Raw genomic sequence first — 55,784 nt, forward strand, 5'->3', positions numbered from 1 at the left:
GGGTGCGCCGGAGCAGACAGCACAGACCGAGGCCACGGAAACACCGGCCGCCGCGCCAGCGGCACCCAAGGAGGAAGAGGTCAAGCCCCGCTCCCAGCGAGGCCGGGCGAGCACCAGCGGCACCAGGAAGTCCTCAAAATCAGCAACCAGTGAGGGTGCCCGTTCTCAAGGCAAGGGCAAGCCCGCTGCCCGAGGCAAGACCAGGGAGGCCACCAGGGGCACCACAGGCCAACGCCGCAGCAAGGCTGCAAAACCTTCGGCAGAAAAGGCACAGAAGCCATCCCCGGCGGCATCCGAGGCCGAATCGCCGCCGGCCTCCAACCCGGATGAAAGCCAGGCGTCCGAAAAGAAACTCCCTTCCTCCCGTATCGCCTCCGCCCTGGGCATGAAGACCGGCCCTTTCCTGGATCTGCTGGCCGAACAGGGCCTGCTGGAGCAGAAGGACGGCGCCTGGCAGCTCACCGAAAAAGGGACCGAGCGCGGTGGCGAGCAGCGAGGCAGCGGCAACCGCATCTCCTTCGCCTGGCCCGCGTCGGTCAAGGACGAGGCGAGGGCTGCCAGGGATGGGTCCTGAACCGGATGAAAGGTCTCCAGGGAACCGGAAAAGTCCCTAACGCTTCCGCGTTAAATCCAGCCGTCGCACGAAATCCTCCAGAATGCGGCGATACAGGTCATCCTTGAGGATGGCGTCCTCCACGCCCGCGTCCAGGCTCGGGTTGTCGTTGACCTCGATCACCATCATGCCACGGTCCGTCTGTTTCAGATCCACCCCGTAAAGCCCATCGCCGATGAGATTGGCGGCCTTGAGGGCTGTTTTGATCACCATGGGAGGGACATCCTCCACGGCCAGGGTGCGCGCGCCCCCTTGCCGTAGTCGGCCCTTGGCCTGGTGGTTCACGATCTGCCAGTGTTTTCGGGACATCAGGTACTGGCATGCGTAAAGGGGTTGCTTGTTGAGCACGCCGATGCGCCAGTCAAACTCCGTGTAGACGAATTCCTGGGCCAGGATCAGGTCCGATTCCTTCAGCAAGCGGCGTCCGATCTCCTCCAGTTCGGCACGGTTCTCGGCCTTGAACACGCCTCGGGAGAATGATCCGTCCGGGATCTTCAGGACCACGGGATAGCCGATATGCTCCTCAGCGGTGAGGAGGTTTTCCCTGCGCAGGACCAGGGTGCGGGGTGTGGGGACCTTGTTGGCAGCCAGTCGTTCTGCCAGGTAGACCTTGTTGGTGCACTTGAGGATGGAGTCGGGGTCGTCGATCACCACCATGCCCTCGCTGTCTGCCTTGCGGGCAAAGCGGTAGGTGTGGTGGTCGATGCGAGTGGTTTCGCGGATGAACAGGGCGTCGTATTCCGCCAGGCGGCCGAAATCCTTTCGGTCGATCAGGTCCACCTCCAGCCCCACGGTGCGCCCCAGGCGTGCAAAGTGGTTCAGGGCCGCCCGGTTGGAAGGCGGCAGGTCCTCTTCCGGGTTTTGCAGGATGGCCAGGTCATACTTGTAGCTGCGGGTGCCCCGGGGTTTGCGCCAGGGGCGCTTGAGATAGGTTTCCAGGGCGCTGAAAAAAGAGTCCTCCTGCTCGGCATCCAGGCTGTTCAGGGCCATGGGCTTGAGGGCTTCAATACGCCACTGGCCCACCAGCCGGAATTCCACCTTGAACAATGGGGTGGGGAAGACGGTGAACAACTGCTGGGCGATCTCCTGCAGTTCCTTGGGGGCGCACTGCCCGAAGAAGACGGTGATCTCGAACGCCGTGGGCTCCAGCCCCGAGCGTTTGCGCCCCAGTACCCGGGCCACCTTGCGATCGATGTCCTCGGTGTCCAGGCTGTAGATGGACTTGCGGGAGAGGTCCTGCAGGGTTCGTACCGAGGGTACCACCTTGTGTTGCCGGGCCTCGGCCAGCAGCGAACAGTAGTAACCCACACTCAGGTAGCGAAGGCTGCGGCACAGGTTGATCACCCGCAAGCGGCTTTTGCCAGCGGCATAGTCCGGGTGGGTGAGGTAGTCCGCGGCCAGCACCACGGGGTAGTCCGGGAAATGGGGCTTCCAGTCTCCGGGTTGCTCGATGAGCAGGACATGATCCGACATGGGGGCTTCCTTGTGGCTTGTGGCGCAGGGTTGGGGCTTTGTGTGGTTACGAAGCGGCGCGGGGGCCGATCACCAGGACCGCCTTGAGTCCCGCCTTGCCATAGCGGGCCATGCGCTCGAAATCCCGTTGCAGGATGGGCATGTTCAACGAGTCCAGCCGGGTTTCACCGTTGTCGTAGTCCACGAAGGGGTCGTGCACGTAGATGAAGTGCTCATCAAAGCCGGTGACCACCACCCAATGGGGAAACTTCTCACCGTAGATCTGGTAGGAACTGATCAGTACCACGGGGATGCCGCCGGCATCAAAACGTGCCCGCAGGTCCACCGGGGTCAGGTGCCCGTAGTGTACCGGGATGCCCAGGCCGTGGATCTCGTCCAGCATGTCTTCCTGCACCAGGCGCATCACCTCTTTCTTGTCCTGGCTGCGCACGGAATCCAGTAAGGGTATCTGTTCGTCACCCAGGGTGAGTTCCACGGAAAAGCCCCGATGGGCCGCCGCCAGGGCCAGCCCGAAAGGCCCGCAACCCCCATGGCCCGAGGTCATGTAGATGGTGGTGGCCTCCCGCCATAGACGAAGTTCCAGCTTGCGGTCCAGGGTCAGCATCGGATCCTGGGCCTTCATGGCCATCATCAGGCAGGAAGGTCCACAGGTGAAGTCCAGGGTCTGCTCGTAAAACGGCACGCGGACCATCTCCGGCCGCAGGTCGGCTGCCAGGGATTTCTCGTAACGCCAGGCATCCATGTGATCTTCGTAGTAGTCGTCATACTCACCGAAACGCCGATAGCCCAGGGACTCGAACAAACACTGCGAGGCCGTGTTGTCCTTGCGGATCTCCAGGCGCAGGTACGCGCAGTCCCTGGCCCGGGCAGCGGCTTCGGCCGCCCGCACCAGGTTCCGGCTCAGACCCTGTCCACGGGCGGCAGCATCCAGGGCGATGGAATACAGCCTTGCGCTTGATGTGCCGCGACTGAACAGCACGAGCACATAACCCACGGGGCCCTTGCCGGTATCGTGCACCAGGGTGTGTGCATTGGCCTTGGTCAGCATGTAGCGGAATTGCCGTCGGGAAAGGCGGTCGGTGGGGAAGCAGCGCTGTTCCAGGGCCACCAGGGCAGGGATATCGGACATCCGGGCAGGCCGGATCACACCCTCCGGGATCCAGGGAGTGTCGGCGCGGGGCAGGGGGGCAGTGGCGTGTTCCATGGCATCATCGAGTGGCCGTCAAGCCTTCAGGATTGGGCATGGCCGGGGTTTCGTCAATTGCCACACGCCGCCGCCGGTCGGCTGGACCGTCCCATGGTCTGCTCTAGCGGGAACGTCGCCACCCGGCGACGAGCCCGCCCATGACGATGAGCACGCCACCGATCCAGTCCCTGGGCCCCAGCAGCTCGCCGGCCAGCCAGGCGGCCGACACGGCACCGGCCACCAGCTCGAAGATGAGGATGACCGAGGACTGCCGCACCGGGAGCCAGGTCACGCCCACCTGCACCGTCATGGTCATGGTGGTCATGATCGTCATGCCCACCAGCAGGGCCGCGGCGATGGTCCATGGGTCCGGCGCAAGACCGATGCCCAGTGTACCCGCAGCCCCCATGGCCAGCAGGGGGGCTCCAGACCAGGCCGCCAGGGTCTTCACCCGCAGCGGCATCCAATAGGCATGGCGCACCTGGATATTGGTGGCCGCAAAGGCCATGCCCGCCAGCAGGCCCAGCAGGTCTGCCCGGGTCATGGCCAGGGTGGTGTTGGTGGGCCAGAGCATCACCAGGGCGCCGGTCAGGGCCAGGGCCAGGGCGACCATGGCCTGCGAGGTGAGCGGTTCACGCAGCAGCAGCCGCGCCAGGACCACGGCCCAAAGCGGAGAGAGATAAAAGAACAGCAATACCCTGACCACGTCGCCCTCGATCACGCCCAGGGAGAAGGCGGTGCCCGACAGCGCCGAGGTGAGCGCAATGCCGGCAAAACGTCCGGGGTGACGCCGCACCCATCCGACATGATGGCGCGCCACCACCAGGCCCACCAGGCAGGCACCCAGATAGATGAAGGCCACCGACCAAAGACCATGCAGGCCGGCCTGCTCCAGCCAGCGCAGCGGGATCCAGAAACAACCCCACAACCCGGCGCCGATGAGCAGGGCACCCACGGCCATGCCCTGACCGGGACCTTGCTGGCTCAAGGTGAAAGTGTCGTGGGCGGCGTTGTGGGTGGACATCAAATACTGGCCTTGTGATTGAGGCGGGAACCGCGAGTCGCTAAGCCCTCGTGGGAGCGGCCCCTGGCCGCGAAGGGTTTGCGAAAAGGCGAAAAGGGGACAGACACCTTTTTGAAAAAAAGGTGTCTGTCCCCTTTTTTTGCTTCTAACCGGCGGCGCGGCGGCCGCCGCCACCGTTGCCACCTGGGGGAGGGGTCCAGACGTTTCTAAACGGCTGGTGGGTGTGTTCGGGGATGTCTCGGGAGAAGCTCAGCCGGATACCCTGTCCGGAGCGGATGCCGCGGATCCGGCCCTGTTTGATGCCGTACATGCGGGCTACATCCCCACAGCCCCGCAAGAAATCCGGCGGTGGCGTGCCACGCTGCGCCTGGGCCTTGCCGTCCTGGAGCTTCACCACAAAGGCGATCCGCGCATGCCAGATGAGCAGGCCCGCGCCCAGGGCGAGGATGGCGAACATGAGCAGCAGTGGCATCAGCATGGCAGGGCGTCAGGGTTCGTGTTTGGGTAACCGCGCACGATCGCACGGCTCGGCCCGGGTTCGCAAGCTGTGGTCCAATCCCTGCTTAAACAGGGCCCACTTGCGTTAAGCTGAGGGTTCATCTTCCCCGGCTCACTGGAGTCTTTCCATGCTCATCACACGACGTCGTCTCCTGCTGGCTTCCGGTGCCCTGTTGCTGAGCGGTTGCGCGGCCATGCGCAGTGACTTCGAGACGCCGTCGGTGAGCCTGGAGTCCTTTCGTGCCGTGCCCAACCAGGGCATGGCGCCACGGTTTGCCCTGGGCCTGCGGGTGGTCAACCCCAACCCGGCCAGCCTGCCCCTGCGGGGGATGAGCTATGCTGTGGATTTCGAGGGGCACCAGTTGATCACCGGTGTGGCCAGCGACCTTGAGACCATCCCGGCGTTTGGTGAGTCGCGCTTCGAGGTGGAGGCGGGGCTGGATCTCATCAACAGCCTGCGCCTGCTCAATGATCTGATGGCCCGCGCCGATCGCGATCACCTGAACTACAAGGTGCGGGCACGGCTGGACGCAGGTGGTTTCAGCCGCTTGATCACCATGGAGGAAACGGGTCAGATTCCCATCTCCGCCCTGAGTGGTCGGCCGGCACCACGGTGAGTTGTCATGCTGCATATTTCCAACAATGTGACCCTGGGCGACTGGGAGGTGGAGATCAGCCAGATCCGCGCTCAGGGGGCGGGCGGTCAGAACGTGAACAAGGTGGCCTCGGCGGTACACCTGCGCTTTGATATTCAGCGTTCTTCGCTGCCGCGCTTGTACAAGGATCGGTTGCTGCGCATGTCGGATCAGCGTATCAGCAAGGATGGGGTGGTCATCATCAAGGCACAGCGTTTCCGCACCCTGGAACAGAACCGCGAGGATGCTCTGGAGCGCCTGCGGGATCTGATCCAGGAGGCAGGGCGGCCAGTGAAGAAGCGCAAGCCCACGCGGCCCACGCTGGCCTCCAAACGGCGACGTCTGGAGAAGAAGGTTCAGCGGGGACGGACGAAGGCGTTACGGGGGCCCATCAAGTCGGATTGAGCCCGATGCCCTTCTGCCATCGACGGCCCTCACCCTGCCGGCTTTTATCCCATCAACCCCCGCTGATTCGTTAAACTTCGCCACCATGCCGACCGCCCATCCCCACTATGACGTCCTCATCATCGGCGCCGGTGCCGCCGGCCTCATGTGCGCCGGGGTGGCCGGGCAACGGGGCCAGCGCGTGCTGGTGCTGGACCATGCCAACAAGCCGGGCAAGAAGATCCTCATGTCCGGCGGCGGGCGCTGCAACTTCACCAACCTGCACTGCACCGCCGAGGATTTCATCAGCGCCAACCCCCACTTCGCCAAATCCGCCCTGAGCCGTTTTACCCCCTGGGACTTCATTGCCCTGGTGGAGCGCTACGGCATTCCCTACCACGAACGGGAACACGGCCAACTGTTCTGCGACCGCTCCGCCAAGGACATCCTCAACATGCTGCTGGCGGAATGCGAGGTCGGTAATGTGGAGGTCCGCACCCGCACCGCCATCAAGGATGTGCGCATCGGCGCGCCCCATCAGGTGGACACACCAACGGGCACCGTGCAGGCCGACGCCCTGGTGATTGCCACCGGGGGCTATTCCATTCCCACCATGGGGGCCACCGGGTTCGGCTTTGACCTGGCCCGATCCCTGGATATCCCCGTGCGCCCCACACGCCCCGGGCTGGTGCCCCTCACGCTGGAGGGCAAGGCCCTCAAACGCCTGGAGGACCTGAGCGGCATCGCCCTGGACGCCGAGGCAGGGTTTGATGGCCAGTGCTTTCGGGAGAACCTGCTGTTCACCCACCGGGGGCTGAGCGGTCCGGCGGTGTTGCAGGTGTCGTCCTACTGGGAGCCGGGGCAGCCGGTGGAGATTGATCTGTTTCCGGGCGTGAATCTGGGCGATCACATCCGTAGCGTGCGTACGCAACGTCCGAAGATGGAATTGAAGACCCTGCTGGGAGAGCGGCTCACCCGACGGGTGGCGCAACGCTGGTGTGATCTTTGGGTGGAGAGCAAGCCCCTGGATCAGCTCAGTGACGAGGACATTGCCCAGGTGGAGCGGGTGTGCCAGTCATGGCAGGTGTGGCCGTCGGCCACCGAGGGGTATCGCGTGGCGGAGGTTACGGTGGGCGGGGTGGATACGGACGCCCTGTCCTCCAAGACCCTTGAATGCCGGGCCTATCCAGGGCTGTATTTCATTGGCGAGGTGGTGGATGTCACCGGCCATCTGGGCGGCTTCAACTTCCAGTGGGCCTGGGCATCCGGTCATGCGGCGGGCTGTGCGCTGGCCGGATAGCCCGCCTGGCATGGTTGAAGCTCACCACATCAGGTCATCCGGTATCTCGTAACCGGCGTAGGGGTCGTCCTCTTCCCTGGCCTTGTCCCGGGGTTCGGGGTCATTGCAGACCACCACCCGGTCGGCATCGCGTTCGGCGATCTTGTCGGCCCCTTCCCGGGTCACCACCTCGTAGCCATCCCCCAGGGTGACAATGGCCATGCGCCCGTTGCCCAGTCGATCCCGTTGTTCCGGGGTGACGTGCAGATGGCGAATCAACTTGCCGTGCTGGAAGTTGTAGGGGATGTCGCCACCTTCCCGATCCTGGCGATGGGCGTCGATCAACTGCCGGATCTGCGCCTCCAGCGCCTTGCGCTCGGCAGCCTCCTTTTGCTGGCGGTTCAGCTCGCGTGAGCGTTCCGCCTCCCGGCGCCGGGCCTCTTCGGCGGCGCTGGGCTGAGCCGGTTCCGCCGTGGCCGCGCCCTTGCCCTTCTTCTTCTTCTTCTTGGGCGAGGCATGCCGCGCCTGCTTGAGTTTTTTCTCATCCACCAGCCCCGCTTTCAGGAGCTGTTCGTGCAGGGAGTTGGCCATGGGACTTATCCGAGGGTGTTGGCTGAAGAAAAAATCCTCATTCTACGCCGTCCGCCCGAGCAGGGGCCAGCCCGGATCAACCCCTGGATGGGGACTCGCTGGACGTGTTCCCGGGTGAGCGGGAAGGGCCCCGAAAGCTGGAGTCGACCACAAGGCGGCCCTTATACTCCCGCCAGATCCACAATCAATGGAACACCCATGTCTCGCTTCATGAAAGGACTGTTTGCGCTGGCGCTTGGTGCCCTTTGCGCCGTTTCCGTGGCCCAGGCCGGCAAGCCGGTGGTGGTGTCTTCGAAGATTGATACCGAGGGTGCCGTGCTGGGTCAGATCATCCTCCAGCGGCTTGAGGCGGGTGGCATCGAAGTTCGTGATCGGCTGCAGTTGGGGGGCACGAGTATCGTGCGCGGGGCATTGAATTCCGGGGACATCGACATCTACCCCGAATACACCGGCAACGGTGCCTTCTTCTTCGACATGACCGACAGCGACGTTTGGCATGACGCCGAACAGGCCTACGCCACCGTGCGCGAGCGGGATGCGGAAAACGGCTTGATCTGGCTCACTCCGGCCGATGCCAACAATACCTGGGCCATGAGTGTGCGCGGTGATCTGGCCCGGGCTCAGGGTCTCGTCACGCTGGAGGACCTGGCCGATTATCTCAATGGGGGAGGGGACTTCAGGTTTGCCGCCAGCGCCGAGTTTGTCGAGTCGGAGCAGGCCCTGCCGGCCTTCCAGTCGGCCTATGGATTCGAACTGCGGTCGGATCAGCTGCTGGTGCTGTCGGGGGGTAATACGGCAGCCACCATGCGCGCTGCCGCCCGTCAGACCAGTGGTGTCAATGCCGCCATGACCTACGGTACCGACGGTGGTATTCAGGCCCTGGATCTGGTGGTGCTGGAGGATACCCTGGGTGTGCAGCCGGTTTACCAGCCGGCGCCGGTGGTCCGGCAGACGGTTCTTGAAGCCCACCCGGAGATTGCTGAGCTGCTGGAGCCCGTGTTCCGGGCGCTGGATATGGAGACCCTGCAGCACCTCAATGGCCAGGTGGCGGTGCAGGGGGTGTCTCCCCGGCGTGTGGCGGCTGATTTCCTCGCGGACCTGAACGAGTAAATCACCCATGGTCCATGAAGCCAGGCCCAATCGGGTCCTGGTCAGCCTGATGAGTCTGGGGCTATTGGCCTGGCTGGGACTGGATGCCCTCAGCGTGGCCCCCAACCGGCTGGTGCAGGGAACGCCCCTGAGTCCGGTTGAGGCCCTGGGGTGGATGGTCACGCTGCTGGGGTCCGTGTCCATGGCCTGCGTGGTGTGGCTGGCCTGGCGCCCCACCTCTGCCAGGCTCTGGACAGCCCTGGGGCTGGTGATGGGGCTGCTGGTGGCCATGCCCCTGTGGTTGTCCGGTGCTGTTGTGGCCGTGCTGGACCCGGATATGCCTCAGGCGCGGGTGGGCATCGGCCCCGGTCTCTGGGTGCTGCTGTTCCTGTGGTTGCTGGTGCTGGTGGAGTTGCGCATTCGCTTGGGGCTGCGCCGCGTGTGGGTGTGGAGCCTGCTGTCGTTCATCATCCTGATCTGGGGGGTGGCCTTGAGCCAATGGCTCACGCCGCTGGCGCTGGTTCAGGAATACCAGGCCCGCAGCGAGCAATTCCTGGAAGCCGTGCTCTATCACCTGGCATTGGTGGGGGCGGCGGTGGGCGCCAGCCTGGTGATTGGCCTGGGCCTGGCGTTGGCGATGCGTCGTTTCGATGGTCTGCGGCGCCTGGGGTTCGGGGTGCTGAACTCCCTGCAGACCATTCCCAGCCTTGCCCTGTTCGGGCTTTTGCTGGCGCCACTGGCCTGGTTGGGCAATCAGGTGCAATGGTTGGGTGCCCTGGGCGTGAGCGGGATTGGCTGGGCTCCCGCCTGGCTGGCCCTGGTGGCGTACAGCCTGCTGCCCATGGTGCGCAATACTTACGTGGCCCTGGAAGGGGTGGATCCGGGCGTGATCGAATCGGCCCGCGGTATGGGTATGAGCCCTTTGCAGGTCTTTTTCCAGGTGCGCCTGCCGCTGGCCCTGCCGGTGATGCTGGAGGGCATCCGTATCACCACCGTTCAAGCCATCGGCCTGACGGCCGTGGCAGCCCTCATCGGCGCCGGTGGGCTGGGCACCTTCATCTTTCAGGGGCTGGGGCAGGCGGCGATGGACCTGGTGCTGCTGGGGGCGCTGCCCATCATCGCCATGGCGCTGGTGGCCGATGCCCTGCTGGGCGCCCTGGCGGAACGAATGCGACGGCGGGAGGCCTCATGATCGAGCTCTTTGACGTAACCCGGCGGTTTGGCGACGAGACGGCGGTGGACCGCATCTCGCTGCGGGTGGAACGGGGTGAGTTCTGTGTGCTGGTGGGGACTTCCGGCTGCGGCAAGTCCACCACCCTGCGCATGATCAACCGGCTCATCGAGCACAGCGAGGGTGAGATCCATCTGGACGGTCAACCGATCCGGGATTTCCAGGAGGATCAGTTGCGCCGCCGCATCGGCTATGCCATCCAGAGTACCGGGCTGTTTCCCCACTGGACGGTGGGTCGGAATATCGGGCTGGTGCCCCGCCTGCTGCAGTGGCCCGGGTCACGCATTCAGGAACGGGTGGAGGCGCTGATGGACTTGCTGGGGCTGCCGCCGGAGTTTGCCCACAAGTACCCGCACCAGTTGTCCGGCGGCCAGGCCCAGCGCGTAGGGGTGGCACGGGCTCTGGCAGCCGACCCGGAGATTCTGTTGATGGATGAGCCTTTCGGGGCCCTGGATCCCATCACCCGCCAGACCCTGCAAGGGGAGCTGCGCGACCTCCAGCATCGCCTGGACAAGACCATCGTCTTCGTCACCCACGACATGGACGAGGCCCTGACACTGGCCGATCGGCTGGTGGTGATGCACGCGGGGCGCATCGTGCAGCAGGGCAGCCCCACTGAACTGCTGCGGGCACCGGCGGATGATTTCGTGGCGTCCTTGCTGGGCGGGGATGATCGGGGGCTCAAGGAGGCGGCTCTGATTCGGGTGGAGGAGCGCATGCTGCCTGTCACACGGGAGGCCGAAGGTGCGCCGAGGGTGCGTCGGCACGCCACGGTGAACCAGGCCCTGTCACTGATGCTGTGGCATCACACACGGCATCTGCTCGTGGTGGATGAGGGCGACTCTCTTGTGGGGCAACTCTCCTTGGATGTACTGCTGCACAAGGCATGTCATGAGTGACGTGGCCATCAAGGAGGGCGAGGCGGTCAATCGACGATCCCGATGGCGTTTTGTCGTGCCCCTGATCTGGCTGGCGGCCCTGCTGCTGCTGGCTGTGGGCATGACCACCCTGGAGCCCCTGTTTCGCCTGTTGGAGCCGGATCTTCGCCAGGTGATCTACGTCCGGGAGAGCTTTTTGGTGTTGCTGGGGCAGCATGTCCTGATGGTGGCCGTGGCGGCGCTGCTGGCCACCGTCGTGGGGGTGGGGGCGGCCGTGGCGGTCACGCGGGCGGCCGGGCGTGATTTCATGCCCATGGTGGCGCAACTGGCCTCCATCGGTCAGACCTTCCCGCCGGTGGCGGTGCTGGCGCTGGCCGTGCCGTTGCTGGGTTTTGGAACGGTGCCGGTGATCGTGGCCCTGGTGCTGTATGGTCTGCTGCCCATCGTGCGCAATACCCTGGCAGGTCTTCAGGGGGTCTCTGCGGAGGTGCTGGAGGCGGCCCGGGGTATGGGCATGAGCCCAAGGCAGGTATTGCTTCAGGTGGAATTGCCGCTGGCGGCGCCGGTGATCCTGGCCGGCATCCGCACCTCGGTGACCATCAATGTGGCCACCGCGGCCCTGGGGGCGACAGTGGGGGCCAGTAATCTGGGTGACCCCATCATCTCCGGCATCGTCAATGGCAATACCCCCTATATCATTCAGGGAGCGGTGATGATCGGACTCCTGGCCCTCGCCGTGGACAGTCTCTTCGAGCGATTACAGCCTCGGGTGCCCGGACAGGCCAGCGATGGTCAAGTCGCCAACGGTTAGCATCGCAGCCGCGGGCAGCGCACCTCGGCCGGGACCGGGATGCGCCACCCGAAAGAAGCCGCCCACCATCCACCGGATGGGTTCCATGAGTTCCCGCTCCAGGGGTGGTTTTAGGCGGATTCCGGGATTTAGTTGTTCTGGATCACTATTGTGGAACTTCTTCCGGTGTAGTGTCGGCCTCGTTGTGAGTGATCGCGTTGTGTCGACGCGGTGTATGTCGATAAGGCTGATTTGGAGGCTATTCAAATGATGGGTGAAACGAAAGGTTCTCTTTCGGGGCTGAACGAAGAGGAAGCCATGGAGTTTCATGGTGTGTTCATGACCAGCATGATGGGCTTCCTGGCGGTTGCCGCCGTGGCTCACGTTCTGGCCTGGATGTGGCGTCCCTGGGGTGTGTCCTGGTAAGACCCTTCGCCTGAATGGCGAATCAGGTCTGACGCAGTACCCTCAGCGAAGCAGTAAAAGCAGGTTCTTTCCGATATAGGAGATTTCAATATGTGGCGTACTTGGCTGCTGTTCGATCCGCGCAGAGCGCTGGTTGCCCTGTTTGCATTCCTGGCCGTGCTGGCCCTTTTGATCCACTTCATCCTGTTGAGCACTGAGCGCTTCAACTGGATGCACACTGCCTCCCTGGTCGACACGACCGAGCAGGTTGCGATGCAGGCTCAGACGGGCAAGTCGACCCTGGCCTAACTGGCCACGAGGTGTCTGACACCCGATCTTCCGGGCGGGATGGCTACGAAGCGTTCATCCCGCCCGGCATCCGGGCCATTCCTCCACCAGCGCCTCAACACCCCGTCCTGCTCCAGTCCTCGCCCACGAAGGACTGTCTCTTGTCAGTACCCCTTATCCTCCCATTCCCGCCGATCGGTAGCCTTTTATCGCGGCAAGCCAGGCCATGCCGGCCATTGATGCCCGTCTTGGGCATTCCGCAGATCCCGCATCTTTTCAAATGAAAGGCGTCTTCTGTCGTTGTCATCGACAGAAATCTTCCGAGTCATCTGCTAGGTTAAGTTGAGGGCCAACACTGACCCCAGCCGAGCCAAAGGAGATGTCATCGTGGACAACCTGATCAAGCGCCGGTATCCAGAAGATTCAGGCGAAATTCAACCACGGCAGACCTTGGATAGCGGTACGCCGCCCATTCGACAAATATCCACCGATGCGCCCCTGCGATGGCTGGTACTGGGATGGAAAGATCTTTGGCGGGCACCGGCAGGCCTGGTTCATGGGTTACTGGTTGCCGCCTTCGGGCTGGGGATTCTCTGGCTCACCTGGGGCCAGCCATGGCTCACCATGGCATTGATATCCGGATTTCTGCTGGTGGGGCCTGCATTGGCGGTGGGAGTCAATGAACTCGCTCGACACCTGGAGCATGGTGATCAGGGCAATCCGGGTATCGGACAAAGCTTTCGAGCCTTACCGGCGCTGGGCTCCTCCCTGTGGCTGTTTGCGGCCATGCTGGCTGCCATGTTCCTCATCTGGACCGGCTACATGGCCCTGTGGATCGGCGTCATGAATGTGGGCGTGCTTGGCCAACCGGGGAGCCTGGGTGAGTTGCTCGGCACCATGCTGTCCACTACCCGCGGCATCGTCTCCCTGATAGGGGTGGTGGTGGCGGGTGCTGCCTTGGCCGTTGCTGCCTTCGCGCTGAGTGTGGTCACGGTACCTGCGATGCTGGATCGCCACGCAGGGGTTGTGGACGCCATGGCGATCAGCCTGAAGGCGCTCAGCCGAAACCCGATTCCCATGCTGGTTTGGGCAGCGTGGATCACCGCCTTGTTCGGCCTGTCGGTGCTGACCGCACTCATCGCGCTGATCGTGGTGTTTCCCTGGATCGGCTTCGCCATGTGGCATGGATACCGTGAGATGGTGGTCCAGGACGAGGATCCGAAGACCTCTGAGAGCGCAACGTCATAGGTACTCATTTCCAACCATTTGCCTCGATGATCAGCACGGCGACGATCAGCGCGGCCACCGCGGTCTGTCCGAGCCGCCAGTGGCTGGCACGCTCGCCGACGATTGCAGGGACGCGGCGCCCGATGCGCGCTGCGGCGCGGCGTTGGCGGGCGACGAACTTTTCGGCACCACTGGCCACCAGTACGAAGGGACGGGCGATCTGATCCCTGAACACCTGTGGCCCGACCGCAAGGGCACGAGCGCGAATCCAGGCGCCAAGGGCCAGTGCGGCGCCCGTGGCCAGTGGCCAGGCCTCGGTGGGTCCGGCAGCGCTGATGGGTGCGGCGAGGGCCCCGGCGGCTGAAGACCAAACGAGCGGAAGTGCAGCCGCAGCCACCGCGAGACCGAGGGTCGGCAGGACCAGCCCCTCGGGAGGGGCAGCGTGCGGGGTGACCGGGGCCTTTGCCCATAGGGTGACGGCGAAGCGTGCCATCAGGAGCAGGGTGGCCAGACCCGACAGCGTCACCCCCACGATCAGCCAGGGAAGCCATGCCTCGGAGCCCGCCGCCAGGGCTGATTTCAGCGCCTCCTTTGCCAGTGCGCCCGAGGTCATGGGCATTCCCGCCAGTACGAGCGCCGGCACGGCAAGGAGGCTGAGCACCAGCACCCGTCCAGTACGCCCCGTCTGGGCGCCAAACAGCCCAGTACCTAGAAAGAGTGCGCCCTTGGCCAATGCGTGATGCGCCGCCATGAACACCAGCACGGGCAGGAGCGCCGGCCAGGCAGCAGGTGCCATCAACCCGGCCCCGAAACCGACCGCGATCAGTCCCATCTGGCTCACGCTGGAAAAGCCCAGTACCCTCTTGGGGTTGTCCTGGCTCAACCCCAGGAGCACCGCGGCAAAGATCGTGACGAGCCCCGCCGCCATCATCACCGTGCCGTGGTCGGGCATGGCCTGCGTACCCATGGGCAGCGTCGCCAGCATGCCGAACAGCCCGGCCTTGATCATGGCACCCGACAGCACGGCACTTGCCGGTACCGGGGCTGCGCCATGTGCCGGTGGCAACCAGAAATGCACCGGCATGATACCGAGCTTGACCGCGAAGCCCACCAGCAGGAGTGATGCCGTGAGCCCCGAGAGTTCAGCGGCACGCAGATCAGCCAGCAGGCGCGATCCGGCTTCGTTGGCGGCGAGCGCAAGCCCGGCAAACAGCGCCAACTCCCCCAGGATGACAAAGGCGATGTAGAGTCGACCGGCCTTGAAGGCCGTCTCCGAGCGCGCTTGTACCACCAGTCCATAGGCGGCAAAGCTCATCAGGCCGAAGAAAGCGTAAAAGCCGAGCGCATCCTGCGCGAGAATCAGCCCCAGATTACCGGTCATCGCCAACAGGAAGCACACTGCGAAGCCGCGTTCGCCCGGCGTGCCGCTGAACCATTCCCGCGCCGCTGCGCCGGCCGCAATCCACAACACCGCGGTGAATCCCAGGAACAGTCGTGCGACCTCATCGAGCCCGAAGGTGGCCCCCATCAGCAGCCACTCACCCCTGATGCTCAGTGGCATGGGGGCCAGCAGCGCCAGCGCCAGTGCGGGCAGCGCTGCCAGCGGCATCAGCCGCCAGATGAAGGGGCGCGCCTTTGGCAGCACCATGAGCAGGGCCAGCAGTGTCGGCAGTGCCAGGGGCAGGGCGATCGCGATAGCCATTACAGCGCCTCCTGCGAATATTCGAGGGTGACAATGAATCGGGTCCATTCAATCGGGCTGAAGGGCGCATTGGCCAGCCCCCCGGCAATCAGCACGAGCGCGGCGGTTGCGATGGGCGGCGCGGCGAGCATCCAGCCAATGCGCCGACGCACGAGCCCCTGCTGTGGCGCGGTGTCCGGGGTTCGGAACCAGGCCCGGTGGATCATCGGCAGGAAATAGGCGGCGTTGAGCAGGCTTGACCCCAGCAACAGCGGAATGACCCAGCCTTGTCCTGCCTGGAGTCCGCCCGCGGCCAGGTACCACTTGCTCACGAATCCGGCCAGCGGTGGCAGGCCGATCATGCCAAGCGCGGCCAGCGTGAAGGCTGCCATGGAGCCCGGCATGGCAAGACCCACGCCGTTCATCTGGCTGACCTTTTTGATTCCCCGCCCCTCGGCCAGGTTGCCCGCCACCATGAACAGGGTGATCTTCATGATGCCTTGATGGATCAGATGCGCGAGTGCGCCGATCGCCGCGATGGGGCTGGCCAGCGCGATGCCCAGAGCGATGTAGCTGACCTGGCTGACCGTGGACCAGGCCAGCCGGCGCTTGATGTCGTCCTGGCCGAGTGCCCGGATCGAGCCATAGAGGATCGTCACCGCCGCCAGCACCGCGAGCGGCGTGGTCAGCCCGAGGAGCTGCGCCGTCTCGATCCCGTACACCTCATAGACAACGCGCATGATGCCAAAGGCGCCGGCCTTGACCACCGCGACCGCATGCAGAAGTGCCGAAACCGGCGCCGGGGCGATCATGGCGATGGGCAGCCAGCTGTGCAGCGGCACCAGTGCCGCCTTGACCCCCAGCCCGATGATGAGCACGAGGAACAGCAACTGTGCGGCCAGGGGGGAGTCTTCCGCGACCCCGGCCAGAATACCGCCGGGGACGAAATCGGTGCTGCCCGCCAGCACCCAGAGCCCGAGTGTCCCCAGGAGCAGCACGAGCCCCCCGCCCAGGGTATAGATCAGGTAGATCCGCCCCGCACGCAGCGCCGCCGCGGTGCCGTAATGGATCACAAGCGGATAGGTGGCGAGCGTGAGTATCTCGTAGAAGATGAGGAAGGTGAACAGGTTACCCGCCAGCGCGATGCCCACCGTCGCGGCCACGCAGAGGCTGAAGAAGCCGAAAAAACGTGCCCGGTGCGGTCCCTTCTCCAGGTAGCCCACCGCATAGACCGTGGTGATCAGCCACAGCACCGCCGAAAGCGCGATGAACAGGATCGCCAGCGGATCGGCCTGCAGGTTGAACTCAAGCCCCGGCAGGACCGTCAGTCGCAGATCGTAGATCACGCCCTGACTGACCTTCCAGCTGAGCCAGCTGACCAGCACAAGCTTGAGCAATGCTGCGCCCAGATTGATGGCCGTGCGCAGCCGGGCACTGCGTTCGGGCAGTGCGAACAAGAGCGGAGCCGCGCACAGCGGGGTCATGAGGATCATGAGCGGCAACAGTGATGCGTCGTTCATGGCGTTGCACCGAAGGGATAGCCGATGTCCATGAAGCTCAGGATTGGTGCGGCGAAGAGGCCCAGACCCAGCGCGAAGAGCGCCAGCGTGAGCGGCGCGGCATCGGCCAGCGCCCAGCCCTGATGCTCACCCGCAGGGGTGCGCTGCCGATCGAAGCGCAGAAATCCGGTCAGAACCCGGCTGAAATAGGCCACGCTCAGCATCGTCGCGGTCATGGTCACCACAATCCAGTGCCAGTATCCGTTCGTCATCGCGCCCTCCATCAGGATCCATTTACCCGCGAAGCCGAGGCTTGGCGGCAGACCAACCAGGCTGATCGCGGCAACGGCGAAGCTGAGTTGGGCGAGCGTCGGGCGGATGGGTGAGCGGTCGAGATCGCGGATGCGGTCATGGCCGATCTCATCCTTGATGCGCCCGGCGGCCAGGAACATCGCGGCCTTGGCGATGGCATGAGCAAGCATCAGGAGCGCCGCTGCCTTCCAGCTTTCCGCCACCCCGTCTGCCCCTGCGCGCGCAAAAGCTACGAAGATGAGCCCGATCTGCGCCACCGTGGACCATGCAACCAGAAGCTTCAGCCGTTCAGCCCGCAGGGCCTGGATCGAGCCCCACAGGATCGCGCCCAAGCCCAGGACGCCGATGAGTGCGACCAGGATCTCGGAGGGTGGCAGCATGTATTGCGCCAATCGCAGCACGATGTAGAGTGACACCTTCACCACCAGCGCCGAGAGCAGTGCTGAGGCCGGAGCAGTGGCATTGGAATGGGCCTGGGGCAGCCAGACATGGAGAGGAAACAGGGCCGTCTTGAGGGCGAGCCCCGCCACCATCAGCGCCAGCGCCGCGCTGAGCGCAGGCGAGGAGTTGGCCGCGAGCAGGCCCGCAAAATCCAGCCGCCCGAGCTCCAGATACACGAAGCCCACGCCCATCAGGAAGAGAAGGGCCCCCAGGATGGAGGCGTACATGTATTCAAGCCCCGCGCGCACTGCCTCGATCCGGCCCGAAAGCACCGTCAGGCCCACAGCAGCCAGGGCGATCACCTCCAGCATCACGTAGAGGTTGAACAGGTCCGTGGAGAGATAGGCGCCGTTCAGGCCGCTGAGCAGCAACAGCCAGAGGGGCCAGAAATAACGACGCATCCGCTCGGGGACGCGGCGACTGGCGTAGCTGTCGAGCGCGCCGAGGCTGACCAACAGACCCACGCCGGCGGTCATGGCCAGGAGTATCGCGCTCAGCCCGTCGACACGCAGGTCGATACCCAGCGGCGCCTCCCAGTTGCCCAGGTGCGTGATCATCGCTCCCTCGGTCAGCACCTGCAGCACGAGCGCAATGGTGACAAGTGCGGTGAGCGCCATGGCACCCACACCCACCAGGTGGGCCTGGCGGGGCAGCAGGAAGGCCAGCATCGCCCCCGCGAGCGGGACAAAGATGACGGCGGTCAGCCAGTCGATGGCCAGCATCTCAGTCATTTTGCTCTTGCTCCAGCGTGTGCAGGCGACGGATGAGGGCGAGCGCCACTGCGGTGGCACTGATCATCACGACAATCCCCGTGATCACGAGCGCATGCGGTACGGGATCAGGCGTGGCGGGTGGTGCGTTCCAGGCGGCGACGATGAGCATGAAGCTCGCCCCCACCGAGCACAGCTTGAGCGCCAGCAGCCGGCGCAGCGGATCGACCAGTATCAGTGCGCCGCAGAGTCCGATGATGAAGACGGCAAGGCCGGTCAGGCCGAAGATCAGTCCGGTGCTCATGAACGTTTCTCCTCGATACGGATCGCCTCGGGCTCGCGGCCGTGAAAGAGCGCTGCCAGCGTTGCGGCGATGGACAGGGTGACCAGGCCTTCAATCAGAAGAATCAGGGGTTTGGCGTGGTCTGCCGGATACTCGAAGGGGACCCGGTCGCCGGCGGCCACCAGCAGCGCCACGGTGGCAAAGCTCGCGGAACCCAGGACGAACACCACCCGCGCCAGCGGTCGGTGCGCGGGCTGTGGTTGATAGTGCCGGGTCATCAGGAGCAGAACTCCTACGGCCGCCAGCACCGCGCCGCCCTGAAAGGCACCGCCCGGCGCAGACGCCCCCGCCCAGAGCAGGTAGGCACCGATGATCATCATCACCGGCAGGACGAGGCGGGCGAAGCTGCGATGGATGTCCCCCAGTGCTGGCCCTGGTGCCTGGACGATGCCGCGGTCGATCATCCACACCGTGATGATCGCGACGAGCAGTACCACCACCTCCATCAGCGTGTCGTAGGCGCGAAAGTTCAGGAGCACCGCAGTCACCGGATGGTCGACGCCACTGTTGGCCAGGTTGTCTGCCACCGCTCCACCCAGGCCAGCTGTGCCCAGCGGTGTCGCAAGAAATGCCGCGACCAGTCCGGCGAGGATGAGGGCGCAGAGCCCCACGTTGGCCGCCAAAACACCCCTGGGAAGCGATGGCCCACGTTCCGGGTCAGCGCGCACCTGCTGCCAGGTCGCAAGCAGCAGTGCCCCGGTCAGCCCGGTGCCGATGGCCGCCTCGGCCAATGCCACATCCGGGGCTGCCAGGCGCACCCAGGCGAGCGCGCTCATCAACCCAAAAACGATGACGAGCACGATCATCGCGAAGCGGTCCCGCACCACAAGCACGCTGACGGCCAGCATGACGATGGCGAGCCCGAGGGCCACATCGAAGACCAGGAGCGGATCCACCACGTCAGCGTGCCTCCCGGTGAGGGGAGTTCGACTGGAGTACGTGGCGCGCGGTCAGATGTCCGGAGACCGCACCCGAGGCAGCGACCAGGGCCCCTATCAGCAGGATCCGCACAACCTCTCCGGCCGAGTCGGCCAGAAGTGCCACCCCGAGGCAGGTGAGCCCCAGGCCCACCCCGTCGGCCTTGGTCAGCGCGTGCAACCGGCACAGGGTGTCGGGAAAACGCAGCAGCCCGATGGTGCCCACCACGAAGAAGGCCGCGCCAAGCGCAATCAGCACGATGGCAAGGAGCTCTAGCAACATCAGTGATCCCTCCTGGTGACGACCACGAAGCAGATCAACGTGACTGCGGTGAGGACCGCGAAGACAAGTGCCACATCCAGCAGTGCAGGCATGTCCATCACCTGCGAAAGGATCAGCAGGGTCGCTACTGCGGCGGTGCCCAGGAGCTGCGCAGCCAGCATGCGCTCCGCCGGTTGCGGGCCGCGCAGGACCCGGATGAGCCCCCCAAGGATCGAGGCAAGCAGTACCAGCAGGATGATTGGAAGCGCGAACGTCATGCTGCGTCCCCCGTGGCGATCGCTTTGGGCGCCGCGACTGTGGGCAGCCCGAAGAGGGCAGCGATACGCGCCTCCAGCACCCGGAGCTGCACCTCCACATCGGCGTCCGTGTCGAGCATGTGCACAACGAGCAGGTCACCATGGATGCCTGCCGTCAGGGTGCCCGGCAGCAGCGTGATGACGTTGGCGAACAAAAGCCGCGGCGCGCCCTCCGGCAGCGTGGTGCGAAACACCCGGCAGCCGGGGGCCAGCGCCTGCCGCCAGGCGAGCGCCCGGCGGGCCACGTCGAGCGCGCCCATCACCAGGCGCAGCGCGAACCAGGGCCCAAAGCGCAGCGCCCCGGCAGGAGAGAGGCGCCAGCGCGGTGGGCTCGAGTAGAGGAAGATCAGCATCGTGCCGGCCAGGACGGCGGGGCCGCCCATCACCCAGCTCTCCGCCGCGCCTCCGGTGAGTACCACCCAAAGCCCCGTGAGAAGTGCCAGACCAAACCCGGCACGTGCCAGGGGGCCGCGGCGGGGAGGGTAGAGGTCCACTGCGCTACCGGAAAGGACGTTCTTCCGGGGTCGCTGTGCAGGAAGACCATGGGTTGCCCGTTGACGATTCATGCCCAGAGGAACATGGGCAGGGATGCATGCTGGCTGGGCCAGGGGGGGCGCAGGCGCAGGCGCAGCTGGGCTGGAGCCAGGGCGTGGGGTCATGTTGTTTCTCCGTTGGCAACCGGATCACACATCCGTTGCCGGTAACAACGCGCCAGGGGCTGGCTTCATCCCGGGAATCGAAACGGGCTGCGTCGCCGCCCGCTGCCGTCACCCGGAGTCATGCCGGGAATCACGTAATGCAAAGATGGGATTATCTGCCCGTCTGCGGCGTTTTTCGGGTAGTCGCACGAGCAGGAGGACATGACCACGATGCTGAATCATTTGCCCCACATGAAGACTTGCGCTGCGGTTCTGGGCCAGCTGTTTCATCGCCATGCTCAGGCCTGCGAGGCACGGCTGGAAGAGCGCGACATGACCGTCATCACCGCCACCCTGATGCGCCTGTCCGAGCGCCAGCTCAACCGGATCGGCATGAGCCGCCGTACACTGGCTCTTGATGTGGATGATCTGGCGACCCGCGCCGATCGGGAGCGCCAGATTTGCCGCGAGGTACTGGAGATCGTCAAATGCGGTGAATCGCGGCGGGCCATCGCCGACGATTGAGATGCCCCCGGGCATGGGTCCCCGGGCATGGGCCCGGGGGCATTCGGCCGCGTGCGCGCAAAGGCGTCAGCGGGTGGCGCGAACCACTCGGCTGATCTCGTCGAGCTGGAGGACCGCACGCTTGAGGTAGAAGCCTTGCAGCTGCAGATGATTGGCAACGAAGCTGTTGGCCCCACTGCCGTTGAGCACCACCCGCGGTTCGAGTTGCGAGGCTCGGCGCAGGCTTTCGATGGCCTGTGCCCATACCCTCTCGAGCCCATGGGCGGCGATCACGCTCTGATAGTCCTCGCCCAGTTCGCGCAGCAGCAGGTAGAACGCATAGCTCATGCCCTTGTTGAAGTAGAGCATGCGGTTTGATGTGAAATTGATGATGAATGGGTCAGTCTCCACAAGCGCGTCCAGCCGCGCGGCGCGCGAGCCGAGGTCGGTGGCGATGCGGTCGACGGTCATCACCAGGGCATCGCTACGCGTCTCAAAGACTGCCTCCCCGCGCGCCACGCGCTGGTTGTAGTTGATCAGGGCGGCGTGCGCGGCCCTGTATTGCGCATCGGCCGGCTGGACGGGCAGAAGCGACCGGTTGAGGTCGAAAAGCCAGACATCGGGCGGGAACTGCAAAAGTCCTGCTGCCCGCTCAAGATCATCGTCGATCGCCCCTGAGCCCCGCAGTCGCCCGATTTGGGTTTCCATTTCAAGGGTGAAGCGGCCCACCCCCCGCATCATCCCACTCTGGAAGCTGGGCATGTTCACGTGAAAGGCCGTGGGGTAGAAGAACGGGTCGTTGGGGCTCCAGCGATGGCTGATGGTCTCGCGCTCGATCAGGGCGGCAGCCATGTCCACCGCACGGCTTCCCCCCTCTATGGGTGTGAGTGGCTTGAAGTTCGGATCGGCATCAATCCGGTTCATCATGCTGCCTGCCACCCCGAAATAGAGCCCGAAAGCAATCGTCAGCATGAGGGTGCTGCGCTTGACCACGGTGGTCAGGCGGGCGCCGAATATGCGTGCGCGCAGGGAGACCTTGGGGCGCCGCATGGTCTTTTGCTCTTGGGGGATCAGATCGTAGTACATGACGGCTCCTGTCCGATGAGGCTGTTCTAAAGAACGCCCAGATACCCCGGTTTAATCCCGCTCAGCTCCCCGCGAAAAAAATTCGTCCAAGTGGGATGAAACCTGCCCGGAAAGCGTTTAATCCGGAAGACGCTGACGCAACAACGGACAGAGGACGGCCACATGACGACGAAGCCATGCCTTGGGAGGGGAGTTCCGCCATGAGCCTGAAGAGCGAGCTTCACACACATATCCAGAGCCTGCGCCGTTACGCGCTGGTGCTGACCCGCAACCGCGACGCGGCGGAGGACCTGGTGCAGGAGACGTTGACCAAGGCCATTGCCCGGGCAGAGACATGGCAGCCCGGTACCGCGCTGCGGCCCTGGCTTTTCCGGATCCTGCACAACACCCATGTCAGCGACATCCGTCGCCGGCAAGTGCGCGAGGTCGCTGCCCCCGACCTGCCTGAGCCGATCTCCCCTGAGTCACAGCAGCACCATGCCGAGTTGCGCCAGGTGCTTGCGGCGCTCGACAGGCTGCCCGAGGCGCAGCGAGCGCCGATTGTTCTCGTGGCGCTTGAGGGAATGAGCTACAAGGAGGCCGCGTGCAGTCTCGATGTACCGTTGGGCACCTTCATGTCGCGGCTCGGTCGCGGACGCGAGGCCCTGCGCAAACTCATGGACGAGCCCCAACCCAGGAATGACAGCGTTTTTGCCGTAGGAGGCCGTCATGCAACGTAGCGACGACAATCTTCCCGAACACGTTCACGATCCCGAGTTGCAGGCCTATCTGGATGGTCGCCTTTCACCAGAGGCCGCTGCGGAAGTAGAAGCCCGGCTGGCCGGCGACGATACTGTTTCCGCCGCTGCGTCAAAGTGGCATCGTCAACGCGAGCTGATTCGGGAAGCGGCCCAGGTGCTGGACACTGGCGAATCGAACCTGCGTACGGCCGCACTCGAGCGCGACCTCGCATACAGACTCATGAAGCGCCAGCGGCGCGCACGTTTCGTTTCGCCGAGGCTGGGCCAGTTCGCCGCCTCGGTGGCCATCTTCGTCCTGGGCTGGGGGGCGCATATGGGCTATGAGCGGTTGGGCGCGCCCGACCACCCGGATTATGTCGCCGAGGCGCTCTCGGCGCACCAGGTGTTTGCCCATGATGACCTGTATCCGGTGGAGTTTCGTGCCGACGAGATCGAACAGGCGGTCAGCTGGCTGTCGGCGCAGATGGAGCGCAAGGTCGATAGCCCCAAGCTGGATAACCTGGGTCTTGAGGTAGTGGGCGCGCGGCTCCTGGGAACACAAAACGGGCCGAGTGGGCTGTTCATCTACGAGAATGCTGAAGGCCAGCGCCTCTCGGTGCTCATTTCCCCGCACGAGGAGGGCACGCCCGAAATCTCGCTGCGCGTGTCCCGCCAGGGAGAGCAGACGGTCGCCTACTGGAGCGACGAGGCGATCGACTACGCTGTGCTCGGTGGCCACGACCGGGCCATGCTCACACAGGTCGCCGCTGCGGTGTCGATGAGCCGATGATGCGTTCCCATGCCCAGCCTGGTTCGCGGGACTCATGGACCATGGCGCTATGGTTTGTTTTCCAGATCCAGCTCAGGTTGCAGTTCGGTGCGCGGATCCAGTTCGGCCGCCACCACCGAGGTGCGGGTAACCGGTAAAAAATCGGCCTTCTCTTCGCGGGCCACCGGTGGTTCCCGGAGTATCCGCCAGAGGGCGAACAGGGACAGCAGCAGGATGATGGCGCCGAATAGCAGGGGCAGTACGCTGATGGAAGCGACACTGACGGCGATCCCGGCCATGAGCGGACCCATGGTGGCCCCAATGCCGTTGATCAGGAGCAGTCCCCGGGTGCCTTCCAGTACTTCCGTGACATCCAATCTGTCATGGGTATGGGCTACCGCCAGGGCATAGAGGCTGAAGGCAAAGCCACCATAGAACAGGGCAGCCACCAACAGCATCGTCAATTGATCATCCACGGTCAGAAAGATGGCCAGGGCCGCCACGGCTGCACCAGCGCAGGTAAACACCAGCACCCAACGCCGGTCTCGATGGTCGGAGAAGAAGCCGATGGGCCACTGCAGCAGCGCGCCGCCCAGGATGACGGCGCTCACGAAGGTGGCCACCCCGAGGGGGGCGATACCGGACTGCTGGGCATAGATGGCCCCGAATCCCCAGAACCCGCCCGAAGCGATCCCGGACACCAGGGCTCCGATCACGCCGACCGGCGTCCTGTCGTAGAGCACCCTCAGCGACAGGGCCTGAGCCTTGATGGGCGCAGGCTGCAGGGCCGGGGTCAGGGCGATGGGGATCAACCCCAGGGAGAACAGGATGGCCACCAGTGCATAGCTGGCCAACTGCCCCGGTCCGTAAATCAGTACCAGGAACTGCCCCACTCCCAGCATGACCAGGCATATCATCATATAGAAGGCAAAGATCTGGCCCCGATTATGCCGTGCCCGCTCGTTGAGCCAACTTTCGATGACCATGTACAGCCCCACTACCGAAATGCCGTTGAATATGCGCAATACCCACCATATCCAGGGATCGAAGATCAGGCCGTGGAGCAGGGCGGCAATGGCTGATACGGCAGCCAGTGCCCCGAAGGCGCGGATGTGTCCAACACGGCGGATCAGGCCAGGACATAGAAACGAGCCGATGATGAAGCCCATGAAGAAGCCGGACATGATCAGGCCGATCAGCCAGCTGGGTAGCCCTTCCTGGGCCGCACTCAGTCCCAGCAGGGTGCCTAGCATGCCGGAGCCGCAGAGCAGGATGCCCATGCCAAGAAGCAGGGTGGAGACGGATTTGAGGGTCGGAAACACGGGGGCTGCGTCGATGAGGTATCGGACCCGCATCCTACCGTTTCCATCGACGTAGTGGGGCGCCACAATACCCTGGAGATGTGGACAGCCCAGGCCGCCCTTTGGCCTGCCGGTTTCGATCACGACGCAGGACTGCCTGCTTTGCAGTGACGGCGATCATCCCGACGAGTGCGTCATCCCAGCGGCTACAAGCCGGAGGAGTAGTACAATCCTGGTTGTTCGAGGCACTGGGGAATCATCATGCAGCATCGGCAGGCAGACCGCTGGCAGTTCTGGATCGATCGGGGCGGCACGTTCACCGATGTGATCGGCCGCAGGCCGGACGGCACCATGGTCATGCACAAGGTGCTTTCCGAGCACCCGGAGCGCTACCGTGATGCGGCCCTGCAGGGTATCCGCGATCTGCTGGGCCTGAAGCCGGACGACGCCATTGTGCCGGAGCGGCTGGAGTCGGTGAAGATGGGTACCACCGTGGCCACCAACGCCTTGCTGGAGCGCAAGGGCGAGCCCACGGTGTTCGTCACCACCCGGGGGTTTGCCGATGCGCTGCGCATTGGCTATCAGAACCGGCCGGACATCTTCGCCCTGGACATCCGGCTGCCCGAGCAGCTCTACCGGCGGGTGGTGGAAGTGGACGAGCGCATCGCCGCCGACGGCACGGTGCTCGCCACACCCGATCTGCAGCAGGTGCGCACTGCCCTGAAAGAGGCGCGGGCCGCTGGCTGTACCGCCTGTGCCATCGCCTTCATGCACGGCTACCGCTACACCGCCCATGAGGAACAGGTGGCCGCCATCGCCCGCGAATCCGGTTTTGAGCAGGTCAGCGTATCCCACCGGGTGAGCCCGCTCATGAACCTGGTGGGCCGGGGGGATACCACGGTGGTGGACGCGTACCTCTCGCCCATGCTCAAGCGCTATGCCGAGCAGGTGGCTTCGGAGCTGGGCGGCACCCGTCTGATGTTCATGAAAAGCGACGGCGGGCTCACCGATGCCCGCTGGTTTGAAGGCAAGGACGCCATTCTCTCGGGGCCGGCCGGCGGCATTGTCGGCTGCGTGCGCACCGCGATGATGGCGGGTTTCGAGCAGGTCATCGGCTTCGACATGGGCGGCACATCCACGGACGTGGCCCATTACAACGGGGAGTTCGAGCGCAGCTTCGAGACCGTGATCGGCGGAGTGCGCATGCGTGTGCCCATGATGCGCATCCACACCGTGGCCGCCGGCGGTGGCTCGTGCCTCGGGTTCGACGGCAGCCGCTACCGGGTCGGCCCGGACTCCGCCGGGGCGGACCCGGGGCCGGCCTGCTACCGCCGTGGCGGCCCGCTCACCGTGACTGACTGCAACGTCATGCTGGGGCGCCTGCAGCCGGCGTTCTTCCCGCGGGTGTTTGGCCCCGATGGCGACGAACCCCTGGATGCCCAGGTTACCCGCGAGGCTTTCCGTGAGCTCGCCGAGCGGATCCACCAGGAGACCGGCGACACGCGCAGCCCGGAGGCGGTGGCCGAGGGCTACTTGCGCATTGCCGTTGAGAATATGGCCAATGCCATCAAGCAGATCTCGGTGCAGCGGGGGCACGACGTCACCGGCTACACCCTGAACTGCTTCGGCGGGGCCGGCGGCCAGCATGCCTGCCGGGTCGCCGAGGCCCTGGGCATGGCGCGGGTGCTGATTCATCCCTTCGCCGGGGTGCTGTCCGCCTATGGCATGGGCCTGGCGGATCTCACCACCCTGCGGGAACTGGCGGTGGACGAGCCGCTGCAGGCCGACACCCTGCAGCGGCTGGCGCCGCGCCTGGAACAGGCCGAGAGCGCAGGCCGGGAGGAGCTCCTGGCCCAGGGCGCCCCCGCTGATGGCCTGCGTGTCGTGCACAAGCTGCAGTTACGCTACGAGGGTACCGACACCGCGCTGCTGGTGGATCACGGTGATGCGGACAAGGTTCGGGCAGATTTCGAGACCCTGCATCGCATCCGCTTCGGTTTCACCATGCCGGACAAGCGGGTGTTGATCGCCGCTGCGGTGATCGAGGTGATTGGCGGCGATGGCACGCTCAGCAGCGAGCCCGAGCAGTCGCCGCGTGGTGCAGGTGACAGCCTGGAGACCCTGGGGCACGTGGAGGCCTGGATGGAGGGCGCCTGGCGCACCGTGCCCGTGTACGACCGCGAGACCCTGGCCCCTGCGGACCGCATCGACGGCCCGGCCATCATCCGCGATCCGGTGTCCACCATTGTCGTGGAGCCTGACTGGTCCCTGCGCGTGAACCCCTATGGCCACCTGTTGCTGGACCGGCAGGCCGCGACGGCGGTGGCCAGCGTGGGCACCGAGGCGGATCCGGTGATGCTGGAGGTCTTCAACAACCTGTTCATGAGTGTGGCCGAGCAGATGGGCGTGACGCTGCAGAACACCGCCCAGTCCGCCAACATCAAGGAGCGGCTGGATTTCTCCTGCGCCGTGTTCGACGCCGAGGGCGGCCTGGTGGCCAATGCCCCCCACGTGCCAGTACACCTGGGTTCCATGGGCGAGAGTGTGCGCTCCATTATCACGGCCCGCCAGGGCACGATGCAGCCTGGCGATGTGTTCATGCTCAACGACCCTTACCAGGGCGGCACCCACCTGCCGGACATCACGGTGGTGACGCCGGTGTTCGATGATGCCGGCGGCGAGATCATCTTCCATGTGGCCAGCCGTGCCCACCATGCCGACGTGGGCGGTCTCACCCCGGGGTCCATGCCGCCCCACAGTCGCCATATCGACGAAGAAGGCGTGCTCATCACCAACGTGCAGGTGCTCGACGCCGGAGAGTTGCGGGAACAGGCCCTGCGTGATCTCTTCGGCGGCGGCCCGCATCCGGCCCGTAACATCGAGCAGAATCTGAGTGACCTGCGCGCCCAGATCGCCGCCAACAACTGCGGCGTCAACGAACTGCACCGGCTGGTCGGCCAGTACGGCCTGGATGTGGTGCACGCCTACATGGCCCATGTCCAGGCCAACGCCGCCGAGCAGGTGCGCCGGGTGCTGGACGTGCTCGGCGACGGCACCTGGGAGAAGCGCCTGGACAGCGGCGCCGTGGTGCGGGTGGCCATCCGCGTGGACCGCGAGGCCCGCTCGGCGGTGGTGGACTTCAGCGGCTCAAGCCCCCAGCAGGACAGCAACTTCAACGCCCCCCGCGCGGTGACCCGGGCGGCGGTATTGTACGTGCTGCGCACCCTGGTCCAGGACAACATCCCGCTGAACGACGGCTGTCTGGAGCCCATCGAGCTGGTGATTCCGGAGGGCTCCATGCTGAGTCCGCGCCATCCCGCTGCGGTGGTGGCCGGCAATGTGGAGGTGAGTCAGGTGGTGACCGACGCGTTGTATGCGGCCCTGGGGGTGATGGCCAACAGCCAGGGCACCATGAATAACGTCACCTTCGGCAACCAGGCCCACCAGCACTATGAGACCCTGTGCGGCGGTGCCGGGGCCGGTGACGGCTTCCATGGCGCCAGTGCCGTGCACGTGCACATGACCAATAGCCGCCTCACCGATCCGGAGGTGCTGGAGACCCGCTTCCCGGTGCGGCTGGACGGCTTCGCCGTGCGTCACGACTCCGGTGGTGACGGGCAGTGGCGGGGCGGCGACGGCGTTGAGCGCCGTCTGCGCTTCCTGGAGCCCATGACGGTGGCGGTGCTGGCCAACAGCCGAACGCAAGCGCCGGCGGGGATTCAAGGCGGCAGTGACGGGGCCTGCGGCGAGCAGTTTGTCCTGCGCGCCAGCGGCAGCCGCGAAGACCTCGGCGGCACGGACCTGGCCGAGATGAGTACCGATGACGTGTTCGTGATCCGCACCCCTGGCGGCGGCGGATATGGCGCCGGGCAGGTGCGATGCAAGCCGCTCCATAAGCGCACGATATGATGGATTTTTGGGAAATGCGGGAAACAGGAGGCGAGCGCTGCATGGCCCATCAGCTTTCGACTAAATCCTAGTCCACCTGGGACTCGGTACAAACCTGATTGCGGCCGGCTGTCTTGGCCGCGTAGAGCGCCATGTCGGCACGGCTGACGAAAGCTTCATGGCTGTCGTGTTCTTCAAGATGTGAAGAGGCAAGGCCGGCACTGATGGTGATGCGGAGCGAGTGCTGGCGGATCAAAAAAGGCGTCGTTTCGATCTGCTGGCGCAGGCGTTCAATAAAACCCCTTGCCTGGGCTACATTGGTATCGGGCATCAGGATCAGAAACTCTTCACCACCCCAGCGCGCGACCCAGTCGGACTCGCGGGTACTGGCATGGAGCACCCTGGCGACCTCCTGGAGTAGTTGATCGCCCACCAGATGACCATAGGTGTCGTTGACGCGCTTGAAGAAATCCAGATCAAGGATGGCGATGGCGTTTGGGCGTTGTCCCCGCTGCCCTTGTGCCTGAATGCCACGGATCACATGCCACATGCCACGCCGATTGAGCAGCCCGGTCAGTGGATCATGGTCGGCATGGTAGGCGAGGCGCAACTCGGCCTCCTTGCGCCGGTGAATGTCGATCCGCAAACCGCTGACTGCAACGGCGACCCCGTCTGGATTGCGTTCATAAACGCGCGCGTGGTCCTGTAGCCAGATCCAGCGTCCATCACGGTGCCGGAAACGGTACTCGGCGGTGAAGTCATCCAGGCCACCGTGGATGACTTGCCCCGTTTGGTCGGCGAAGGCCGCCAGGTCCTCGGGATGGACGTTCGTCCGCCACCACGCGTCGGTGATGACGACCTCGCCGGGTTGATAGCCGATCTGGGCCAGATAACGCTGGTCCGGGAACACCTGGCCAGTGGTGAAGTTGGCGGTATAAGTGCCGATGCCGCCAGCCTCAAGGGCAAGCTCGAGCATTCGTTGCGTCTGCAGGAGCTGCAGTTCCGCAAGTTTGCCGTCGTGGATGTCGCGACCGACACCGATAATGGCAGTGACGTTTCCCTGCTCATCCAGCACGGCCACATCGGACCAGCCGAACCAACGCCAGCCATCCTGAGTCAGGGCCCGCTGTTCCAGATAGCAGCGGTGCGGCGGGTGGTAGAGCTTTGCCATTGCGGCATCGGTCCGCGCCTGATCATCGGGATGAACCAGGGGCATGAAACGTTGGCCAATCAGGTCCTCTTCGCGCTCACCGAAGGTCTTGCAATAACCAGGGCTCACGTAGAGGAAGCGGCCCTCGGTATCGACCTTGACGATCAAGTCGTTCTGCTGCTCGACCAGGAGTCGGTAATGCTCTTCACTGCCGGGCAGGGGGGCGGTGGATGCTGGCGGCGCCTTGCCACTGGGCGGCGGCTGGCTCGGTGGACGCTGATCCATTGTGGCTTGCCTCCAGTCTCGGCACCGGCAGGAGTATGGTCAACACGTCCTTTATCGCATGCCGACAGCCAACCTGTACAGTTGGCAGTGCGCAACCCGGCATGAACACTCGGATGGGATTCATATCGAGACAAGTTGAGACCTGGCGCCGGCAGGAAGACAATAAACGCATGTTGCGAAACGATTCGCCCAAGCTCTACATTGATGCCGGGCTCAGCCAGGTGAGGGCGGTACTGTACGTCCACGGGTCACCGGTACGTGAATGGGATCTGGCGGCTACCGGTGAATTGCCCAGGCAGGTGCAGGATAGCGGCCTGAGCGCCGCAAGCCAGGACAGCGCCGTGCGCATCACCGGCAAACTCGCCGAACCGGTACGCCAGCTGCTGGGTCGGGGTACCCTCATCCTGCCCGCCGCAGCCCTGTGGACTGCCCTGCGTGAGCGCCAGCAGCGTGACTATCCCGGGCAGCGGCTGGGCCTTCTGGAGATCTCCGCTTCCGGCTATCTGGCCCTTGCCCTGGATTGCCACGGTGGCACCGGTGACACCGGTCTGGTCACCCACCCCCGCTGTGGTGCTGGCTCCGGCACCAACCTCAACCGCGTGCTGCAAAAGCTGGATGTTCCCCCAGAGGCCGTGGACACGCTGCTCGCCGAATACCTGGGCGACACCGGTCAGGAGCGGCGTTCGGCCCTGCCGGTGCGGGCCGATCGCTGTGGCGTCTTTGGGGCCTCGGCCACCATCTCCGACAAGAACCAGGGTATCCCGGTGGCCCATGCCCTGGCGGTCACCCTGAAGTCCGAGGTCAACAAGGCCTGTCGAAGGCTGCCGTTGCCTGTGGACCGGGTGCTGCTGTGTGGCGGCCTCTTCCGATGGGCCTTCGCCCGGGATTGCGCCGTGGATGCCCTGACCGCCGCCGGTGTACCCCACATCACCCACATGGCCGACGCCAACCTGACGCTGGAGGGGTTGCAGGCGCTGGATGAATCGGTGCCGGATGCGGCCATCGACCCATCCCCACCTGCGGCTGTGGCGTCGGCATTTGATTACCCCCCTTTCACCACCCTGGAATCGCAATTGCAGGAACGGGACCAGTTGCGCCGTGTGCCCGCGCCCGCGTTGGACCCGGATGACTGGCCCCCGGGCCATCCGGTGAACATCGGCCTGGACGTGGGTTCCACCATGGTCAAGATGGTCATCGCCGATGCCGAGGATGGCCGCCTGCTGCACGCCGCCTCCCAGAGCAACGCCGGCGAGACCATCGCCACGCTGAAGGCCCTTTTCACTGCCCTGCAGGACGTCGGCCACCGCCACCTGAACTTGGGCCGCATCGGCATCACCGGCAGCGCCCGTTATCAGGTGCGCGAGGCCCTCACCCGGCTTTATCCGGCACTTGAGGGACGGGTGGCGGTGATGGTGGAGAACTACGCCCATGCCCGAGGCTCCCTGGAGGTGGCCCGCGAGCATGTGCGCGCGTTGGCCGAGGCCGGGCATGACGTGGACACACGCTGGTGCATCCTGGTGGATATCGGCGGAGAGGACACGAAGATCTCCACCCTGTTGCTGGAGCGCGGCGATCTGTTCGACAACGCCATGAACATCAAGTGCTCCGCCGGCACCGGCAGCCTCATGGACACCCTGGCCGGCCTGTTTGGCCTGCCCTCGGCCCGCGAGGCCTACGAACAGGCCCAGGCGGCGCCCGGCGCCCATGACCTGGATGCCACCTGCTCAGTGTTTCTCATGGAGCATGCCCGTACCCTGCAAGCCCGTGGCGTGGGCAACGATGTGATTCTCGCCTCCGCCTGTTGGGCGGTGGTGGAGAACATGGCCCGCACGCTATGGAACCAGATCCACCTGCCGCCGCAGGCCGTGGTGCTGCTGCACGGTCAGCCGATGCTGGGTCGGCCGCTCCCAGCGGCGGTAGTCAGCCGCCTGCAGCGCCTGGTGGGGGCGCCAGTCCATGGCCTGGTGCCCCCCTTGCCTGGTCACCGTGCCTGCCTGGGCCTGCTGCCGGCACCGGTACAGACCCAGGACGCTGTCAGCGTGGACCTGGACACCTTTATCCAGCGCGAGTACGACAAGCGCATCATCACCTGCAAGGGAGCCGTCTGCGGTGATCCCGGGGCCCGTTGCAACCGCACCGCCCTGAAGACCATCGATCCCTTGCAGGGCACGCTGCGCCTCACCCTGGGTGGCTGCAGTGCCATCAACGAGGCCACCGGCCGCAAGGGCGTGCGGGCGTCGCCCCGGGTGGCCGATCCCTACCAGGCGCTCTGGCGGCAAAGCGACCAGCGCCTGCCGCGCAGCGAGGCAGCGGACCGACTGGTCATCCCCAGGGCCTTTGCCATTTCCGAATGGGCGGTTTTTTTCGCCGAGTTGTTCACCCAGCTGGATCTGCCCGTGCATGTGGACAATCCGCAAACCGACGATGTCCTGGCCGGGCAGTCGCGATTTCGCGTGGATACCTGCGCCCCGCATCTGGGGGCCGTGGGCCAGTTGACCCGACTGGCGGGCGAACCCCACGGCTATATCCTGGCACCGCAGATCGAGTTCCTGCCGCTGACCGGGGCCGGACTGGGACGCAGTTGCACCATCAATCAGGGAGGACTGGCCACTGCGCGGGCCATGGCGCAGGAGGCCCACCCAAGGGCGCGAATTGAGCTGTTTCACCTCAACCTGCGCCATCCCGATGCGGCCGCCCTGGCCGCCCAGCTGTGGCCGCAGTTGCGATCGGTGTTCGCCCATTACCACCTCAAGATCGACCGGACCCGCCTGGAGTCGGCCATCGACCAGGCGCTGGCGGCCCAGCGGGCCTGGCGCCAGGCCCTGCAGGACACCCTGGCCGACCAGTTGGAAGAGGCCATGGCGGATGGTCAGGAGATCGCGCTGGTGCTGGGCCGGGAATACATCCTCACCCCGGGGCTCTACGACAGCCACGCCGGTCGCCTGCTGCGGGACCGCGCCCTGGTGCCGGTGCCCGCCCATGTGCTGGACGTGACGGCGGATGACGACCTGGCCCATCTTTACTGGCGCAATCCCCAGGTCATGACCACTCTGGTGAGGGCGGTCAGCCGGCGCCGGCTGCATACCCGTCTGCGACATCGCCGCCTGCGGCGACTGTTCCAGCAGCTGGAGGCCCCGGACCGTCAGCCACTGGCCCTGGTCTTCGTGTCCACCTTCCTGTGCGGCCCCGACAGCGTCACCCTGCCGCTGATGGCGGAGTTTGCCCGGCAACGACCCTTCCTGCTGATCCAGTCGGACGCGGCCATCCAGGAACTGGCCCACCTGGAGAACCGGGTCAACACCCATGCCCAGCAGGTGCGGCAGTATCTCTCCCAGGGAGTGTGGCAGGCCCCGGAGGAGGGCTTCGAGGTTCAGACCCTGGAGCGGTTCACCGATCTCTCCGACGGCATCGACCCGGATCAGGACGTACTGGCCCTGCCCACCCTGGCGGACAACCGCTTCGTGACCTCGGTGCTGCACAGCACCCCGCTGACCTGCCTGGACAACTACGACGATACCTACGACCTGGAGGCGACGATCCGCCATGGCCGCGCCGCGGCCGGCGAGTCGGTGTGCGCCCCCCTGGCCGCGGTCTACGGCGACACCCTGTCCCTGGTGGAACGCTTTCGCCGCTTGCGGCAGGACCCGCAATCCCCCCTGTACGGCAAGCGCCGCCTGCTGGTGTTCAACAACAAGGGGCTGGGCCCCTGTCGCCAGGGTCAGTACGTGGAGACCCACAAACTCCTGTTTCACCGCAGCCCGGGCGACATCCGTGACGAGGTCGGCGGGGGCGAGGCGGAGGATCTGCTGAGGTTTCTGGTGGCCCTGGAGGATCGGGGTTTTGACGCAGGTCTGGGCAAGGCGGTGTTGCTGCGTTGCATGCAGGGCGCGGTGCTGCAGGGCGTGTGTCACCAGTTATTGTTCGAGGCAGCGGCCCGCTGCCCCGACACCGATGCCCTGGCGCGTCTGCGCCATGACCATCGTGCCCTGACGGCGGCCATCTTCCAGCGACAGCGTGAGTTCAAGGCACCGGAACGCTCGTGGTCCTGGTGGCCGGCCTGGAACGGCCACCGACGCGAGTTGCAACGGCCCTTGCGGGATTTTGCCGGGCGCTGGCTGGCTCGGCCACCGGCCACGGCGTCGCCGCTGAAGATCCATGTGGAAGGGGAGACCTACATGCGGGTGGCCCAGGTGGAAGCGCTGTTCGACTGCCTGCTCAGCCTGCTCGGACCGGGCCGTTTTCGCCTGACCTACACCCCGGTGTGGTCCTATCTGGACTACAAGAACGCCAGCCGGCGCTGGCGCAGCCTGGAGACGGTTCGGCAAAGCCACGTCCGGCTGTCCCGTGCCACGGATCCGGATACCCGGTCATCGCTGCGTCGCCTGCGCAACGCCCGCGCGGGTCGTTATCTTGGGGCCCTGGCCGTGGAATGGGGCTTTCGCCAGTGGCTGGCCCGCCCCCTTTACCGGGCGGCAGGCCTGCCGATGCCCGAGAGCATGACCCGAGCATTGAACCGCTCCCGGCGACTGATCCCCACCGGTCGTCCGGGCGGAGAGCTCTCCCCCTACGTGGGCGAGGCCCTGGGGAAACTGGAGGCTGGTTACGACATCGTCTTCAACGTCGCTCCCGAGGGCTGCATGGTATCCAGCATGGGGGATGCCATGAGCGGGCGCCTCACGAAAGAAGCCGGCGGCCGGGGCCGCATCCAGCCCCTGTTCTCCGCCCAGGGTACCCTGGACGAAGACCTGGTCGCCCAGGCCCTGCTCCAGGCCGTGGGCCCCGAGGGGCTCTATCGTCGCTAGAGCCGAGCGGTGATGGCAAAAGGCAGGACGGCGACACTCGGTATCGACCTTGGCGATCAAATCGTTCTGCTTCCCAGCCCGGGTGTAAGTGCTCTACCGGATGCATGTATCCTGCGTCCAGATGAGTACGATCCCGGTTGTTCCAGGCACCGGTGAAAATGATGCAGCATCGGCGGGAGGAGCGCTGGCAGTTCTGGGTCAACCGGGGCGGCGCATTCACCCATGTGATCGGTCGCAGGCCGGATGGCAGCGTGGTCATGCACAAGGTGCTTTCCGAGCACCCGGAGCGCTGCCGTGATGCGGCCCTGAAGGGTATCCGCGATCTGCTGGGCCTGGAGCCGGGCGACGCCATTGCGCCGGAGCGGCTGGAGTCGGTGAAGACGGGTAACAGCCTTGCTGTAATCTGCGCAGCAGGTCCAGCCCCTGTGGCCACGGCCCGAAGCCCGATTCCACATTGATGTGTCCGGCCCTGCCGATATGGATGACCTGACTCTCCCATCGGGTGATCCAGGGGGTGAGTTTGGAAGTCGGCATCCAGGGGTCGTTATCGCTGGCCACCACCAGACTGGGAAACGATAAGGGATGGGCAGGCAGTCGGGGGGCGAGGCTCTCGGTCGGGGCGGATGGGGACCGTATGCCGAAGGGCGAAAATCGGTCCGGATCTGCCGGTGCAACCAGCATGGCCCCGGCGACCTTGGAGGCAACGTGATTGGCGGCGGCGACCGTCGCCAGGCAGCCGAAACTGTGTGCCACCAGCCACACCGGCCCTGTTGATCGCGTGATGGCAGTGCTCACGGTTTCGGCCCAGCGACCAAGGACCGGGGACTCCCAGTCGATGCCGATGACCCGGCGGGCATCGGGAAGCTCGGATTCCATCCAGGTTTGCCAGTGTTCTGCCTCACTGCCGTGATAGCCGGGTATGATCAGTGTGGTAGGAGTCATGAGAATGTTCCTGAGCGATCTCGGCCCTCACTATAAGGGGTATTGCGAACTGTCAATAAATGATTGATCGTTGTGATTTGAGGTCGTTTTGGAATAAGGCCACCTGCAAGTCCTGAGTTCACGCGAGCAGTTCCGAAAGTCATTGACATACCGGATGCTGGGTGTCTTAAGCTCGGGGGACGTCGTGAAGCGTCTGGTGGGGCGCTCCAATACCCTGGAGATGCAGACCGCCCAGGGGCGACCCTTTGGCCTAAAGGGTCCAATCACGGCGCGGGGATAGTTGGATGATGGTAGCAAGGGAGAAAGCAGCATGTTCCAGTTGAAAAAAGCGTTGAATGCGGGCGTATTACTGCTGAGCCTTGGGGCAGTCTGTTTCGCACCAGCGGCGGTCGCGGGCAATACCTGGCAGCGTATTGATGTTCCGGACAGTATGACCGTGTTGCTCGCGGACGGAAGCCAGCGGGATGTTTCTCCATCATGCTCAGGCGGGCCGACCCTGATTGACCCGGCAAAGCCGCCTGGACCCGACAACCTCGCACCGGCGGACACAGACTTTGCCTTCTTCGTGCAGCAGGGCAATCCCAACCGCATCCTGTTCTTCATGGATGGAGGTGGCGCATGCTGGAACGCTGAGACCTGCATCGGTTCGCCGCTGATCGGAGAGTCCACTTACGTCCAGACCGTCGACGGGATGTTAGGAGACTTGGCTAACATCGGCGGCGTGCTCGATTCTGACAACCCTGGTAATCCCTTCGCCAACTACACCAAGGTCTTCGTGCCCTACTGCACTGGCGATATCCACTTCGGGACCCGAGATACAGAGTATGAACTCACCACCGATACAGAGTATGAACTCACCACCGAAGGAGGATCGCTGCACTGGACGATCCACCATCGTGGTGTTGACAACCTTCTGGCCACGATTCACATGCTGAACACGAGTGTGAGCAGGAACGGGAAGCGGTTGGTTGTGGATTTCGCAAGCGCGAAGGACGTTACCGTGACCGGTCTCAGTGCAGGGGGTTATGGCGCTACGCTGGCTTTCGGCTATATCGCCGAGCAAACGAGTCCCCGCGCGCGTCTGAATCTGATCTCGGACTCCTCTCTGGGTGTGCAGACCAATGATTTCTATGCCCACGCGCTTTACGATGGCAGCGGTAATGAGCGCTGGGGCATTGTAGACGGACTCCCGTCCTGGGTGCCTGCCTTCAGTGACCCCGATGCGTTCCTGAGCAGCGCCTCAGGGAACGCGCTAGCCTTTAAGCCATTGATATTCCAGGCGCTTGGTGATTATCGGCCCGCCGCACGCCTGGCTTCGGTATCGCCGAACTTCGATGGCGTGCAGATTGAATTCTATGCAGCCTCCCGCCCCGAAGGTACACCTCAGGAAATCGCCTCTGATTGGTATGACGGACTGCAGACCATCATCTACCAGACGGCGTCCGTACCGAACTACAGATTCTTCATTGAGGATGGCAGTTTCCATACCTTCCTCGCATCGGATGAGCACTTCTATGCGGTGGGTGCACTGGGCATTTCCCTGCGGGACTGGATCAACGCGATGATCAAGCCCGGAAACCGGGCATGGGACAACCTCGACGCAGGGAAGCCTGCCCTGCAGTGAAAGCACGCACCCGCCTTGCTACGGGCTGCTCCAAAACGACTTGCCGGGATGGACTACATGAACCCGGTTTTCGTGGGCAGTTGAAGAGCATGTGTCGTTTTGTCGGGTGGTGAATAAATCACTGGACAGGGGCGGGAGAAGTGGTGTTTAACTTTCCTGTAATCCAGACACTCTTCAGCCGGGTGGGTTACAGGAGGGGGATATGGCTCAGGAAGCAGAGGGTAGGCAGGTACCTCAGCAGGGGTTGAATCATGTGGTTTTTTATGGCGCGGCCGTCGGTATCATCGTGTTCGCGCTTTGGGCGATGCTGTTTACCGAGCAGGCCAGTGCGGTGATCGGCGGTGTACTGGCCTGGATTTCCAATACCTTTGGTTGGTTCTATTTTATTGCCGTGGTCGCCTACCTGGTGTTTGTGGTGGCGATCGGGCTTTCACGCTACGGCAGTATTCGTCTTGGGCCGGAACACTCGCGGCCCGATTTCAACATCGTCACCTGGGCGGCCATGCTGTTTGCCGCAGGTATCGGCATTGACCTGCTGTTTTTCTGCGTGGCCGAACCGGTCAGCCATTATCTGGCACCACCGGTGGGTGAGGCAGGAACCGTCGAGGCTGCCCGCCAGGCCATGAGCCTGACCTTTCTTCACTGGGGTCTTTCAGGGTGGGGTATCTACACGCTGGTGGGCATGTCACTGGCTTTCTTCAGTTACCGCCACGGCCTTCCGCTCACCATTCGCTCCGCGCTTTATCCAATCATTGGAAAGCGTATCTATGGGCCGATTGGGCATACGGTGGATATTGCTGCCGTGCTGGGCACGGTGTTTGGCATTGCCACGAGTCTCGGTATTGGCATTATCCAGCTGAATTTTGGGCTCAATTACATGTTCGGCATCGCCGAAAGCACGGTCACGCAAGCTTCTCTGGCGTTGATGATCGTGGTTTTTGCTGCCATATCGGCCATCACCGGTGTCGAGCGCGGCATCCGGCGATTGTCTGAGTTCAATATGCTGCTGGCACTGTTGCTGATGCTGTTTGTGCTGTTTTCCGGCAAGACGGTGCTGTTGCTGAACGCCCTCGTGATGAATGTCGGTGACTACCTGTCGAGCTATGTCAGTCTGTCGTTCAATACCTATGCCTTTGATCCGCCCACCGACTGGCTCAATGCCTGGACCGTCTTCTTCTGGGCCTGGTGGATTGCCTGGGGGCCGTTTGTTGGCATGTTCCTGGCGCGGATCTCGCGCGGACGCACGATCCGCGAGTTTGTCGCCGGCACGCTGATTCTCCCTCTGGCCTTCATGATGGCCTGGATGGCCACCATGGGTAACAGTGCCATCGACCTGGTCGCCACTGGCAGTGGCGTGGAGAACTTCGGCGAGCAGGCCATGAACAACCCCGGCTCATCCATCTACCTTTTCCTGGAGAGCCTGCCCTGGACGGGGGTGACCACCATTGTGGTGAGCATTCTGGCCATCGTCTTCTTCGTCACCTCGGGCGACTCCGGGTCACTGGTGTTGTCCAACCTGACGTCCGTGATTCGAGACCCCAACGAGGACGCCGCTAACTGGATGCGCATCCTGTGGGCTGCCATCATCGGGCTGCTGACCCTTGCCCTGCTGATGACTGATGGCCTGGAAGCCCTGCAGAGTGCAGTGGTGATCATGGGGCTGCCCTTTGCCGTGGTGCTGTTCCTGATGATGCTCGGTCTGTTCAAGGGTCTCAGGCTGGAGGGGCTGAAGTTCGACAGTCACCAGCGGAGTCTTTCCGGCCATCTTTCTGGACGCACCGGACGGGTCAGCCAGGATGGATGGAAGAAGCGCCTGGCGCGTGCCATGCACTTTCCCAGTCGCGATGAGGCGCAACGCTTCCTTGCCGAGACTGCCCGACCGGCCATGGAGCAGGTGCGGGATCAGTTGCAAGAGCAGTCCATCAAGGCTGAAGTTAAGTTCGAGAAGGGTGAGTCATTGCATATCGCGCTGACCGTTGATCTGGGTGGTGAGCAGGACTTCACCTACCAGATCTGGCCGTTCAAGGCGCGCATGCCCGCATTCCCACTGCGCGCCACCCGGCCCCGGGCCAATTACTATCGGCTTGAAGTCCACCTCAGCGAAGGGGGGCAAGGTTACGATGTGGCCGGCTACAGCAAGGAGCAGTTGATTGCCGATGTGCTTGACCAGTACGAACGCCATCTGGACTTCCTGCATTCCCGGCAGCACAGTCTCGGTGGCCATACGCAGGTTCCCGAGGGGCCTGACAAGGCCGCAGGAAAGGAGTCGAACTCATGACTGAGTCACGCTTTGAAGAGGCATTCGACTACATTATCGTGGGTGCCGGTTCTGCTGGCTGTGTGCTTGCCGATCGGCTCAGTGCCGACGGCCAGTACTCGGTGCTGGTCCTGGAGTTTGGCGGTAAGGATAGTTCGATTTTTATTCAGATGCCCACGGCTTTTTCCATACCGCTGAACAAGCCGAAGTATGACTGGGGCTTGTACTGCGAGCCCGAGCCGGGCCTGGCGGGCCGGCGCCTGCACCATGCCCGTGGCAAGGTGATTGGCGGGTCCTCGTCGATCAACGGCATGGCCTATGTGCGCGGTTGTGCAGGAGACTTCCAGGAGTGGGAGCAGGCGGGTGCCAAAGGGTGGGGCTATCAGGATGTGCTGCCCTATTTTCGCCGTGCCGAGGATTGTGTGTACGGCGCGGATGATTATCGCGATACCGACGGCCCGGTCGGTGTGTGCAATGGCAATAACATGCGCAACCCGCTTTATCGCGCCTTCATTGAGGCAGGCCGACAGGCCGGCTATGGCGAGACCAGCGATTACAACGGCTATCGGCAGGAAGGCTTTTGCCGCATGGACATGAGTGTGCGCAACGGGGTGCGCAGTTCGACCGCCAATGCCTACCTCAAGCCAGCACTCAAGCGCAGCAACCTCACGCTGCGCATGCATGCGCTGACCACGCGGGTGGTGATGCAGGGCAGGCGAGCTGTTGGCGTGGAGTACCGGCACAAGGGCCAGGCTTACCGGGTAGGCGCCAATCGCGAAGTCATCCTCAGTGCCAGTACCTTCAATTCACCCAAGCTGCTGATGCTTTCCGGTATCGGTCCGGCAGGTCAGCTACGTGAGCACGGTATCGAGGTGGTGCACGAACTGGCCGGCGTGGGGCAGAACCTGCAGGACCATCTGGAGGTCTGGGTGCAGCAGCGCTGTACGCAGCCGATCACTCTCAACGGCTGGCTGAATCCCTTGGGCCAGTTGCGGATTGGTGCTCAATGGTTCTTCGCCCGTTCCGGCCTGGGTGCGACCAACCATTTCGAGTCCAATGCCTACATCCGCAGTCGGCCCGGTCTGAAATGGCCGGATCTGCAATATCATTTCCTGGCCGGGGCCATCGCCTACGATGGTAGCAAGGCCGTCAAGGGTCACGGTTTTCAGGTGCATCTGGGGGCCAATAAACCGCTGAGTCGCGGTGCGGTCACGCTGAAGTCCGCCAACCCCGAGGAGGCCCCGCGACTGGTGTTCAACTATCTGCAGGAAGAGGCCGACCGCCAGGCCTATCGAGACGGTGTGCGACTGACGCGCGAAATATTCGCTCAGCCCGCTTTCGATCCATACCGTGGCGATGAGGTCTCACCGGGGCCGAGTGTGCATACTGATGATGAAATCGATGACTGGGTGGCGCAGACGGCCGCAACCGCCTACCACGCCTGTGGCACGTGCCGCATGGGCGAGGACGAGAACGCAGTGGTCGACTCGCAGTGTCGGGTGCGTGGTGTGGAGGGGCTGCGAGTGGTGGATTCATCCATCATGCCCACGGTGACCAACGGCAACATCAACGCACCCACCATCATGATCGGCGAGAAGGCCGCCGACCACATCCTGGGCCGCGATCCGCTGCCACGCTCCGAGGTGCCTGTGTTCGAGCCAGACGGATGGCAGCAGCAACAGCGTGAAAACGGGCCTGGGGTGATGTCCAGCTAAGACCTGAGAAGACGGGGAGATGAGGGGCCGCTGTCGGCTCTTAACGATGCGGGGCGGGCAGGCGGTCGGGAGGCGAGGGTTTCGGTCGGGTTGGAATAAAGCTACCTGCAAATCCTGAGCTCACTGTTAGGGGGCGAGATGACGAAGCCAATAGTCGCGGCAGTAAAACCCGTAGGTGTCCCGCTCGAAAAGGACAAGGAGTATTACTTTTGTCACTGCGGGCGCTCCAGCGATCAACCCTTCTGCGATGGGTCGCACCGGGGGACCGGCATCGAGCCGATCGCGTTCAAGCCCCGCAAGGATGGTAAGAACTGGCTTTGCATGTGCAAGCAGTCGGGCGATCTTCCCTATTGCGACGGCACCCACGCACAGGTGCCGGAGAGCGCGGTGGGAGAGGGATTCGATGGTGTGAGCGATGACGCGGAAAAGGCCGGCGATGGTGCCGCTCCCGCGCCGCGCAACAGCGAGACGGAACCCCACGTAGAGTTCATCCATGCACTCGCGCGCGGCGGGCTGGAGGAGGTGGGTGCGATGGGGCCCACGGTCGCCATGGGCGTGCCGCGGGATCGCACGCCATCCTGGGATGACATCCAGATCCTCACCGCGCAGTTCGCGCGCCGCCCGCTTCCCAGCGATGTGGATGTGGATAGCACGCTGGTGATTGGGCCGGAGTCCCGGCGTCCGTTGCGTCTGGAGATGCCGCTGTTGGTCACGGACATGAGTTTTGGCTCGCTGTCCCGCGAGGCCAAGATCGCGCTGGCGCGAGGCGCCGAACAGGCAGGTACCGGAATCTGCTCTGGCGAAGGCGGGATGCTTCCGGAAGAGCAGGCCGAGAATTCGCGCTACCTCTTCGAACTGGGGCCGGCGCGTTATGGCTACTCCGAGGAGGTGCTCGAGAAGGTGCAGGCCTTCCACTTCAAGGGCGGCCAAGGCGCGAAGACCGGTGTCGGCGGCTTGTTGCCGGGTGCCAAGGTCTCAGAAGAGATCGCCAAGGTGCGCGGCATCAAGGCCGGCCAGGACGCGGCGTCTCCACCGGTGATCCCGGACCTGGAAACGCCGGCTGATTTCAGGCGATTTGCCGATTCAATCCGCGAACGAACCGGCGGCATTCCCATTGGCTTCAAGCTCTCCGCGAACCACATCGAACAGGACCTGGCCTTCGCGCTCGAAGCGGGCGCTGACTACGTGATCCTCGATGGCCGCGGGGGCGGCACCGGGGCCGCGCCGGCCCTGCTCAGGGATCACATCAGCGTGCCGACCATCCCGGCACTGGTGCGCGCACGGCGTTATCTGGATCTTCGCGGTGCGAGCGGAAAGGTCACCCTGATCATCACCGGTGGACTGCGTACACCGGCAGATTTCGTCAAGGCCCTGGCGCTTGGCGCCGATGGCATTGCGCTGGGCAATAGTGCCATTCAGGCGGTGGGCTGCGTGGGTGCGCGCATCTGCCACACCAACCGTTGCCCAACAGGCGTCGCGACTCAGGACCCGGAACTGCGCAAGCGTCTGGATCCGGAGGCGGGCAGCGCCGGACTCGCCCGCTTCCTCGGGGCCTCCCTGCAGTTGATGCAGGTGCTGGCCCGTGCCACTGGCCGGACACGCCTGGCGGACCTCGATCGGGATGACCTGATCACCTTCAATCGCGACCTGATGGAAATGGCCCACGTGCCCTACGTCGGCGACTCCAGCAACGGTTGATCCAGGCGTCCATTCAAGCTACCGATTGGATTTACCCGCGATGTTTCGTAACAAACGGCCCAGGATGTCGGTGCCGGTGAGCAATCTTGGTTGGTCTGTCCATGACAACACCACGTCGCCCTCGATAATGTCATCCCCTTTCGGCCCCGAATGCAGGCGGAACCGCGGGATCAGTTCACCGAGTTTCCGGGTGCCGCTGGTCACGATGATCGGGCGGTGGCAATGCCGTAGGGGGTTGAACTGCTCGGGAGCGAATATGGCCTCCCGCAGGAAGTCATTCACACTGAGGACCAGCCGCGGCCAGTCGTCGGAATCGACGATCACCACCCAGCTCTTGCCCGAACGATTAATTTGGCAGAGAAACGGATCCTTGGGGTCGGCGGTGATTTTCGGGAATACCGGCCTTGTTCCAATGAATTCGAGGCACAGCACACTCCCCGGATCCACCGGCTCGCCTTCGTCTCGTATCGGGACATCGTCCAGTTCCAGAAAATTCAGTGCACCCTGTCCTTCAACCCGGGCGATCTCGGACTCGGTGGTCTCCATATGGAGTTGGATCACCCGACGCAGATCACGCTCCGGAAAATAGCGAATGCTCTCACCACCCAGCCAGGCATCGAGTGCCAACGCGGTTGGCCGTGCCACCGGGTAGAGCAGCACCTGGTAAACCCGCAGCACCGGCGCCAGCAGCGACGCCATGCGCAATGCGTTGCGGGTGAAATAGGACTGCGGAATGATTTCCGCGAAGATCGTGATCACGATGGTGGAGAACAGGAAGGCGATCACACCGCTCATCACGGAGCCGGAAAGCAACGCCAGCAGCACGTTCACCCCGACATTGCCCCAGAGGATCGTCACCAGCGCGAAGTTTGCGTCCTCACGCAGCCCCAGCACGCGCTCTGACAGTTTATTGCCCTTGTGCGCCTCAACTTCGAGCTCGAGCTTGCTCAGCGAGAACAGCCCCAGGTTCAGGCCGGAGAGCATCGCCGACTGCGACAGGCAAAACAGGATTCCAACCCAGGTCAGCAGCGTCATTTTCTTGCCTCCGGCCACATCAACGCACGAACGAAATGTTTCAGATCGGCACCTGAAACCAGAGGGCAGGTGATCGATGCCCTTCGGCAGTGTCAGTCGAGGCTTGGGTGATTACTCGGCGGCCCGTCGCAGCAAAACCATGGCGCGAGCCTCCACGGTGAACGTGCCTCCGGCGTCATAGTGCCGATCCGCATCCACCCATCCCTGGGCAGTATCCAGCTCCACCCGCCAGCGTTTGCACCAGCTGGCCTCGGGCAGGCTGAATTCCAGGGGTTCGTGATGGGCGTTGAACGCCAGAAAGAAGCGATCATCGGCGACGCGCTCGCCTCCCAGGCCGGGGGAGGGCAGGGACTCACCATTGATGAATATGCCCAGAGATCTGGCATAGCCCTCTCCCCAGTGATCCTCTTCCATGCGTTCACCCTGGAGTGTGAACCAGGCAATATCTTCCACATCGTGGCCATGAATGGCCCGGCCCTCGAAAAAGCGTCGCCGATGGAACACCGGATGCTCATGTCGATAACGCACCAGGCGGCGGGTGAACTCCAGTAGTGACGTATCCACCTGTGACCAGTCATACCAGGAGAGTTCGTTGTCCTGGCAATAGACGTTGTTGTTGCCCCGTTGTGTGCGCCCCAGTTCATCTCCCCCCAGCAGCATGGGCACGCCCTGGGACAGCATCAGGGTGGTCAGGAAATTGCGTTGCTGCCGGGCTCGCAGGGCGTTCACCTGGGGGTCATCGCTGGGCCCTTCCTCGCCACAGTTCCAGGAGCGATTGTCATCGGCGCCGTCCTGGTTATCCTCGCCATTGTCCTGGTTGTGCTTGTGGTTGTAGGACACCAGATCCCGCAGGGTGAAACCATCGTGGGCGGTGACGAAGTTGATGCTGGCATGGGGTAGCCGGGAGGAGGACTCATACAGGTCGGGGCTGCCCGTCAACCGGTACGCGAATTCTCCCAGGGTTTGATCCTCGCCGCGCCAGAAATCCCGAACGGTGTCCCGGTACTGGCCATTCCACTCCGACCACAGCACCGGGAAGTTGCCCACCTGATAGCCGCCCTCGCCGATGTCCCAGGGCTCGGCGATGAGCTTTACCTGGCTGATGATGGGATCCTGCTGGATGATGTCGAAGAATGCCGAAAGTCGGTCCACTTCGTGCAGCTCCCGGGCCAGGGTTGAGGCCAGGTCGAAGCGAAAGCCGTCCACGTGCATCTCCTGCACCCAGTAGCGCAGCGAGTCCATGATCAGCTGCAGCACATGGGGATGGCGCATGTTCATGGAATTGCCGGTGCCCGTGTAGTCCATGTAATGACGGGGGTCGTCCGGCATCAGCCGGTAGTAGGCGGCGTTGTCCAGTCCCTTGAGGCTGAGCATGGGCCCCAGGTGGTTGCCTTCGCTGGTGTGGTTGTATACCACGTCCAGAATCACCTCCAGCCCCGCCTGGTGCAGCGACTTGACCATTCCCTTGAACTCCCGGAGCAGTTCATTGGGGTCGTCGCTGGCGCCATATTCGTTGTGGGGTGCCAGATAGCCGATGCTGCTGTAGCCCCAGTAATTGCGCAGGCCTTTCTCCTCCAGGTGCGCGTAATGGATGAACTGATGCACCGGCATCAGCTCCACCGCCGTGATGCCCAGGGACTTGAGATGCTCGATGGCGGCCGGATGGGCCAGGCCGGCATAGGTGCCGCGCAGCGCCTCGGGAATATCCGGATGGTGGATGGTGAAGCCTTTCACGTGGGTCTCGTAAATCACCGACTCATGCCAGGGAGTGAGGGGATGGCGGTCATCCTCCCAGTCGAAACGCGTGTCCACGACGACGGAATGGGGCACATGAGGGGCACTGTCCTGGTCGTTGAAACTGTTGTCGGGATCATCGAATCGGTAGGGGAACACGGCTTCGTCCCATTTCACCCGCCCGACCACCGCCTTGGCATAGGGGTCCAGCAGGAGTTTGTGGGGGTTGCAACGCTGCCCCTGATCCGGGTTCCATGGGCCATGCACGCGAAACCCATAGCGTTGCCCCGGCCCCACATCGGGCAGATAGCCGTGCCAGCACAGGGCAGAGACCTCCGTCAGATCAAAGGAGGCGGTCTGTTGTCCCTGCGCGTCGATCAGGCATAGCTCCACCCGTTCCGCCACCTCCGAGAACACCGAGAAGTTGGTGCCCTGACCGTCAAAGGTGGCGCCCAGGGGATAAGGCGCGCCGGGCAGGAGCCGGGTAGACCCATCATTGGGGGGCGTATCGGGGTTGGCCTTCATTGGAGCAACTCCTTGTGGGCAATCCGGCAGGGCGGGGAAGACCCACCGTACGGATGGGGTCCTGGTCGGGCGTCTCTGCCAGGGAGTATCCCGCGAAAGCCAAAACATGAGAATAGGGTTCCCTACTCACTTCGCGCCTCCGAGGGCAGGGCTGCCGGGCCCTGAGGATGGCAGGGCGGCCCCTGAGTGTCGGGTCACCTTGCCACGGGGGCAGGGTCAGTTCAAACCAGGGCTGTCCGGGGCTGGTGTAGGGCGCGCCCACCGGATCGGATACACTTCGCCTCCACATGACCCACTATCTTCGTTTTGTCGCCCTCCATTGGCGCTTTCTGCTCTTTGGCGTGCTGGCCGCCGCCCTCTCCGGATTCGGACAGACCTTCTACGTAGGGGTGTTTGGCGGCGAGTTGCGGGCGGCCTTCGATCTCACGCACGGCCAATACGGGCTGTTGTATTCCCTGGCCACACTGGGCAGCGGGATCCTGATGGTGTGGGCGGGGGCCTGGATCGATCGCATGTCCCTGCAGCAATTCGCTGTGCTGGTGGGTTTGGGCGTGGCCGCCGGGTCCGTGGTGATGGGCCTGGCGGCCTCTGCGGTGATGATCGGGGTGGGTTTCTTTCTGCTGCGACTCTTCGGGCAGGGGCTGTTCATGCACATGGCCTCTACCAGCATGGGCCGGCATTTTTCGGCCAATCGGGGCAAGGCGGTGAGCATCGCCTCCAAGGGCCTGCCCCTGGCCGAGGCAGTGATGCCCGCCGCCGGCGTGGCCTTGATCGCCCTGATCGGCTGGCGCCATACGTGGCTGGCCTCCGCGGTGGTGATGGTGGTGTTCTTCATCCCCTTGTTGCTGTGGCTGTTACATGGGCGGGGCGTTCGGGGCGAGAACACTTCGACAGGCGCGAATCCCACGCAAGCCCCTGGAGTGCCTGTGAGTCCCCGGCAATGGACCCGCAGCGAAGTGTTGCGGGACCTGCGCTTCTACCGGCTGCTGCCGGTGGTGCTGGCACCGCCCTTGATCGTGACCGCCATGATCTTTCACCTGGCCCATCTGGGTGAGGGCAAGGGATGGTCCATACAATGGCTGGCCACGACCTTCACCGGTTTTGCCCTGGCGCATGTGGTGGGGCTGCTGGTCTCCGGCGTGGTGCTGGATCGCTTTGGGGCGCGGCTGATGCTGCGGGTGTTCCTGTTGCCCATGCTGGCCGGACTGCTGGTGGTGGCATGGCTGGATCATCCGCTCTGGGCGTGGGTGTTCATGATCTGTCTGGGGGCATCCATCGGTGGTGCCGGTACGTTGCTGGGAGCGCTGTGGCCGGTGCTCTACGGCGTGGCACACCTGGGCGCCATCCGCGCCATGGTCCACTCGGCCATGATGATCTCCACCGCCATCATGCCGGTAACGGTAGGGCTGGCTCTGGATGCCTCTGCCACGATGGAGTCGGTGGCACTGGTGCTGTCGGGCTATATCCTGCTGGCCCTGGCCGTTTCCTGGGGCGCGCTGAACAGGTCATAAAACCTGCAACTGCGGGGGCGCGTGGTGTCACACAGGATAGCGTTGCACCACCTCGTAGCGCACGCCATCCGGGCCTGGCTTGGACACCACCAGACAGAAGCGGTCCACCGACCACCGGATAGGATGAATGGGCGCCCGTGCCACGGGGGCTTTCAGCTTGCGGGCCACGGTGACATGGGGACGGTATTCCCGCGCCTCCGGCTTGAAGCCGCAGGTTGTCAGGGCTGCGTTCAGATCCTGAGCCAGCCGCTCCAGGGGGGCTCGGGGGGCAACGTCCCCCAGCCACAACACTCCCGGTTTTCGGAAACACCCAAGCCCCGTGAGTTCGAACTCGAATGGCTGCATTTCCACCGTGCTTGCGGCCCGGGCCAGGCACTCGGCATAGGCCGCATCTGCATCACCAATGAAGGCCAGCGTGAGGTGCAGATTCTCGGGGGCGACCGGGCGCCCACCATGCCCCGCCGGCACGCGGGACTGGATTGCCTCCCGCAAGGGATCATCGGGCCACAGGGCGAAGAATAGTCGTTGGGTCATGCGGGTATTGTGCCTCAAGGAGAGCAGGACGGCCCCCGCATGCTGGGCCGCCCCCCCCATGGGGCCGGGCTCAGTTCAAACCGCGCCGCTGGTCATCCTCTGAGCGACCTGCGCCACGTGCTGACCCTGGAAGCGGGCGATGGCCAGCTCCTTGTCACTGGGCTGACGGCTGCCATCCGGGCCCGCCAGGGTGGCCGCGCCATAGGGGCTGCCGCCCCGGGTTTCGGAAATGTCGGTCAGTTCGGGGATCGCATAAGGCACGCCCACGATCACGAACCCCTGGTGCGCCAGGGTGTGCCAGAAGGAGGTGATGGTGGTCTCGGCGCCGCCGCCGGTGCCGGTGGAGGTGAACACGCTGCCCACCTTGCCCACCAGCTTGCCCTGGGCCCACAGGCCGCCGGTGCGGTCCAGAAAGCTGCGCATCTGCGAGGCCATGTTGCCGAATCGGGTGGGGGTGCCGAAGATCACGGCGTCGTAATCCGCCAGTTCCTCGGGCTGGGCAATGGGGGCTGCCTGATCCAGCTTGGCACCGGCGTTGCGGGCATCGTCTTCATTCATCAGTTCGGGCACGCGCTTGATGTCCACGGTGGCGCCGTCCACGCCGCGGGCACCCTCGGCGACTGCGTTGGCCATGGTCTCGATATGACCGTACATGGAGTAATACAAAACCAGAATCTTGCTCATTGTCCTGCCTCCGTGTGCAAAAAGAGCTTGCCGCCCCTGGATGGGGCTCGGGTTCCATTGGAATTCATGGCGGCAGGTTGATAAACCCCTCGGAACACATAAGATTGATGCATGAAACACATCGATCTGCCGGGTTTCGACCTCATCCGCGCCCTGCGCGTCTTTGTCACCGTGGTGGACGCCGGGGGATTCAGCGCCGCATCGGAGCGCCTGGGCCTGGCGCGCGGGCAACCGAGCCGTTATCTGAGCAAGCTGGAGGGCCATCTGGGTACGCGCCTCATGCAGCGCACCACCCGCCGCCACTCCCTCACCGAGGCCGGCAGCGCCTTCTACCCCCGCGCGGTGCAGATCCTGCAACTGGTGGATGAAGCCGAGCAGGATCTGGCCCTGGAGACCGACGCCGTGCGTGGCCGACTGCGTCTGAGCGCCCCGGTGAGTTTCGGCATCCGCCACCTGGCCCCGGCCCTGGCAGACTTCAAGCGGGCCTATCCCGCGGTCACGCTGGACGTGACCTTCAACGACCATCTGGTCAACCTGGTGGAAGAGGGGGTCGACCTGGCAGTGCGCATCACCTCATCCCTGGATCCCGCCCTGGTAGCACGCCCCCTGACCACCACCGACAAGGTCCTGTGCGCCGCCCCCGGCTACCTGAAGGCGAAGGGCGCACCGGACCACCCCCATGATCTCGTGGACCATGACTGCCTCGTGTACACAAACGAGCCCAGCAGCCAGGAATGGCGCTTCAGCCGGGGGCAGGAGGAAGTGGCCGTGCGGGTGGAAGGCTCCCTGCGCTCGGACAACGGCGAAATGCTGGTAGCCGCCGCTGAGGCGGAACTGGGCCTGGTGCTGGTGCCCCGATTCTTGGCTGCTGATGCGTTGGCACAGGGCAGACTGGTGACCTGTCTGGATGCCTGGCAGGCGCCGGCGCTGACGGTGTATGCCGTTTATGCGGATCGACGCTGGCTGCCACCAAGGGTTCGGGCGTTGATTGATTTTTTGGTGGGGCGGTTTGCTGGGGGAGTGTAGGGGGAATGGCTACGGGTCTTGACCGTGAACACAATGTAATGACAATGTAAGTCATGCGCCATCTTACCTTTGACTGGGATCCTCACAAGGACGCCGTCAACCGCAAGAAACATGGTGTTTCGTTTCAGGAGGCCAGGACGGCCTTTACCGATGAGTTTGCGCGTCTTATAGCCGACCCAGATCATACAGACGTGGAAGATCGGTTCATACTCCTCGGGGTGAGCATACAGTCTCGTTTGCTGGTGGTGTGCCATTGCGTCAGGGAAGGTGAGACCATTCGAATCATCTCTGCACGTAAAGCCAATAGGCGAGAACAAAAGGTTTATGAGGTATATAGACATGCGTGATGATTATGATTTCTCGGGGTCGGTTAAGAATCCGTACGCCAAGAAACTCAAGAAGCAGGTCACGATCCGGCTCGATGAAGACACGGTCCAATATTTCAAGAATCTTGCTGAGGAAAAGGGTCTGCCCTATCAGAGTCTTATTAACCTCTATCTGCGTGACTGTGCACAGTCACACAAAGAGCTAAAGATTGAGTGGCAGTGAATTGTTGACGACTGGTTGCTGATCGGGGGATACGTTCCAACCGCAGCATCACATTGGTGTGAGCTCTGCACAGCGCCTGTTTGCCAAGTGTCGTCGCCGTGCGGGGATCAACAAGTCGGTGGGCATTCACGGCCTGCGGCATGCGTATGCCACGCATCAGTTGGAGAATGGGCTGGCCGTACATGACCTGCAGCGGCTGTTGGGGCATAGCCATTTGCAGACCACGCTGCGGTATATCCACTGGACCCCCAGTGATCAACGCAGTTATTCCGGGCATGTGGATCTGATGGCGGCATTGCCGGAGGTTCGTCATGCCTGAGCCCGCAACGATGCAGGATATTCTCAATCGCTTCCTGGTCGCAAGTTTGAGGCAGGCGTCCGACAGGGGGGAGCTATCTCGGGTGACTCGCCCCGGGGAGGTCGACCGTCTGCTGGACGAACTGATGCAGGTCCCGTGGAACGTCTACACCAAGGCCTGCTTGAACCACAGCGCGACGGTGGTGGACTACCTGGGCCGTTACACCCACCGCATCGCCATCAGCAACCAGCGGGTTCTCGGATTGGATAACGGCGAGGTTCACTTCACCTACAAGGATTATCGGACCGATCAACGTAAGGTGATGGTACTGGCAGGAGAAGAGTTCGTGCGCCGGTTCTTGCAGCACATTCTACCCAAGGGCTTGATGCGCGTTCGCCATTACGGTTTCTTGGCCAACCGTTGCCGACGGCAAAAGCTTGAGCAAATCCGGGTGGCATTGCGGCAGGAGGGCGCGCAGAAGCCAGCGGCATCACCGAGTACGGCAGCGGCGCATTACCCCTGTCCACGGTGCCGTAGCGGCCAGTTGCGTGTGATTGCCGAAATCCCGCGGGGTGTCTTGTGCAATCAACTCAAGGAGCGACGATGCTAAGTGACTGAAACATGACTGATGATAAGCTGCCCTGACTGCGGCCCTGGTATGGGTCGCGCTTGAGTGCGGGTGACACATTGAAAGTGATCGTGAAATCGGGCTATGTTGAGCCTGAACAGGCCGCCGGGGATACCTCCGAAATAGATGAGATGTACTCAAAGGAGCCGGCGTAGGCCTCTCGCGCCGATCAGAGCGCTGCATGCCGCCTACTTGGCCTCTCGCCCTGAATACAATCCCCTATTTAGAGTATGTGCAGCACATGGCTTCGTCCAACAGACGTTTATCCGCCATGCTGCGCACAGCGGATAAACGCTTATATGTTATACGTAAACTAAATATCGAGGAGGATAAGTGATGGCAAAAATAATGTCCGTAGACGTTTTTGTAACTGTTCAGGCTCCCTGCCCGCAGTCTGCCCATTTTTCCCTCGATAGGCTATCCTGCCCTGTATGAAGCTCCAGCGCCCCACGCAAGCAGAACTCGACGGCATGACCCATGCGCAGAAGGATGCGCTGATCGTGCAGTTGTTCGATGCGCTGGAGACGCTCAGTGCCCGATTGGCCGAGTTGGAGAAGAAGGTCGAGAAGAACAGTCGCAACTCCAGCAAGCCTCCATCCTCGGACGGTCCACGCAAAGGTCCGGCCCAACCGCGGCAAAAGGGCCAAAGATCCAGTGGTGGCCAAAAAGGCCACAAAGGCGCGACCCGGCAGATGGTGGATAACCCGGATGCGGTGGAGGAACTGCTGCCCCAGGGTCGCTGTGCGTGTGGTTGCGATCTGGGCGTGTTGCCGGCCACGATGAAGGAACGTCGCCAGCAGATTGAAATTCCCGAGCCCCGGGCCATTTATACCGAATTCCGACGGATGCAAGTGGTGTGCGGCTGTGGCCGTCGCCATCTGGGCGAGTTTCCGGCGGGTGTGACGCCCAACATCAGCTATGGTCCGCGCCTGAAGGCCTATGCGATTGGCCTGAACCAGGGGCATTTTGTCGCCTTGCAGCGTACCAGTCAGATTCTGGGAGACCAGTATGGCGTGGCGCCCTCCGCAGGGACGTTGCAGAACTGGATTCTGGGGATGGCCGATGGCCTGGAGGCGACCTATCAGGCGGCCGGTGACCAGATCCGTCAGGCCGCCGTGGCCCATTTCGATGAGAGCGGGCTGCGGGTGCAGGGTCGACTGCACTGGCTCCACGTGGCCGCCACGACCGAGGCGGTGTACTACACGGCCCACACCAAGCGGGGGCATGAGGCCATGGATGAGGCCGGTATTCTTCCCCACTTCAAAGGGGTGGCGGTGCATGATCACTGGGCTCCCTACTGGCGCTACAAGGACTGCGAGCATGTGCTGTGCAATGCCCATCATCTTCGAGAATTGAACTACAGCGATGAACTCACCGTGGAAAGGCGCGTTCTCTCAGTGGGTGAAATTCCCACGCGGCAACTATCGCTCCAGCCGGTAGCAATCGGAGCGGCTGTGGAGGTAACGAAGCAGTCGAAGCCTCTGATGTAAAGGGTCATTATGTGACTCCGCGAGCATGCAGGCCGAACTAGTAGTGAACGCTGAGCAGGCCTCGAAAAGGGTAATGCGGAAGCTGATCCGCCTTTGATTCGGGGAAGGCCGCTGCTGTTGGGGAAGCGAGCGATACGAACACCCAGCAGTTCCGCCGGGGTAATGGCGACGGCATGTATGCACATGGGAGGACGACGCAACACGGGAAGCCCCTGGCGGTGATACGACGTGCGTATCAACCGGCGATCCGCGAGGGTCAGGCCGGGCTGTCTGGGGTGGCGGGAGGCCCGTAGTACCGGTGAGGCCGGGTAATGCCGGCGGAGGGAAGGGGCCTCAGTTCGAGGGCAGTGTTGAGCGAAGTGAGGTCGAGGAGACTGGTGTGAGCCTACAAGCTCCTGAAAAGGTACGGCCGCTATCACCGTTGCTCGCCAACCTGTTCCTGCACTATGCGCTGGATCACTGGTTGGCCGCGCATCATCCGGAGATCGAGTTTTGTCGCTACGCCGATGATGGCATCTTGCACTGTCGCAGCGAGGCCAAGGCACTTCAGATGCGCGAGCATCTGTCGTCTCGGCTGCAAAGCTGCGGTCTTGAACTCCACCCGGACAAGACCCGGGTGGTCTACTGCAAGGACAGCAAGCGCCCGGGAACGTATCCGGTTATTCAGTTTGACTTCCTTGGCTACACGTTCAGGCCGCGGCGGATCGGGTTACGCGATGGCACGCTGAAGACGGGCTTTGCTCCGGCGGTGAGCCGGACGGCCCTGAAAGCGATGCGTCAACGATTGCGTGACAGTGGGGTGTTCCGGTACAGCCACCATGATCTTCAAGCACTGGCTGACTGGACGGCACCTCGCCTGCGTGGATGGATGCGGTACTACTGCCGCTATCGGGGTTCGGAGTTCCAGACCCTGGCCGACTATGTTGACTTCCTGATCGTTCGCTGGGCAATGCGGAAATACAAGCGCCCGCGAGGGCATAAAACTCGCGCTTACGCATGGCTGGATCGACAGAAGCGTCGCTCCCCATCGCTGTTTGCTCACTGGAGCGGCCGAGGGGGCAGTTCCCTCGGCCGACTCGATCGTCTGGTTTGATAGAGTATTTAAAACACCCTGGGGGCGAGAGAGGAGCGCCCAAGATGCCGCGATATCCTGACGAACGCAGAGAAGCCGCAGTAGCCAAGCTATTGCCCCCGTACAACCTCTCGCCCCGGGAGGTGGCGGAGCAGGAAGGGGTTTCCATTGCTACGGTGTACAAGTGGCGCAAGGCCTGCGACATACGACCGCAAGTTATCTCACCATGAACGGCTCGTCCCTGGCGGAAGTGGCTGAAGTTCTGGGGCACAGAACTCTCGTGATGGCTTAGCGATATAGCCACCTGTCGGATGGTCACGTTGCCGGTGTGCTGGAGCGGCTGGACCGGCGGTTGTTCGGGGAGGTGTGAGATATGAGCAGGGATAAGGCGGAAGTGGCGGTCGCCGAGACTTCGAAACATCAGCCCGCGGAGTGGCGAGGGTGTTACCCCTTGACCGCCTACATGATGAATATACCCGTATATGTTGTTGCAAGTATCAAGGTGAATGTGTAATCTTAAAAGAAAACGCAGGGCAGTTTGAGCGCATGAAATTTATCGATCTTTTCGCAGGTTTAGGCGGTTTTCACCAGGCGTTGACACAGCGCGGGGCGGAGTGCGTCTTCGCGTCTGAACTAAATACGCACCTTGCGAACCTGTACGAAAAGAACTTCGGCATCGAGCCGCATGGTGATATACGTGCCGTCGATCTTGCGTCTATCCCCGATCACGATGTCCTTTGCGCCGGATTTCCCTGTCAGCCGTTCTCCAAGGCCGGTGATCAAAAAGGACTCGAATGCCCGCAATGGGGAAACCTCTTCGACTATGTCGTTGAAATCCTCAAGCTCAAGCAACCGCGTTACTTCATCATCGAGAACGTGCCCAACCTGATCAAGCATAAGGGCGGGGAGACATGGGAGAAGATTTGCTCCCAGCTGCGCGAAGATTACGATATCGACTTCGCTAGACTGTCCCCCCACATGTTTGGAATCCCGCAAAAGCGCGAGCGCGCCTTCATCATTGGCGACCGGAAGGGGCTGAACGGGTTTGACTGGCAGATACCGCAAGCCTTGCCGGAAATCTCTATCCGTTCGATACTTGATTATGATCCCGCCGATGCGCATGCGCTGAACGAGAATCACGTCACCTATCTGGAAGCCTGGCAGGACTTTGTCGCGGCCTTTCCTAAAGATGAGGACCTGCCGTCATTTCCGATATGGGCAATGGAATTCGGTGCGGACTATCCGCT

51 protein-coding genes and 1 pseudogene (2 of these 52 running past the window's edge) are annotated in these 55,784 nt (G+C 63.5%); 31 read left to right on the forward strand and 21 right to left on the reverse strand.

The features are described 5' to 3' along the window. Nucleotides 1-574 carry the 3' end of a hypothetical protein gene (locus ECTOBSL9_RS09870; protein WP_063464895.1) on the forward strand. The gene continues 743 nt to the left of window position 1, outside the view, so 574 of the gene's 1,317 nt are visible here — the last part of the coding sequence; the start codon falls outside the window, past its left edge; its stop codon occupies nt 572-574. Nucleotides 575-610: 36 nt separating this feature from the next. Here ECTOBSL9_RS09870 and ECTOBSL9_RS09875 read toward each other — a convergent pair whose 3' ends face one another. From ECTOBSL9_RS09875 to ECTOBSL9_RS09890, 4 genes are all read right to left on the reverse strand, one after another. Then, nucleotides 611-2,086, reverse strand: coding sequence for a RimK family protein (locus ECTOBSL9_RS09875; protein WP_063464896.1), 1,476 nt, complete (start codon nt 2,084-2,086; stop codon nt 611-613). A gap of 46 nt (nt 2,087-2,132) precedes the next feature. Beyond that, nucleotides 2,133-3,290, reverse strand: coding sequence for a GNAT family N-acetyltransferase/peptidase C39 family protein (locus tag ECTOBSL9_RS09880; protein WP_205631957.1), 1,158 nt, complete (start codon nt 3,288-3,290; stop codon nt 2,133-2,135). 103 nt (nt 3,291-3,393) lie between these two features. Next, nucleotides 3,394-4,296, reverse strand: a complete 903-nt coding sequence (locus ECTOBSL9_RS09885) for a DMT family transporter (protein WP_082829854.1) — start codon at nt 4,294-4,296, stop codon at nt 3,394-3,396. A 145-nt stretch (nt 4,297-4,441) separates the two neighbouring features. Continuing rightward, nucleotides 4,442-4,774 (reverse strand): DUF3634 family protein, encoded by a 333-nt coding sequence (locus ECTOBSL9_RS09890; protein ID WP_063464897.1) that lies wholly within the window; start codon nt 4,772-4,774, stop codon nt 4,442-4,444. A gap of 148 nt (nt 4,775-4,922) precedes the next feature. Between ECTOBSL9_RS09890 and ECTOBSL9_RS09895 the strand changes: the two genes are divergently transcribed. The 3 genes from ECTOBSL9_RS09895 to ECTOBSL9_RS09905 all read left to right on the forward strand — a co-directional run bounded on the left by ECTOBSL9_RS09895 (nt 4,923) and on the right by ECTOBSL9_RS09905 (nt 7,113). Continuing rightward, nucleotides 4,923-5,411, forward strand: a complete 489-nt coding sequence (locus tag ECTOBSL9_RS09895; RefSeq protein ID WP_063464898.1) for an LEA type 2 family protein — start codon at nt 4,923-4,925, stop codon at nt 5,409-5,411. Nucleotides 5,412-5,417: 6 nt separating this feature from the next. Then, complete coding sequence (arfB, locus tag ECTOBSL9_RS09900) at nt 5,418-5,834, forward strand: alternative ribosome rescue aminoacyl-tRNA hydrolase ArfB (protein WP_063464899.1); 417 nt, start codon at nt 5,418-5,420, stop codon at nt 5,832-5,834. 85 nt (nt 5,835-5,919) lie between these two features. Then, nucleotides 5,920-7,113 carry an NAD(P)/FAD-dependent oxidoreductase gene (locus ECTOBSL9_RS09905; protein WP_063464900.1) on the forward strand — a complete coding sequence of 398 codons (1,194 nt, stop codon included), beginning with the start codon at nt 5,920-5,922 and terminating at the stop codon, nt 7,111-7,113. Nucleotides 7,114-7,134: 21 nt separating this feature from the next. On the opposite strand, the gene ECTOBSL9_RS09910 is transcribed toward ECTOBSL9_RS09905, so the two are convergent. Next, nucleotides 7,135-7,683, reverse strand: a complete 549-nt coding sequence (locus ECTOBSL9_RS09910; protein WP_063464901.1) for a DUF2058 domain-containing protein — start codon at nt 7,681-7,683, stop codon at nt 7,135-7,137. A gap of 198 nt (nt 7,684-7,881) precedes the next feature. Here ECTOBSL9_RS09910 and ECTOBSL9_RS09915 point away from each other — a divergent pair, with 198 nt between their 5' ends. The 7 genes from ECTOBSL9_RS09915 (at nt 7,882) to ECTOBSL9_RS09945 (ending at nt 13,612) form a co-directional block, all read left to right on the forward strand. Then, nucleotides 7,882-8,793 (forward strand): ABC transporter substrate-binding protein, encoded by a 912-nt coding sequence (locus ECTOBSL9_RS09915; RefSeq protein WP_063464902.1) that lies wholly within the window; start codon nt 7,882-7,884, stop codon nt 8,791-8,793. Nucleotides 8,794-8,800: 7 nt separating this feature from the next. Continuing rightward, entirely contained in the window at nt 8,801-9,964 is a 1,164-nt protein-coding gene (locus ECTOBSL9_RS09920; protein WP_063464903.1) for an ABC transporter permease, read from the forward strand. Then, a complete protein-coding gene (locus tag ECTOBSL9_RS09925) occupies nt 9,961-10,902 on the forward strand; it encodes an ABC transporter ATP-binding protein (protein ID WP_063464904.1) in 942 nt (313 codons plus the stop codon). Before ECTOBSL9_RS09920 ends, ECTOBSL9_RS09925 begins: the two co-directional genes overlap by 4 nt. Beyond that, entirely contained in the window at nt 10,895-11,692 is a 798-nt protein-coding gene (locus ECTOBSL9_RS09930) for an ABC transporter permease (RefSeq protein WP_063464905.1), read from the forward strand. Before ECTOBSL9_RS09925 ends, ECTOBSL9_RS09930 begins: the two co-directional genes overlap by 8 nt. Nucleotides 11,693-11,938: 246 nt before the next feature. Beyond that, entirely contained in the window at nt 11,939-12,097 is a 159-nt protein-coding gene (gene pufB, locus ECTOBSL9_RS09935; RefSeq protein WP_025280861.1) for a light-harvesting antenna LH1, beta subunit, read from the forward strand. 90 nt (nt 12,098-12,187) lie between these two features. Continuing rightward, the gene (gene pufA, locus ECTOBSL9_RS09940; protein ID WP_025280862.1) at nt 12,188-12,385 is read left to right on the forward strand and encodes a light-harvesting antenna LH1, alpha subunit; all 198 of its coding nucleotides are present in this window, start codon (nt 12,188-12,190) and stop codon (nt 12,383-12,385) included. A gap of 366 nt (nt 12,386-12,751) precedes the next feature. Continuing rightward, nucleotides 12,752-13,612, forward strand: a complete 861-nt coding sequence (locus ECTOBSL9_RS09945; RefSeq protein WP_063464906.1) for a DUF2189 domain-containing protein — start codon at nt 12,752-12,754, stop codon at nt 13,610-13,612. Nucleotides 13,613-13,616: 4 nt separating this feature from the next. Here the strand turns inward: ECTOBSL9_RS09945 and ECTOBSL9_RS09950 are convergent, their stop codons facing one another. Genes ECTOBSL9_RS09950 through ECTOBSL9_RS09985 form a run of 8 tightly spaced genes read right to left on the reverse strand, consistent with a single transcriptional unit; the run spans nt 13,617 to nt 20,732 of the window. After that, nucleotides 13,617-15,293, reverse strand: a complete 1,677-nt coding sequence (locus tag ECTOBSL9_RS09950; RefSeq protein WP_063464907.1) for a complex I subunit 5 family protein — start codon at nt 15,291-15,293, stop codon at nt 13,617-13,619. Next, nucleotides 15,293-16,792 carry a complex I subunit 5 family protein gene (locus tag ECTOBSL9_RS09955; protein ID WP_063464908.1) on the reverse strand — a complete coding sequence of 500 codons (1,500 nt, stop codon included), beginning with the start codon at nt 16,790-16,792 and terminating at the stop codon, nt 15,293-15,295. The genes ECTOBSL9_RS09950 and ECTOBSL9_RS09955 overlap by 1 nt, the downstream gene beginning before the upstream one ends. Further along, nucleotides 16,789-18,255 carry a complex I subunit 5 family protein gene (locus tag ECTOBSL9_RS09960; RefSeq protein ID WP_063464909.1) on the reverse strand — a complete coding sequence of 489 codons (1,467 nt, stop codon included), beginning with the start codon at nt 18,253-18,255 and terminating at the stop codon, nt 16,789-16,791. Before ECTOBSL9_RS09960 ends, ECTOBSL9_RS09955 begins: the two co-directional genes overlap by 4 nt. Then, the gene (locus tag ECTOBSL9_RS09965) at nt 18,248-18,538 is read right to left on the reverse strand and encodes an NADH-quinone oxidoreductase subunit K (RefSeq protein WP_063464910.1); all 291 of its coding nucleotides are present in this window, start codon (nt 18,536-18,538) and stop codon (nt 18,248-18,250) included. The genes ECTOBSL9_RS09960 and ECTOBSL9_RS09965 overlap by 8 nt, the downstream gene beginning before the upstream one ends. Then, nucleotides 18,535-19,476, reverse strand: coding sequence for a hydrogenase subunit MbhD domain-containing protein (locus tag ECTOBSL9_RS09970; RefSeq protein WP_082829856.1), 942 nt, complete (start codon nt 19,474-19,476; stop codon nt 18,535-18,537). Before ECTOBSL9_RS09970 ends, ECTOBSL9_RS09965 begins: the two co-directional genes overlap by 4 nt. Nucleotide 19,477: 1 nt before the next feature. Then, nucleotides 19,478-19,777 carry a monovalent cation/H(+) antiporter subunit G gene (locus ECTOBSL9_RS09975; protein WP_063464911.1) on the reverse strand — a complete coding sequence of 100 codons (300 nt, stop codon included), beginning with the start codon at nt 19,775-19,777 and terminating at the stop codon, nt 19,478-19,480. Further along, nucleotides 19,777-20,034, reverse strand: a complete 258-nt coding sequence (locus ECTOBSL9_RS09980; RefSeq protein ID WP_063464912.1) for a monovalent cation/H+ antiporter complex subunit F — start codon at nt 20,032-20,034, stop codon at nt 19,777-19,779. The genes ECTOBSL9_RS09975 and ECTOBSL9_RS09980 overlap by 1 nt, the downstream gene beginning before the upstream one ends. Then, entirely contained in the window at nt 20,031-20,732 is a 702-nt protein-coding gene (locus ECTOBSL9_RS09985; RefSeq protein WP_082829857.1) for a Na+/H+ antiporter subunit E, read from the reverse strand. The genes ECTOBSL9_RS09980 and ECTOBSL9_RS09985 overlap by 4 nt, the downstream gene beginning before the upstream one ends. A gap of 201 nt (nt 20,733-20,933) precedes the next feature. Here ECTOBSL9_RS09985 and ECTOBSL9_RS09990 point away from each other — a divergent pair, with 201 nt between their 5' ends. Continuing rightward, complete coding sequence (locus ECTOBSL9_RS09990) at nt 20,934-21,236, forward strand: hypothetical protein (RefSeq protein WP_063464914.1); 303 nt, start codon at nt 20,934-20,936, stop codon at nt 21,234-21,236. A gap of 66 nt (nt 21,237-21,302) precedes the next feature. Here the strand turns inward: ECTOBSL9_RS09990 and ECTOBSL9_RS09995 are convergent, their stop codons facing one another. Next, complete coding sequence (locus ECTOBSL9_RS09995) at nt 21,303-22,301, reverse strand: DUF2333 family protein (RefSeq protein ID WP_082829858.1); 999 nt, start codon at nt 22,299-22,301, stop codon at nt 21,303-21,305. Between the two features lie 200 nt (nt 22,302-22,501). Between ECTOBSL9_RS09995 and ECTOBSL9_RS10000 the strand changes: the two genes are divergently transcribed. Next, on the forward strand, nt 22,502-23,020 hold the full coding sequence (locus tag ECTOBSL9_RS10000; RefSeq protein WP_063466137.1) for a sigma-70 family RNA polymerase sigma factor: 519 nt from the start codon (nt 22,502-22,504) through the stop codon (nt 23,018-23,020). Further along, nucleotides 23,010-23,810 (forward strand): anti-sigma factor, encoded by an 801-nt coding sequence (locus tag ECTOBSL9_RS10005; RefSeq protein WP_063464915.1) that lies wholly within the window; start codon nt 23,010-23,012, stop codon nt 23,808-23,810. Before ECTOBSL9_RS10000 ends, ECTOBSL9_RS10005 begins: the two co-directional genes overlap by 11 nt. A gap of 47 nt (nt 23,811-23,857) precedes the next feature. On the opposite strand, the gene ECTOBSL9_RS10010 is transcribed toward ECTOBSL9_RS10005, so the two are convergent. Beyond that, nucleotides 23,858-25,144 (reverse strand): MFS transporter, encoded by a 1,287-nt coding sequence (locus ECTOBSL9_RS10010; protein ID WP_240480955.1) that lies wholly within the window; start codon nt 25,142-25,144, stop codon nt 23,858-23,860. Nucleotides 25,145-25,351: 207 nt separating this feature from the next. On the opposite strand from ECTOBSL9_RS10010, the gene ECTOBSL9_RS10015 reads away from it, so the two are divergent. Continuing rightward, the gene (locus ECTOBSL9_RS10015) at nt 25,352-28,999 is read left to right on the forward strand and encodes a hydantoinase B/oxoprolinase family protein (protein ID WP_063464916.1); all 3,648 of its coding nucleotides are present in this window, start codon (nt 25,352-25,354) and stop codon (nt 28,997-28,999) included. 67 nt (nt 29,000-29,066) lie between these two features. On the opposite strand, the gene ECTOBSL9_RS16970 is transcribed toward ECTOBSL9_RS10015, so the two are convergent. Beyond that, entirely contained in the window at nt 29,067-30,413 is a 1,347-nt protein-coding gene (locus tag ECTOBSL9_RS16970; RefSeq protein WP_063464917.1) for a sensor domain-containing diguanylate cyclase, read from the reverse strand. 170 nt (nt 30,414-30,583) lie between these two features. On the opposite strand from ECTOBSL9_RS16970, the gene ECTOBSL9_RS10025 reads away from it, so the two are divergent. Then, on the forward strand, nt 30,584-35,215 hold the full coding sequence (locus tag ECTOBSL9_RS10025) for an acyl-CoA dehydratase activase-related protein (protein WP_063464918.1): 4,632 nt from the start codon (nt 30,584-30,586) through the stop codon (nt 35,213-35,215). Nucleotides 35,216-35,373: 158 nt separating this feature from the next. Next, the gene (locus ECTOBSL9_RS17540; protein WP_156500089.1) at nt 35,374-35,673 is read left to right on the forward strand and encodes a hydantoinase/oxoprolinase N-terminal domain-containing protein; all 300 of its coding nucleotides are present in this window, start codon (nt 35,374-35,376) and stop codon (nt 35,671-35,673) included. Between the two features lie 7 nt (nt 35,674-35,680). Here ECTOBSL9_RS17540 and ECTOBSL9_RS17545 read toward each other — a convergent pair. Beyond that, nucleotides 35,681-36,157, reverse strand: a pseudogene (locus ECTOBSL9_RS17545) (RBBP9/YdeN family alpha/beta hydrolase); the annotation flags it as partial. Nucleotides 36,158-36,467: 310 nt separating this feature from the next. On the opposite strand from ECTOBSL9_RS17545, the gene ECTOBSL9_RS10035 reads away from it, so the two are divergent. From ECTOBSL9_RS10035 to ECTOBSL9_RS10050, 4 genes are all read left to right on the forward strand, one after another. After that, nucleotides 36,468-37,781, forward strand: a complete 1,314-nt coding sequence (locus tag ECTOBSL9_RS10035) for a pectin acetylesterase-family hydrolase (protein ID WP_063464920.1) — start codon at nt 36,468-36,470, stop codon at nt 37,779-37,781. A 202-nt stretch (nt 37,782-37,983) separates the two neighbouring features. Next, complete coding sequence (betT, locus tag ECTOBSL9_RS10040) at nt 37,984-40,059, forward strand: choline BCCT transporter BetT (RefSeq protein WP_063464921.1); 2,076 nt, start codon at nt 37,984-37,986, stop codon at nt 40,057-40,059. Continuing rightward, nucleotides 40,056-41,753 carry a choline dehydrogenase gene (gene betA / locus ECTOBSL9_RS10045; RefSeq protein WP_063464922.1) on the forward strand — a complete coding sequence of 566 codons (1,698 nt, stop codon included), beginning with the start codon at nt 40,056-40,058 and terminating at the stop codon, nt 41,751-41,753. Before betT ends, betA begins: the two co-directional genes overlap by 4 nt. A gap of 138 nt (nt 41,754-41,891) precedes the next feature. Further along, the gene (locus ECTOBSL9_RS10050; protein ID WP_063464923.1) at nt 41,892-43,451 is read left to right on the forward strand and encodes a glutamate synthase-related protein; all 1,560 of its coding nucleotides are present in this window, start codon (nt 41,892-41,894) and stop codon (nt 43,449-43,451) included. An 18-nt stretch (nt 43,452-43,469) separates the two neighbouring features. Here the strand turns inward: ECTOBSL9_RS10050 and ECTOBSL9_RS10055 are convergent, their stop codons facing one another. Both ECTOBSL9_RS10055 and glgX read right to left on the reverse strand, forming a co-directional pair. Then, nucleotides 43,470-44,486: a DUF21 domain-containing protein gene (locus ECTOBSL9_RS10055; RefSeq protein ID WP_063464924.1), complete on the reverse strand. Its 1,017-nt coding sequence runs from the start codon at nt 44,484-44,486 to the stop codon at nt 43,470-43,472. A gap of 111 nt (nt 44,487-44,597) precedes the next feature. Continuing rightward, on the reverse strand, nt 44,598-46,745 hold the full coding sequence (glgX, locus tag ECTOBSL9_RS10060) for a glycogen debranching protein GlgX (RefSeq protein ID WP_063464925.1): 2,148 nt from the start codon (nt 46,743-46,745) through the stop codon (nt 44,598-44,600). 287 nt (nt 46,746-47,032) lie between these two features. Between glgX and ECTOBSL9_RS10065 the strand changes: the two genes are divergently transcribed. Further along, the gene (locus tag ECTOBSL9_RS10065) at nt 47,033-48,256 is read left to right on the forward strand and encodes an MFS transporter (protein ID WP_063464926.1); all 1,224 of its coding nucleotides are present in this window, start codon (nt 47,033-47,035) and stop codon (nt 48,254-48,256) included. A 27-nt stretch (nt 48,257-48,283) separates the two neighbouring features. On the opposite strand, the gene thpR is transcribed toward ECTOBSL9_RS10065, so the two are convergent. Together thpR and wrbA are read right to left on the reverse strand one after the other, a co-directional pair. Further along, the gene (gene thpR / locus ECTOBSL9_RS10070; protein ID WP_063466139.1) at nt 48,284-48,790 is read right to left on the reverse strand and encodes an RNA 2',3'-cyclic phosphodiesterase; all 507 of its coding nucleotides are present in this window, start codon (nt 48,788-48,790) and stop codon (nt 48,284-48,286) included. Nucleotides 48,791-48,865: 75 nt separating this feature from the next. Beyond that, complete coding sequence (gene wrbA / locus ECTOBSL9_RS10075) at nt 48,866-49,474, reverse strand: NAD(P)H:quinone oxidoreductase (RefSeq protein WP_063464927.1); 609 nt, start codon at nt 49,472-49,474, stop codon at nt 48,866-48,868. A 111-nt stretch (nt 49,475-49,585) separates the two neighbouring features. Here wrbA and ECTOBSL9_RS10080 point away from each other — a divergent pair, with 111 nt between their 5' ends. From ECTOBSL9_RS10080 to ECTOBSL9_RS10115, 9 genes are all read left to right on the forward strand, one after another. Continuing rightward, nucleotides 49,586-50,500: a LysR family transcriptional regulator gene (locus tag ECTOBSL9_RS10080; RefSeq protein ID WP_063464928.1), complete on the forward strand. Its 915-nt coding sequence runs from the start codon at nt 49,586-49,588 to the stop codon at nt 50,498-50,500. A gap of 53 nt (nt 50,501-50,553) precedes the next feature. After that, a complete protein-coding gene (locus ECTOBSL9_RS10085; protein ID WP_063464929.1) occupies nt 50,554-50,847 on the forward strand; it encodes a BrnT family toxin in 294 nt (97 codons plus the stop codon). Continuing rightward, complete coding sequence (locus ECTOBSL9_RS10090; protein ID WP_063464930.1) at nt 50,840-51,049, forward strand: BrnA antitoxin family protein; 210 nt, start codon at nt 50,840-50,842, stop codon at nt 51,047-51,049. Before ECTOBSL9_RS10085 ends, ECTOBSL9_RS10090 begins: the two co-directional genes overlap by 8 nt. Before the next feature lie 58 nt (nt 51,050-51,107). After that, a complete protein-coding gene (locus ECTOBSL9_RS10095; RefSeq protein WP_063464931.1) occupies nt 51,108-51,368 on the forward strand; it encodes a tyrosine-type recombinase/integrase in 261 nt (86 codons plus the stop codon). After that, nucleotides 51,361-51,957, forward strand: coding sequence for a transposase (locus ECTOBSL9_RS10100; protein ID WP_063464932.1), 597 nt, complete (start codon nt 51,361-51,363; stop codon nt 51,955-51,957). The genes ECTOBSL9_RS10095 and ECTOBSL9_RS10100 overlap by 8 nt, the downstream gene beginning before the upstream one ends. A 449-nt stretch (nt 51,958-52,406) precedes the next feature. Next, the gene (locus ECTOBSL9_RS10105; protein WP_082829865.1) at nt 52,407-53,465 is read left to right on the forward strand and encodes an IS66 family transposase; all 1,059 of its coding nucleotides are present in this window, start codon (nt 52,407-52,409) and stop codon (nt 53,463-53,465) included. A 379-nt stretch (nt 53,466-53,844) separates the two neighbouring features. Further along, entirely contained in the window at nt 53,845-54,558 is a 714-nt protein-coding gene (locus ECTOBSL9_RS10110) for a reverse transcriptase domain-containing protein (RefSeq protein WP_168161508.1), read from the forward strand. Between the two features lie 44 nt (nt 54,559-54,602). Next, on the forward strand, nt 54,603-54,767 hold the full coding sequence (locus ECTOBSL9_RS16980) for a helix-turn-helix domain-containing protein (RefSeq protein WP_156500090.1): 165 nt from the start codon (nt 54,603-54,605) through the stop codon (nt 54,765-54,767). 316 nt (nt 54,768-55,083) lie between these two features. Further along, a protein-coding gene (locus ECTOBSL9_RS10115) for a DNA cytosine methyltransferase (protein WP_063464935.1) crosses the window boundary here: on the forward strand, nt 55,084-55,784 show its 5' portion. 601 nt of this gene lie beyond the right edge of the window; 701 of the gene's 1,302 nt are visible here — the first part of the coding sequence; the start codon lies at nt 55,084-55,086; the stop codon falls past the right edge of the window.

This window comes from Ectothiorhodospira sp. BSL-9 (assembly GCF_001632845.1).
In the GTDB taxonomy this organism is placed as follows: domain Bacteria; phylum Pseudomonadota; class Gammaproteobacteria; order Ectothiorhodospirales; family Ectothiorhodospiraceae; genus Ectothiorhodospira.

Excerpts from the sequence above, each read along its gene's own strand:
- wrbA (WP_063464927.1), bottom strand. The coding sequence starts at position 49,474 with ATGAGCAAGATTCTGGTTTTGTATTACTCCATGTACGGTCATATCGAG.
- ECTOBSL9_RS10100 (WP_063464932.1), top strand. The coding sequence starts at position 51,361 with ATGCCTGAGCCCGCAACGATGCAGGATATTCTCAATCGCTTCCTGGTC.
- ECTOBSL9_RS09875 (WP_063464896.1), bottom strand. The coding sequence starts at position 2,086 with ATGTCGGATCATGTCCTGCTCATCGAGCAACCCGGAGACTGGAAGCCC.
- glgX (WP_063464925.1), bottom strand. The coding sequence starts at position 46,745 with ATGAAGGCCAACCCCGATACGCCCCCCAATGATGGGTCTACCCGGCTC.
- ECTOBSL9_RS09895 (WP_063464898.1), top strand. The coding sequence starts at position 4,923 with ATGCTCATCACACGACGTCGTCTCCTGCTGGCTTCCGGTGCCCTGTTG.
- ECTOBSL9_RS09890 (WP_063464897.1), bottom strand. The coding sequence starts at position 4,774 with ATGCTGATGCCACTGCTGCTCATGTTCGCCATCCTCGCCCTGGGCGCG.
- ECTOBSL9_RS10080 (WP_063464928.1), top strand. The coding sequence starts at position 49,586 with ATGAAACACATCGATCTGCCGGGTTTCGACCTCATCCGCGCCCTGCGC.
- ECTOBSL9_RS16980 (WP_156500090.1), top strand. The coding sequence starts at position 54,603 with ATGCCGCGATATCCTGACGAACGCAGAGAAGCCGCAGTAGCCAAGCTA.
- ECTOBSL9_RS09960 (WP_063464909.1), bottom strand. The coding sequence starts at position 18,255 with ATGACTGAGATGCTGGCCATCGACTGGCTGACCGCCGTCATCTTTGTC.
- ECTOBSL9_RS09880 (WP_205631957.1), bottom strand. The coding sequence starts at position 3,290 with ATGGAACACGCCACTGCCCCCCTGCCCCGCGCCGACACTCCCTGGATC.
- ECTOBSL9_RS09950 (WP_063464907.1), bottom strand. The coding sequence starts at position 15,293 with ATGGCTATCGCGATCGCCCTGCCCCTGGCACTGCCGACACTGCTGGCC.
- ECTOBSL9_RS10065 (WP_063464926.1), top strand. The coding sequence starts at position 47,033 with ATGACCCACTATCTTCGTTTTGTCGCCCTCCATTGGCGCTTTCTGCTC.
- ECTOBSL9_RS09980 (WP_063464912.1), bottom strand. The coding sequence starts at position 20,034 with ATGACGTTCGCGCTTCCAATCATCCTGCTGGTACTGCTTGCCTCGATC.
- ECTOBSL9_RS09885 (WP_082829854.1), bottom strand. The coding sequence starts at position 4,296 with ATGTCCACCCACAACGCCGCCCACGACACTTTCACCTTGAGCCAGCAA.
- ECTOBSL9_RS10055 (WP_063464924.1), bottom strand. The coding sequence starts at position 44,486 with ATGACGCTGCTGACCTGGGTTGGAATCCTGTTTTGCCTGTCGCAGTCG.
- ECTOBSL9_RS09965 (WP_063464910.1), bottom strand. The coding sequence starts at position 18,538 with ATGAGCACCGGACTGATCTTCGGCCTGACCGGCCTTGCCGTCTTCATC.
- ECTOBSL9_RS09925 (WP_063464904.1), top strand. The coding sequence starts at position 9,961 with ATGATCGAGCTCTTTGACGTAACCCGGCGGTTTGGCGACGAGACGGCG.
- ECTOBSL9_RS17540 (WP_156500089.1), top strand. The coding sequence starts at position 35,374 with ATGATGCAGCATCGGCGGGAGGAGCGCTGGCAGTTCTGGGTCAACCGG.
- ECTOBSL9_RS10105 (WP_082829865.1), top strand. The coding sequence starts at position 52,407 with ATGAAGCTCCAGCGCCCCACGCAAGCAGAACTCGACGGCATGACCCAT.
- ECTOBSL9_RS09915 (WP_063464902.1), top strand. The coding sequence starts at position 7,882 with ATGTCTCGCTTCATGAAAGGACTGTTTGCGCTGGCGCTTGGTGCCCTT.
- ECTOBSL9_RS09990 (WP_063464914.1), top strand. The coding sequence starts at position 20,934 with ATGACCACGATGCTGAATCATTTGCCCCACATGAAGACTTGCGCTGCG.
- arfB (WP_063464899.1), top strand. The coding sequence starts at position 5,418 with ATGCTGCATATTTCCAACAATGTGACCCTGGGCGACTGGGAGGTGGAG.
- ECTOBSL9_RS09930 (WP_063464905.1), top strand. The coding sequence starts at position 10,895 with ATGAGTGACGTGGCCATCAAGGAGGGCGAGGCGGTCAATCGACGATCC.
- ECTOBSL9_RS09985 (WP_082829857.1), bottom strand. The coding sequence starts at position 20,732 with ATGACCCCACGCCCTGGCTCCAGCCCAGCTGCGCCTGCGCCTGCGCCC.
- ECTOBSL9_RS09955 (WP_063464908.1), bottom strand. The coding sequence starts at position 16,792 with ATGAACGACGCATCACTGTTGCCGCTCATGATCCTCATGACCCCGCTG.
- ECTOBSL9_RS09920 (WP_063464903.1), top strand. The coding sequence starts at position 8,801 with ATGGTCCATGAAGCCAGGCCCAATCGGGTCCTGGTCAGCCTGATGAGT.
- betT (WP_063464921.1), top strand. The coding sequence starts at position 37,984 with ATGGCTCAGGAAGCAGAGGGTAGGCAGGTACCTCAGCAGGGGTTGAAT.
- ECTOBSL9_RS10015 (WP_063464916.1), top strand. The coding sequence starts at position 25,352 with ATGCAGCATCGGCAGGCAGACCGCTGGCAGTTCTGGATCGATCGGGGC.
- ECTOBSL9_RS10090 (WP_063464930.1), top strand. The coding sequence starts at position 50,840 with ATGCGTGATGATTATGATTTCTCGGGGTCGGTTAAGAATCCGTACGCC.
- pufA (WP_025280862.1), top strand. The coding sequence starts at position 12,188 with ATGTGGCGTACTTGGCTGCTGTTCGATCCGCGCAGAGCGCTGGTTGCC.
- betA (WP_063464922.1), top strand. The coding sequence starts at position 40,056 with ATGACTGAGTCACGCTTTGAAGAGGCATTCGACTACATTATCGTGGGT.
- thpR (WP_063466139.1), bottom strand. The coding sequence starts at position 48,790 with ATGACCCAACGACTATTCTTCGCCCTGTGGCCCGATGATCCCTTGCGG.
- ECTOBSL9_RS16970 (WP_063464917.1), bottom strand. The coding sequence starts at position 30,413 with ATGGATCAGCGTCCACCGAGCCAGCCGCCGCCCAGTGGCAAGGCGCCG.
- ECTOBSL9_RS10035 (WP_063464920.1), top strand. The coding sequence starts at position 36,468 with ATGTTCCAGTTGAAAAAAGCGTTGAATGCGGGCGTATTACTGCTGAGC.
- ECTOBSL9_RS10025 (WP_063464918.1), top strand. The coding sequence starts at position 30,584 with ATGTTGCGAAACGATTCGCCCAAGCTCTACATTGATGCCGGGCTCAGC.
- ECTOBSL9_RS10050 (WP_063464923.1), top strand. The coding sequence starts at position 41,892 with ATGACGAAGCCAATAGTCGCGGCAGTAAAACCCGTAGGTGTCCCGCTC.
- ECTOBSL9_RS10085 (WP_063464929.1), top strand. The coding sequence starts at position 50,554 with ATGCGCCATCTTACCTTTGACTGGGATCCTCACAAGGACGCCGTCAAC.
- ECTOBSL9_RS10010 (WP_240480955.1), bottom strand. The coding sequence starts at position 25,144 with ATGCGGGTCCGATACCTCATCGACGCAGCCCCCGTGTTTCCGACCCTC.
- ECTOBSL9_RS09910 (WP_063464901.1), bottom strand. The coding sequence starts at position 7,683 with ATGGCCAACTCCCTGCACGAACAGCTCCTGAAAGCGGGGCTGGTGGAT.
- pufB (WP_025280861.1), top strand. The coding sequence starts at position 11,939 with ATGATGGGTGAAACGAAAGGTTCTCTTTCGGGGCTGAACGAAGAGGAA.
- ECTOBSL9_RS09905 (WP_063464900.1), top strand. The coding sequence starts at position 5,920 with ATGCCGACCGCCCATCCCCACTATGACGTCCTCATCATCGGCGCCGGT.
- ECTOBSL9_RS09995 (WP_082829858.1), bottom strand. The coding sequence starts at position 22,301 with ATGTACTACGATCTGATCCCCCAAGAGCAAAAGACCATGCGGCGCCCC.
- ECTOBSL9_RS10000 (WP_063466137.1), top strand. The coding sequence starts at position 22,502 with ATGAGCCTGAAGAGCGAGCTTCACACACATATCCAGAGCCTGCGCCGT.
- ECTOBSL9_RS09975 (WP_063464911.1), bottom strand. The coding sequence starts at position 19,777 with ATGTTGCTAGAGCTCCTTGCCATCGTGCTGATTGCGCTTGGCGCGGCC.
- ECTOBSL9_RS10005 (WP_063464915.1), top strand. The coding sequence starts at position 23,010 with ATGCAACGTAGCGACGACAATCTTCCCGAACACGTTCACGATCCCGAG.